Consider the following 55,630-nt stretch of genomic DNA (forward strand, 5'->3'; position numbering starts at 1 on the left):
CGGTTTCTGGTCCTTCGACAGTTCAGAAACCTAGACAGAGAGCGGCGTGCGCCTCGTTAGACGCGCTTACCGCACCCACACATGCATCAGAAGAGCCCGACTCGATCGACTTCTCGACGCCTCTGCCTAGACCAGTCGGTCGGGGTTGCCATTAGGCTGGCCGGAATCTTCCGTCTCACCCCAGGAGCACAACATGGCAGCCATCGAAGCCGTCGGCGCCCGCGAGATTCTCGACTCGCGCGGCAACCCCACCGTGGAGGTCGAGGTGCTGCTCGACGACGGCACGTTCTCCCGGGCTCTCGTGCCCAGCGGCGCCTCCACCGGCGCGTTCGAAGCGGTCGAGCTGCGTGACGGTGGCGACCGCTACCTCGGCAAGGGCGTCCAGAAGGCGGTGGACGCGGTGATCAACACCATCGCTCCCGCCATCGAGGGCCTGGACGCCGATGACCAGCGGGTGATCGACCAGACGATGTTGGACCTCGACGCCACCCCGAACAAGGCCAACCTGGGCGCCAACGCGATCCTGGGCGTCTCCCTCGCCGTGGCCCGCGCGGCCGCTGACTCCGCCGGGCTCCCGCTCTACCGGTACGTCGGTGGCCCCAACGCCCACATCCTTCCGGTGCCGATGATGAACATCCTCAACGGCGGGTCGCACGCGGACTCCAACGTGGACATCCAGGAGTTCATGATCGCGCCCATCGGGGCCCCGACGTTCCGTGAGGCGCTGCGCATGGGTGCCGAGGTCTACCACGCACTCAAGGGCGTCCTGAAGGAGCGCGGTCTGGCCACCGGTCTCGGCGACGAGGGCGGGTTCGCGCCCGACCTCGAGTCGAACCGGGCCGCGCTGGACCTGATCGCCGTTGCCGTCGAGAAGGCCGGCTACACGCTGGGCACCGATATCGCCCTCGCTCTCGATGTCGCCGCCAGCGAGTTCTGCAACGACAACGTCTACACCTTCGAGGGCGTCAGCAAGTCCGCCGACGAGATGAGCGCCTACTACGCCGACCTCGTTGCGGCGTACCCCATCGTCTCGATCGAGGACCCGCTGGACGAGGACGACTGGGCCGGCTGGAAGGCGATGACCGACCTGCTGGGGGACAAGACCCAGATCGTCGGCGACGACCTGTTCGTCACCAACGTCGAGCGGCTGCAGCGCGGCATCACCGAGGGGCAGGCCAACGCGCTGCTCGTCAAGGTGAACCAGATCGGCTCCCTGACCGAGACCCTGGACTCTGTCGACCTCGCCCACCGCAGCGGCTACCGGTGCATGATGAGCCACCGCTCGGGGGAGACCGAGGACACCACGATCGCCGACCTGGCGGTGGCCACGAACTGCGGCCAGATCAAGACCGGCGCGCCGGCACGGTCCGAGCGGGTGGCGAAGTACAACCAGCTGCTGCGGATCGAGGAGGAGCTCGGCGACGCGGCGCGCTACGCCGGTGCTGCTGCCTTCCCGCGTTATCAGGGTTGAGCACGGCACAATCAGCGTGGTGAGCGCCCAGAAGTCGAGGACCCGGCACGAGTCCGATGCCTGAGAACAAACGCACCCCACGCCCGGCCGGTACGTCGGGTCGTCCCCGTGGGCGATCCGGCCCCGGTCGGTCGACCGCTCCTCGGAGACCCCGTGTGGCTGGCTCGACGTCCGCCTCCCCGGTGGTGAGCGACACCCGGCCGCCCTCCCGGGTGACCGGGCGGGCCGTCGTACTCGTGCTGGTGCTGGCTGTGCTGATGGTGTCCTACGCCTCGTCCATGAGGGCCTATCTCCAGCAACGTGCGGAGATCGGGAAGCTGAAGGAGACGATCAGCGAGCGCGCCGACAACATCGACGCCCTCGAGCGCGAGAAGCGTCGCTGGCAGGACCCGGGGTTCGTTCGGACCCAGGCGCGTGAACGGTTCGGCTACCTGATGCCGGGTGAGACCGCGTTCGTGGTGCTCGACGAGTCGGGGCTACCGCTGGAGCGTCAGTCCGAGCTGTCCGACCCCGAGACCGTCGGTGATCGGACCCCGGAGGCGTTCTGGAACGACGCCTGGGAGTCGATGAAGTTGGCCGGGAACCCGCCGAAGATCGCCAAGCCACCCGCGAACGAGATCGACGGCTCGTCGAGCCCGTCCGGACAGTGAGCGAAGCCAACGCGGGAGTGGAGCCCGCCGACGTCGCCGCGATCCACGCCCAACTCGGGCGCCCACCCCGCGCCATCCACGCGGTGGGTCACCGCTGCCCGTGCGGCAACCCCGATGTCGTCACCACCGAGCCACGGCTGCCCAACGGCACGCCGTTCCCGACCACCTACTACCTCACCTGCCCGAGGGCGGCCTCGCTGATCGGCACCCTCGAGGGGTCCGGGTTGATGAAGCAGATGCAGGCGCGCCTGGGCGAGGACCCCGAACTCGCGCAGGCCTATCGGGCGGCTCACGAGTCCTACCTGGAAGCGCGCGCAGAGCTCGGGGAGGTCCCCGAGATCGAGGGAATCACCGCCGGGGGGATGCCTGACCGCGTGAAGTGTCTCCACGTGCTGGCCGGTCACTCGCTGGCAGCCGGCCCCGGAGTCAATCCGTTGGGCGACGAGGTACTCGAACTCCTGGGGGAGTGGTGGGCGTCGGGACCCTGCGTCTCCGCCGAGCCGACCGATGACTGAACGCATCGCGGCCATCGACTGCGGCACCAACACCGTCAAGCTCCTCATCGGTGACGCGGAGGACGGCGAGATCACCCCACTGGTGCGCGAGGCGCGGATGGTGCGACTCGGCCAGGATGTGGACCGGACCGGTCGGCTGGCCGATGAGGCCCTGGCCCGCACCTTCGCCGCGATCGACGAGTACGCCGTCCTGATCGACCAGCATGAGGTCGCCAGGATCCGCTTCTGCGCCACCTCGGCCACCCGCGACGCTGCCAACGCCGAGGACTTCTCGGCCGGGGTCGAACGACGGCTAGGGGTCCGCCCCGAGGTTCTCACCGGGGTCGAGGAGGCAGCGCTTGCCTTCGCTGGGTCGGTCGGACGGGTCGTCGGCCCGCTGGAGGGCACGGTGCCCGGCCCGGTGCTGGTCGTGGACATCGGTGGCGGATCGACCGAACTGATCCTCGGGCAGGGCCTCGAGGTGCTCGCCGCCCACTCGATGGACATCGGATCGGTCCGACTCCACGAACGACACCTCGCCGACGACCCCCCGACCGCCGCGCAGGTCGCCGCCTGCGTCGCGGACATCGAAGCCGCCCTGGACGCCAGCCCGGTCTCCCCGTCCGAGGCCGGCGCGGTGATCGGGGTCGCCGGGACGATCACCACCGTCGCGGCTGGGGTACTGGCCCTGCCGGCGTACGACCGCGACCTGATCGATCAACAGGTGCTCACCGTGGACGATGTCCACCGGGAGGTGGCCGGACTCGTGGCGATGTCGGTCGAGGAGCGTCGTGCGCTCCCGTTCATGCATCCGGGTCGCGCCGACGTCATCGACGCTGGGGCATTGATCCTCTCTCAGGTGTTGCGCCGAGTGACGGTGGACTCGATGCGGGTCTCCGAGTCCGACATCCTCGACGGGATCGCTCTCTCCCTGGCCCGGTGACTCGGCGTGAGGGTCAGCGCTCGTCGGCGCGGTGATGCGCGGGTCGCTTGCCGTGGAGGGCGGCCCGAGGGGTGACTCCGTGCTGCACCGGATGGTCGTCGGCGACCTGGCGGGCACCGTAGATGCGTAGCCCCAAGAACGCTCCGGCGGCCACGACCACCAGGAACGACATGAGAGCGATCAGGAAGGGTGCTTCGTACATCATCGACATGGGCTCGTCCTTTGCGTGAGTGCTGCTCGTGCCTTCGACGCTACGACCGAATCGCCTCACCAACTCTTACCGAGCGGTGACGCAGGTCGAGCCGATCGGTGAGTCGGCGCAAGTTTTCGAAGTAGCGCCGACTCGGGCCGTTTCCGGCGTCAAGATGCGCCGACTCGGCGATAGTGGGTGGAGTGAGCGACGACAAACTGCCGCACCCGGCAACCGGAGAGCTGTACTCCTCGCCGGTGGAACCCGGGAGCGGCTGGCCCGGGGATCCGACCGACGAGCCCGCTGTGGGGCAGGGGGACGCGCTGGCTCGGCTTGGCGCGGACATCAGTACCTGCCGACGCTGCCCCCGCCTGGTCACCTGGCGTGAGGAGGTGGCGCGAGACAAGCGGGCGTCGTACGCCGGGGAGCCCTATTGGGGTCGACCGATCGCGGGATGGGGGTCACCGGATCCGCGGGTGCTGATCATCGGACTCGCGCCGGCCGCTCACGGCGCCAACCGCACCGGTCGGGTGTTCACCGGCGACCGTTCAGGGGACTGGCTCTTCGCCAGTCTGCACCGCGTGGGTCTGGCCAATCAGCCCACCAGCGTGCACGCCGCAGACGGGCTGGAACTCATCGACGCCCGGATGATCGCCACCGTGCGGTGTGCGCCCCCGCAGAACAAGCCGACCACCGCCGAGCGCGACACCTGCGCACCCTGGCTGGACGCCGAGCTCGCGCTGGTCTCCGACCGAGCGGAGTACGTCGTGGCGCTCGGCGCCTTCGGGTGGGACGCGGCGCTGCGCGCGTTGCGGAGCGCGGGCTGGGACGTGCCGCGACCCAAGCCGAAGTTCGGGCACGGGGCGGAGGCAACCATCGGCGCTCCGCACGGTCCGATCACCCTGCTGGGGTGCTACCACCCGAGTCAGCAGAACACCTTCACCGGCAAGCTGACCGAGGCGATGCTCGACGACGTCCTGGGGAGGGCCGCCGCCCGGCACTGACAGCACGGGGCTGACATGATGTGGCCATGACTCGTCCTGGACTGCTCACCCGGCGCGCCGCATGAGCCTGCACGCCATCACCGTTCTGGGCCACGACCGCCCAGGCATCATCGCCGAGGCGACCGGGGCCGTCTCGAACCTCGGATTGAACCTCGAGGACTCGACGATGACCCTGCTGCGAGGGCACTTCGCGATGATGCTGGTCTGCTCCGGCCCCGCACCGGCGGGCGCGATCGAAGAGGCATTGGCCACCCTCACCGAGGACGGGACCCTGTCGGTGTCCGTGCGCGAGGTCCCCGATGAACTGCCGGGGCCGTTGGACTCTTCACACCCCACCGCCTGGGTGCTCAGCGTGCACGGCGGCGACCGTCCCGGCATCGTCTCGGCCGTGGTGCAGGAGGTCGCGCGGGTCGGTGGGAACATCACCGATCTGACCACGCGACTGGCCGGCGAGTTGTACGTCCTGATCGCCGAGATCGAGATGCCGGCGGGAGTCGACATCGACTCCCTCCAGCGGTCCCTCGAGGAGGTTGCCGCCTCGCTCGGGGTGGGGGCCACCCTGCGAGCCGCCGAGACCGACGAACTGTGAGCGAACGTCTGCGCGAGTGGACCGAGGCCGAACTGCAGGTGAAGGGTCGGGTGCTGGACGTCGTACGCGCGCCCGCTGCGGTCCTGTCCACGCGCGGCAGGGAGGTCGATCCAACGGACCCCGAGACGATCCAACTCGCCGCCGACCTGGTGGCGACGATGCGGGTCAGCCCCGGGTGCGTCGGGCTTGCGGCACCCCAGATCGGGGTGGACGCGCAGGTGTTCTGTGTCGATGTCACCGAGCATCCGAAGACCCGCACGATGCACGGAACCTTCGTCCTGTGCAACGCTGCGATCGTGGAGTCCTCGCGCAACGAGAAGGCCCGGGAAGGGTGCATGAGCGTTCCCGACCTGACCGGCGACGTGAAGCGAGCCTCCCGGGTGACCGTCACCGGTCGCCTACCCCTGACCGGTGAGGAGGTCACGGTGCAGACCGACGCCTTCGAGGCGCGCGCCCTGCAGCACGAGATCGACCACTGTTCGGGCCTGCTGTTCCTGGACCGAGCCGCCGGAGCCCACGCGATCCACGCCCGACGCACCTATTTGTGAATCACCGATGACGATCGCCTGATCGTCCCGCCCCCGTATCCCAACGGCAGAGGAAATCGCCTTAAAAGCGACTCAGTGTGGGTTCGAGTCCCACCGGGGGCACATGAGCCACAACGAGCACGACCAGCACGAGCATGCCGACTTCTACAGCCAGGCCACGTGGGACGCCCGCTACTCCGAGACCACCCGGATCTGGAGCGGTGAGCCCAACCGCCGGCTGGTCGAACAGGTCGCCGCGCTACCCGTCGGGCGGGCCCTGGACATCGGCTGTGGGGAGGGCGCCGACGCGGTGTGGTTGGCCCGGCAGGGCTGGTCGGTGACCGCGCTGGACGTGTCGGAGGTGGCGCTGGACCGCACCCGACAGCACGCCGAGGAGGCTGGTCTGGCCGATCGCGTTCAGTCGGCGCACGTCGACCTGATGGCGGGTGAGCCGATCCCGGGCACCCATGACCTCGTCTCCGCCTTCTTCATGCACGTGCCCGAGGACGTGTTCGCAGGGTTCCACCAGCGCCTGGGGGCAGCCGTGGCGCCGGGGGGCCACCTGCTCGTGGTCGGTCATCACCCCGACGACCTCGACTCCGGCGTACGCCGCCCGCACGGTCCGGCCATGCTGTTCACCCCCGAGCAGGTCGTGGCGGCTCTCGACCCGGTGGAGTGGTCGGTGGTGGTGGCCCAGGCGCAGGCCCGCGAACAGCAGGGCCCCGACGGTCCGGTCACCGTCCGCGATTCGGTCGCCCTCCTGCAGCGGCATTGACGCAGGTCACACCCCCGGGTCGGGCAGATCCCGGCCCTTTCGGGAACGTCTGAGGGTCCTTCTGCGTTGTACCCACTGTCAGATGACTAGACTGGCGAACCACCTCGGTGAGGTGTCAGCAAGAGTTCCACCCCCCGGCCTCCAAGGAGAGACCATGCGTAGCAACAACCCCGTCTTCAGCCGCTCCGAGCAGTTCAGCGGTCGCAGCGGTTCGGCCTACCCGACCAACGATCCTTCCGCCTGGGGCGTGGGCGCTCCGGGCACCCCCGGAGCCCCGACCCAGCAGACCCCCACCGGTCCGATGACCATGGACAGCGTCGTGCAGAAGTCCGCGATGACGCTGGGTGTTGTGGTGATCGCCGCCTTCGCGACCTGGGTGCTCACCCCGGACATCACGTCCTCGGCGTCCCTCGGCCCGCTGTACGGCGCCCTGCTTATCGGATCCCTCGGCGCCTTTGCGCTGTCGATGGTGAACTCCTTCAAGCGTGTGATCAGCCCCGCTCTGGTCCTGGCCTTCGCCGTCCTCGAGGGCGTTTTCGTCGGTGCCTTCAGCAAGGTGATCGACACCCAGTTCTCCTCCGGCGGCTCCGGCAGCCTGGTCGTCCAAGCGGTGATCGGGACCTTCGCGGCCTTCGCCGGGACGCTCACGGCGTACAAGGTCTTCAACATCCAGGTCGGCGACAAGTTCCGTCGTGGAGTCATGGCCGCCATGTTCGGCATGATCGCCCTTGGTCTGCTGGAGATGGTCCTGGGCGCCTTCGGTAGCCAACTCGGACTCTTCGGCTTTGGCGGCCTCGGTCTGCTCATGGCCGTCGCCGGTCTCGTGCTCGGTATCTTCATGCTGATCCTGGACTTCGACTTCATCGAGAAGGGCATCGCCAACGGCCTGCCCGAGCGTGAGTCGTGGCGTGCGGCGTTCGCGCTGACCGTCAGCCTGGTCTGGATCTACACCAACCTGCTGCGCATCCTGGCCATCCTTCAGCAGGACTGACCAGCACGCAGCACGAACCAACCTGAACTGAGTCGAAGGCCCCGGGGAGACCCGGGGTCTTTGCCATTTCGATTAGCGGTTAGTCGGTGCTCGGAGCCTCGGGTGAGGTCGACTCCGCCGTGTCCTCGTCGTGCTCGGAGGGGGCAGTGCCAGCGGTCTGGGCGCGACGGCGGCGGTGCCGCAGCTCCACCCAGAGTCCGCGCACCCCGCGCCGGTTGCCGCCGACCTCGGTTCCGCCGAGTTCGGTGCCGGGTTCGTTGACGGCCTTGAGGGCGGCCCGGGTGACCGGCATGACGCCTTCCCCACGGTAGGTCGCCGGTGCGGTCTCCTCCTCGGGCGCCAGGCCCAAGGCAGCGAGGAGCGAGGGGATGAGTGCGCTCGCCAACGCCTGGTAGCCCGCGGCCGAGGGGTGGAACTGGTCCGGGCCGAAAAGCAATGCGGGGGCGGCGGCGAACTCCGGTCCGAGCATCGAGGCCAGCGAGACGGTGCGGCCACCCTCCTCGAGGACAGCGATGGTCTGGGCGGCGGCCAGCCGACGCGACCAGGCGCGGGCGACCTGCTTGAGCGGCGGAGCGATCGGTTTGACGGTCCCCAGGTCCGGGCAGGTGCCGACGATGACCTGGACGTTGCCGGCGTGCAGGCGGCGTACGGTCTCGGAGAGGTGACGCACCGACTGGGACGGTGGGGTCAGCGTCTTCACGTCGTTGCCGCCGATCAGGATGATCGCGGCGTCCGGCTCGATGAGCAGCGCGCGATCGGTCTGTGCGCCGAGGGCGTAGGACTCAGCGCCCACGACACAGAACGACTTCAGGTAGACCCGGCGGTTGGCGTGCTCGGCCAGGCCGCTGGCCATCAGCGCTCCGGGAGTCTCCTCGACCCGGTCCACGCCGTACCCGGCCGCGCTGGAGTCGCCGATCAGGGCGACCTTGAAGGCTGGGCCCGGTCGACCGCGGCCGTACCAACCGGTGGGGTCGGGAGGGGGTATGTCGCTGACCTCACCGATCGCTCGCCGAGCCAGTTTGGCCTCCGCGGTCAGGACGCCGTAGATCGCGCCGCCCAGTAAGGACAGTCCACCCCCGCCGTACGCCGCTGCCGCGGCGAGCTTGCGCGCCGCACCTTCTCTACCCACGGGGGTCACCCTAGTGGGGGCGATTCATGTGGGTGCGCCTACATTGAAGGAGTGCAGTACGTCACCTCACTCCTGGACCTGATCGGCAACACTCCGCTGCTCCAACTCGAGCGGACCCTGGACCTCGCCGAGGAGGTGGAGAGCCCCGAGAACGCCCCGCTGGTGTTGGCGAAGGTCGAGTACCTCAACCCCGGCGGGTCGGTGAAGGACCGCATCGCGACCCGGATGATCGAGGCGGCCGAGGCCTCGGGCGAGTTGCAGCCGGGCGGCACGATCGTCGAGCCCACCTCGGGCAACACCGGCGTCGGTCTGGCGATGGTGGCTCAGGCGAAGGGCTACCACTGCATCTTCGTGTGCCCCGACAAGGTCAGCGAAGACAAGCGCAACGTCCTGAAGGCCTACGGCGCCGAGGTGGTCGTGTGCCCCACCGCCGTGGCCCCCGAACACCCGGACTCCTACTACAACGTCTCGGACCGGCTGTCCTCCCAGCCCGGGGCCTGGAAGCCCGACCAGTACTCCAACCCGCACAACCCGCGCTCCCACTACGAGACCACCGGTCCGGAGATCTGGGCCCAGACCGAGGGCAAGGTCACGCACTTCGTCTGTGGGGTCGGCACCGGCGGCACGATCAGCGGGACCGGCCGCTTCCTGAAGGAGCAGAACCCCGACATCCAGATCATCGGCGCCGACCCGGCCGGCTCGGTCTACTCCGGCGGCACCGGACGCCCCTACCTCGTCGAGGGCGTGGGGGAGGACTTCTGGCCCGACACCTACGACCGGTCGATCGCCGACCGGATCATCGAGGTCTCCGACGCCGACTCCTTCGCCTTCACCCGCCGCCTGGCTCGCGAGGAGGCCCTGCTCGTCGGCGGGTCCTGCGGGATGGCGGCGTACGCCGCGCGCCAGCTCGCCCACGAACTGGCCGGCACTCCCGAGGGCAAGGATGCGGTGATCGTGGTGCTGTTGCCGGACTCCGGCCGCGGCTACCTCACCAAGGTGTTCAACGACCAGTGGCTCGCCCAGTACGGCTTCGACTCCGGCCAGGGCACGTCCTCCCAGACGGTGGGCGAGGTGCTGCGCGGCAAGTCCGGCGGCCTGCCGGAGTTGGTGCACACCCACCCCAGCGAGACCATCGCCGAGGCGGTCGCGATCCTGCGCGAGTACGGCGTCTCCCAGATGCCGGTGGTGCTGGCCGAACCGCCGATCGTGGCCGCGGAGGTGGCGGGTTCGGTCTCGGACCGTGCCCTGCTCGATGCCCTCTTCGCCGGGACGGCCAAGCTGACCGATCCGGTCGAGGACCACATGTCGGGCCCGCTTCCGACGATCGGGTCCACCGAGGACGCCCGCGATGCCGTCAAGATGCTGGGCCACGAGGACGCCGTACTGGTCCAGGAGGATGGCAAGCCGATCGGTGTGCTCACCCGACAGGACCTGCTCGCCTTCCTCGCTCGGGTCTGACCCTTGTCGCGGAGTGACGGGATCGCCGGAAACCGGGCGCGCTCGATAAACGCTGAGCGTGACCGACTGATCGAGAATTGATGCGCGGCTCCGCCCGCTCCGCGGGAGCGGTCCTCGCGCTCGTGCTCGGACTCGTGGGCTGCACCGGTTCCGCTGAGCCGGTCGAGCCCACCTCCGGCGCATCAGTGGAGTCGCCGTCTCCGACCGCCTCGGGGGAGCCCGAGGCGTGTGCGCCTCAGATCGCGGAGGAGGATCTCGGGGTCTTCCAACAGGGCCGCCTGCCGGGGGACGAACCCCTGAAGGGTGCGCAACTGCGAGTGGGCGCCGAGGACGAGCCGCAGGCCCTGGTCCTTGCTTTCATCAGTGTGCTGCTGCTCGAACGGGCGGGGGTAGAGGTCACGGGTGTCGTGGTTCCCGAACCGCGTGGCTTCAGCGAAACCGCGGTCCAGCAGCAGCTGCGCTTCAATGGGATCGACACCGCCTGGGACCGGCTGCGCGACTCCGGCTTGCGCAACCTGCCATCGGACGCCGATCGCTGCACGCTCTACCGCGCCATCGACAAGATCGACTACGTCTCCAACGACCGCAAGTGGCTCGAACCGTCGCCGGATGGTTTGAGTCCCTTGGTGAGGGAGGACGTCTACCTCGCCTACGGCCGGGCCTTCGACGACCTGTTTGCTCCCGTCACCGAGGCGCTCGACGATCCCACGGTGCAGGCTCTCGCTGATCGCGTTCGCGCGGGCTCCGCGCCACGCATGGTTGCGCGAGACTTTCTCCGGGATATCGGGCTACTCCCAGGCGTTCTCGTCTGATTGCTGGTCCAGCGGTTGTCGGCATGACACATTCGCTAGAGTGAGAACACGTTCTACTTTTGCGGAGGCGCTTGATGACGACTATCACCCCAGCGATCGAGGGCTGGTTCACCACCGGTGACGCACCGGCCCTGATCGGCTCTCGATGCACCGTCTGCACGACGGTCTACTTTCCGCCGGTCCCGGCCGATTCGTTCTGCCGCAACCCGACCTGCGACGGCGAGGCCTTCGAGGCCAGCGAACTGTCGCGACGCGGCACGATCTGGTCCTACACCGACGCGCAGTACCAACCGCCCCCGCCGTACATCTCGGCATCGGAACCCTACGAGCCCTTCGCCCTGGTCGCGGTGGAACTGCCCGAGGGTCTCGTGGTCCTCGGCCAGGCTGCTGCAGGGGTCACCACCGCCGACCTCACCGTGGGGCACGACGTCGAGTTGGTCGTCGAGACGTTGAACACCGACGAGACCGGCGAGCGCCTCATCTGGCGCTGGCAGCCCGTGACAGGAGCAGACGCATGAGCACGCACCGAGAAGCGCGAACCGCCGAGAGCAGTGTCGCTGTCGCCGGGGTCGGCATGCACCCATGGGGCAAGTGGGGCAAGAACTTCGTGACCTACGGCGTCCACGCGGCCCGCGCCGCTCTCGCCGACGCGGGGATCCCGTGGACCGACGTCGAGATGATCGTCGGTGGTGAGACCGTCCGCAACGGCTACGGCGGGTACGTCGCCGGCGCCACCTTCGCCCAGGCCCTCGGCTGGAACGGCGCCCGGGTCGCCACGTCGTACGCCGCCTGCGCCACCGGCGCCCAAGCCCTCGACACCGCTCGCTCGCGGATCCTCGCGGGACAGTGCGACGTCGCCCTGGTCGTCGGTGCCGACACCACGCCCAAGGGATTCCTCGCCCCCAACGCGGGCGAACGCTGGAACGACCCCGACTGGCTGCGCTTCCGCCTGCTCGGGATGACCAACCCGGCGTACTTCGCGCTCTACGCCCGGCGACGGATGGATCTCTACGGGGCCACCAGCGAGGACTTCGCCGCGGTGAAGGTGAAGAACTCCAAGCACGGTCTGAGCAACCCCAACGCGCGCTACCGCAAGGAGGTCAAGGCCGGTGATGTCCTGGCCAGCGCGATGGTGTCCGACCCCCTCCACCTGCTCGACATCTGCGCGACCTCCGACGGGGCGGCTGCGGTGGTGCTCACCAGTGCGGCGTACGCGAAGAAGCACGGGCTGAGTAACCCGGTCCGCGTTCGGGGCATCTCGACCGTCACCCCGACCTTCCCCAACACGGTGCTCGACATGCCGAACCTATCGACGGACTCCAGCGCCGTGGCCGGTATCCCCGATCGGACCTTCAAGGAGTCGATCGCCGACGCGGTGTACGAAGAGGCGGGGATCGGTCCGGAGGATGTGAGCCTCGCGGAGGTCTACGACCTGTCGACCGCCCTGGAGCTGGACTGGATGGAGGACCTCGGCCTGTGCGGGCGAGGTGAGGCCGAGTCGCTGTTGCGGGCCGGTGAGACCACGATCGGTGGTCGGATCCCCGTCAATCCGTCCGGTGGGCTGGCGTGCTTCGGTGAAGCCGTACCCGCCCAGGCGCTGGCTCAGGTGTGCGAGTTGACCTGGCAGTTGCGCGGGCAGGCGGAGGGTCGCCAGGTGGAGGGCGCCACGGTGGGCATCACAGCCAACCAGGGTCTCTTCGGACACGGCTCCTCAGTCCTCCTGAGCGTCTGAGGTCCGGCGTCGTGTCCTTCGTCCTGGTCGACCACCCGACTCCGGAGGTCGCGGTGATCACGTTGAACCGCCCCGAGCGGATGAACGCCATGGCCTACGACGTCATGGTGCCGTTCGTCGAGGGGCTGCGTGAGGTAGGCGCCAACACGTCGGTGCGGGCGATTGTGGTGACCGGTGCAGGCAAGGGCTTCTGTGCCGGCGCGGACACCGAGAACGCAGGCGTCCCACCGGGCCTGGCCGGACTGCCGCCACCGGCCTACGCCCTGCGTGCGATGGCCCTCCTCGAGGACGTGGTGTTGACGATGCGGCGTCTGCCGCAGCCTTTGATCGCGGCGATCAACGGCCCCGCGATCGGAGGCGGGATGTGTTTGGCCCTCGCCTGCGACCTGCGCCTGGCCGCGCCGTCGGCGTACTTCCGGGCGGCGGGTATCAACAACGGGCTGACCGCCAGCGAACTGGGTCTGAGCTTCCTGCTGCCGCGGGTGATCGGCGCGGGGCGAGCCGCCGAACTCATGCTGACCGGGCGGGACCTGGGCGCCGAACAGGCCCTGGACTACGGGCTGGTGACCGGTTTGCACGACGACGTCGTCGCGGCCGCCGTCGAGACCGGCGAGCGGATCGCGGGTCTTTCCCAACCAGGCATCGAACTGACCAAGAAGTCCCTGCAGGCGGGGTTGGCTGCCACCTCGCTGGAGGCCCACGTGACCTCCGAGGGGTTGGGCCAGCTCTACCTGCGGCTGTTGACCGACAACTTCGAGGAAGCCACGAAGGCTCGAGCCGAGGGCCGGGACCCGGTTTTCCGCGACCGACGTTGAGCCATGCCCGCCGAACTACTGACAGAACGGGCAGAAATCGGCTTCTCAGGCCACTTTTGGCCCCTTTTTCGATTGTTCTGTCAGTAGTTCGGCGAGCGCCACCGCCGCGATGAGGACGTCGCGCACCTCCTCGGGATGGAACATGACGTCTTCGTAGGTGAAGCGGAGCACCAGCCATCCCGCGACCACCATCCGGTTGTAGCGTCGAGCGTCTGAGACCAGAGCCGAGCGATGGCCGTGCCAAGCGAACGAGTCCGCTTCGCACACGATGCGTAGACGTTCGTCGACCAGATCGGCGCGAGCGCTGAAATCACCGTCCCGGATGCTGACCTGTGGCTGAACGCTCAGTCCTGGGACGTCCAAGCAGATCGAGCGCAGGACGGACTCGAACGGATTGGCCGAGAGCGGTGTGGCCAGCGAGGCGACCCTGCGCGACTGACGGCTGCCGGGACCTCGCGCGGTCTCGGCCACGTGCTCGAGCAACACCTGGCAACCGCTCTCCCGTACGGCCGAGTCGGCTACGCACAGCGCTTCGTCGGCGGGCAGGAAGCGCAGACAGTCCAGCAGGGTTCGTGACCACGAGGTCACCCCGTCGGCCAGATCGGCAGGCCCCAAATCGGCGCGATGCAGATGCACCAGCAACCGCTCCGGGCCCAGCTTGCGTCCGCGGCTGACGGTGACGTGGGGCTTGTCGGGCATGGTCTTGACGCCCCATCCGTGATGGATGGCCGCGCTGGTGTGAGACAGGACCCCACCCAGCCTCGTCGCGAGACGCAGCGCCTCGTCGGCGTGGGGGAGCGCGTAGGTCCCGCGGTGGTCCCGGATCACCAGGCCCGCCGACACCGCCCGGTCGAGTTCGGCGCGACTCACTGCACGCAGCAGCGCGGCTCGACGGGCTACACCGCCGAGATGGTGGAGAAGGTCGCGAACGTCCGAGGGCATTCCCGCATCCTCCTTGGAGAGCTCATCCGGTGCGCCGCGTTATCCACAGGCCCCGATCAGGTGGGTGGTTCAAGGGGGAGGAGCATCAGGGTCATGTCGGGCTCGCCGTCCGGCAGCCACTCGGGGCGTACGTCGCCGACCTCAACCCAGCCCGATCGCTCGTAGAGCCTCAGCGCGGCTCCGTGCACGGGTAGCACGTCGAGCGCGGGCTGCAGGTCGTTTGCCCTGATCCAGGCGACCGCATGATCGAGCAGGGCCCGGCCGAGGCCCGACCCGCGCATCCGGTCGTCGACCAGAAGGACCGAGATCAGGCGCAGTCCTTCCATGGCGGAGGCCCCGAGAGCGGTCCGGTAGCCGTCGGCCACCACGCCCGGAGGCACGAGACACACGCTGATGTGACCCGCGAGCGCGCCGTCGATCTCGATGACCCACGCGGCCACCTCGGTCTCCCGGATCAGGAAGTCCTCCACCGGGAACGGCAGGGGCCACCGCATCGGGTATCGCGACTCGGCCTGCTGACGCCCCAACATCTCGATAAGAGCAGGGAGATCGTCCGACGAGCGGACGCGGATCGCGTAGGTGCGCATGGGTCCATCCGACCTCACCGCTTCTCGGCCGACCTCGTTGCCCCGGTCGATCGCCGAGTCGGCGCGTCTTTTTGAAGTAGCGCCGGGTGGGGCCGTTTTAGGCGTCAAGTTGCGCCGACTCGACGGGAACTCAGACTTCCTACGGATCGATGCCGTCGACGTAGACCCAGCGTTTGCCGCGCTGCTCGAACCGGCTCCGTTCCCGGCGTTCACCAGGGGCCCCCGATCGCAGGTACGACGCCACGAACTCGACCTCGTCACCCGAAGCTGACACGATCTCCAATCCCACCCACTCGAGGGTCGGATCGGGTTCGATCGTGTCGGGACGGGTTCGGGGGTGCCAGGTGACGAACACGTAGTCCAGGTCGTCCATCGCGAAGGCGCTGTAACGCGAACGCATCAGTTCCTCAGGGGTCGAGGGACGCTCCGCCCGGCGGTGGAACCGACCGCAGCAGGCGTCGTACGACGTGCCGGTGCCGCAGGGACAGGGTGGGGCCAATCCGAGACCGGTCACCGTGGAACCACCCGGTAGATGAGGTGGGTCTCGGGCAATCCCTTCAGCTCGACCTCCCCGACCTCGGTCAGTTCGACGGTCGCGTCCTCGTCCAGAGCCTCGAGCACCGCGTGGCTGGCCAGGACCTCACCGCCCTCGGCGAGGTCGCCCACGCGGGCGGCCATCGCGACGTTACGGCCGAAGTAGTCACCGTCCCGGGAGACGACCTTGCCGGTGTGGATCCCGATCCGCACCTTGATGGACGGTGTCACGAACCTCAGTCGGGGGTCCAGGGTACGCTTGAGATCCCGCTGAATCCCCAACGACGCCCGACAGGCTGCCTCTGCGTCACGGAAGGCCACCATGAAGCCGTCGCCCGACGTCTTGACGACCTGGCCGCGGTACCTGTCGATCTGGGCGCGCAGGACCTGGTCGTGGGCCGCCAGGACGCGCACCCAGGTGGCGTCACCGAGCCGGCTGTTGAGGGCCGTGGAGTTCTCGATGTCGGAGAAGAACAAGGTTACGTGACCGTCGGAGGAGGCCATGCTCACGATGTCGGATCGTTCCTCCGCCGCCCACCGCTGCAGGTCCTCGATCGAGGCCTCCAGCAGTCCCGCAACCCCGTGTTCACGCACGCGGTCGACGGTCCGCACCATCCGGCGCAGCGCCTTCTCGGTGGTGGTCGAGGCAGGTCGGGGACGCAACGCGGCGTCCAGATCGGTCTCGAGTTGATCGATCCGCAGACGTTGCGTGATCAGCGTGCGTCGCTGCGTGACCACATGCATCAGGAGTCCGGCCGACAGCAGAAGAAGTACGCCGACCGCGAGGGTCAACGCCAAGGTCACTGCGTTCAGAGACCCAGCCCCTTCTCGAGCCGGTCGAGTTCTTCTCCGCAGTACACCGCGATCCGTTGCAGCGAGGGCAGGGAGTCGCGGTCCCCGGTGAAGCCGATGTTGAACGTTCCGGCGTAGCTCACCGCGGTCACATTCAACCCCTGACCGTTGAACAGCAGGCTGACCGGGAAGATCTCCTCCATCGGGGAGCCGTCGAGGTAGCGGGTCTCCTTGGGTCCGGGGACGTTGGAGATGACCAGGTTGGAGGCGGGGCGACCGCGACCGCCCACCCCCAGCAGCGCCCCACCGAGGAACGGGGCCATCAGCAAGGTCGTGTAGGCGTCCATCGCCAGCCCGCTGACCTGGGGGAGTCGTTCCTTGCCCCGCTTGGTGGAGGCCCGGATGTGAGCGATGCGCTCGACCGGGTCGTCGACCAGCGTGCCGAGCGAGGCGTAGAGGAAGGTGATCGCGTTGCCGATCGAGGCCCCGCCCTCGGCCCTGATCGAGACCGGCACATTGGCGATGAGGGTCTCGTCCGGGAGCGCGCCGACCGTCTCCAGATACCGGCGGCAGGCTCCACCGGTGATGGCGAGGAAGACGTCGTTCAGGCTGCCGTCGGCGGCCTTCGCGATCGTTCGCATCCGCTCGATCGAGTAGGCCTGGGTGGCGAACCGGCGGGGGGTGTGGATGCGGCCGTTGAAGATGGACTTGGGGGCGCGGAAGGGCGCCGCCTGATGCTCGTGGCCCCGGCCGGTGAAGGTTTCGGCGTACGTCTTGGTCAGCGAAGCGGCCACCGATGCGCTGCTGGTGACCCCGCCGACGACCCCGCCTCGCACGCTGGTCAACAGCGAGGTGGGCGCCACCTTCACGACCTCGCGGGTCGGCTGGACCAACCCGGACTGGTCGGGGCCGCGGGTGCCCACGGTCCAGGGGGGCAGCATGTCGCGTGCGTCGGGGTCGGCCGACAGGATGCGTCGCAACAGGCGGACACCGCCGACGCCGTCGACCTGGGAGTGGTGGGCCTTGATGTAGAGCGCCCAACGGTCTTCCTCGAGGCCCTCGATGACGTGGCACTCCCACAGGGGGTATCGGCGATCCATGATCGAGGAGTGCAACCGGGAGACCAGTACGCCGAGCTCGCGTTGCGATCCTGCCCCGGGCAGCGCGGAGTGCCGCAGGTGATAGTCCAGATCGATCCTGTCGTCGGGCAGCTCCTGCCAGGACGGGGCGGGCGCGGATCGGTAGAGGTAGTTGAAGGGCGGCGCGAACTCGCGCACCTCGCGCCACCGCTCGACGAGGTCTTGGACGAACGTCGGACGGTCCTCCGGGACCCGGAACGTGGCCAGCATGCCGACCTGCATCGGGGTCTTGGTTCGTTCGGCGATCAACCAGGAGGAATCGTTGAGCGAGAGCAACTTTCGTGCCACGGGGACCTCTTTCGCAGGTGTGAGGCGAACAGTAGTAGCGCGGCCCCACCCCACGGGGTGAATCGGTCACAGTGTGAGCCGGACGGACTCCCGCTCCTTGTCGTTCCGGCGTACCGTGACGGGGTGACCGCTGAAACTGCGACCTCGACTTCCCGTTCCACAAATCCCCCGACTGAATCTGTCCCCGTGACTGCTGCTCCAGAGGCACGAACGGTAGGCGAGCTGAGAGCCTCGGGCCACGCCCATCGCACCCTGCGGGTCGAGATCCGCGACAACCTGCTGGCCGCCCTGCGCGAAGGGCGCGACCCGTGGCCGGGGCTGCACGGGTTCGAGACCACCGTGATCCCGCAGATCGAGCGGGCCCTGATCGCGGGTCACGACATCGTGCTCCTCGGTGAGCGCGGGCAGGGCAAGACCCGGCTGCTGCGCACGATGGTCGGACTGCTCGACGAATGGTCTCCCGTCATCGAGGGATCCGAGCTCGGCGAGCACCCCTTCGAGCCGATCGTGGGGTCCTCCATCCGCCGGGCCGCAGAACTCGGCGACGACCTGCCGATCGTGTGGCGCCACCGCGACGAGCGGTACGCCGAGAAGTTGGCCACCCCGGACACCTCGGTCGCCGACCTGATCGGCGATGTGGACCCGATGAAGGTGGCGGAGGGGCGCTCGTTGGGCGACCCGGACACCATCCACTTCGGGCTGATCCCACGCAGTCACCGGGGCATCGTGGCGATCAACGAACTGCCCGACCTCGCTGAGCGGATCCAGGTCGCGATGTTGAACGTGATGGAGGAACGCGACATCCAGATCCGGGGGTACGTCCTGCGGTTGCCCCTCGACACCCTCGTCGTCGCCAGCGCCAACCCCGAGGACTACACCAACCGGGGCCGGATCATCACCCCGCTCAAGGACCGCTTCGGAGCAGAGATCCGCACCCACTATCCGACCGAGCTGGGGGCCGAGATCTCGGTGATCCGCCAGGAGGCCGAACTCGACGCCGATCTGGTGCAGGTTCCCGACTATCTCGTGGAGATCCTCGCGCGCTTCACCCGCAATCTGCGCTCCTCCTCCGCGGTGGACCAACGCTCCGGAGTCTCGGCCCGGTTCGCGATCGCCGGAGCCGAAACCGTTGCGGCCGCGGCCATCCACCGCGCGACGCGTCAGGGCGAGGACTCGGCGGTCGCCCGGGTCGTGGACCTCGAGACCGCGGTGGACGTCCTCGGCGGCAAGATCGAGTTCGAGAGCGGCGAGGAGGGACGCGAGCAGGACATCCTCACCCACCTGCTGCGCACCGCGACCGCCGAGACCGTGCGCGCCCACTTCCGCGGGATCGACTTCGCGTTGCTGGTCGACTCGATCGAAGCCGGTTCGATGGTGACCACCGGTGAACAGGTCACCGCCCGCGACTTCCTCGCCGGACTGCCGGTCCTGGGGGAGTCGGAGTTGTACGACGAGATCTGCGACCGGCTCGAAGCCACCAACGACGGGGAACGGGCCGGTGCGATCGAACTCGCGCTCGAGGGCCTGTATCTGGCCCGCAAGGTCGGCAAGGACTCGGCTGACGGCGAAACGGTCTACGGATGACTGGCCGGGCCGGTCAGGCCGGTCAGGCCGAGAATCGAACGGCCGCGTCGACCTCGATCCGGCGGGCGGACCTCTCCGACGTCGGCGAACTGCACGCGATCGGTATCGAGGTCACGGCCTCGACGTACTGCCCCATCAACGACGAATACGCCAGTTTGAAGGTTCGGACCGAGTGGTCCATCCAGGCGCTGCAGACCTCCCTGGAGAGCTACCCCTACTGGGTGTCGGTCGACGAGAACGGCGCGATCCTCGGGGTGGCGAACCTGGGCGAGTTCGACGGTGAGTCGGTGCTGGGCAAGTTGTTCGTCCGGCCGCAGGCCCAGGGCCGCGGGATCGGGAGCCAGTTGCTCGCGGCGGTGATGGAGGCCGCCGACGGCCCCGAACTGTCCCTGGAGTACGTCGACGGCAACGACGGTGCGGCTGCGTTCTGTCGCGACCACGGTTTTGAAGAGGTGTGTCGTACGACGTCCTCCGAGGGGCTTCCGGACATGGTGCGGATGAGACGTGCACGGTGAGCCGTAGCCATGAGTAGGCACGATCGATCGCGGTTCAAGAAGTACGACGGTGGCGACCCGCTGGCCGCCCCCGTGGACCTCGCCGAGGCGCTCGACGCGATCGGCGAGGACGTGATGGCGGGGTACTCCCCGGAGCGCGCGATGCGGGAGTTCCTGCGCCGGGGCGGGTCCGATCAAGCGGGCCTGGACGACCTGGCCCGACGTGTGGCCGAGCGTCGTCGGCAGCTCACCGAGCAGAACAACCTCGACGGCACGCTCGCCGAGATCCGTGAACTGCTGGATCAGGCCGTGCTCGAGGAACGCAAGCAACTGGCCCGCGACGCCATGATGGACGAGGGTGATCGGGCCCTGCGCGAGATGCAGCTGGAGAATCTCTCGCCCAACACCGCGGCCGCGGTCAGCGAGTTGGGCGAGTACGACTGGGCGAGCCGGGAGGCCCGCGAGAGCTTCGAGAAGATCAAGGACCTGCTCGGTCGCGAGATGCTCGACCAACGGTTCGCCGGCATGAAGCAGGCGCTCGAGAACGCGACCGACGAGGACCGCGCCGCCATCAACGAGATGCTCGACGACCTCAACGGCCTGTTGGAGAAGCACGCCTCGGGTGCGGACACCCCACAAGACTTCGAGCAGTTCATGGACAAGCACGGGGACTTCTTCCCCGAGAACCCACAGAACATCGACGAACTGCTCGATGCGCTAGCAGCCCGCTCGGCCGCCGCGCAACGGATGATGAACTCGATGAGCCCCGAGCAGCGCCAGCAACTGATGGAGCTCTCCTCTCAGGCGTTCGGTTCTCCCCAACTGATGGAGTCGTTGTCCCGGCTGGACGGGAACCTCCAGTCGTTGCGCCCCGGTGAGGACTGGGGTGGCGGTGAACAGTTCGGCGAGGGAAGCGGTCAGGGACTGGGTCTCGGAGACGGGACCGGCGTCTTCCAGGACCTCGCCGACCTGGACGCGCTGGCCGATCAGCTCGCCCAGTCCTACGGCGGCGCCCGGATGGACGATCTGGACCTGGACAAGCTGTCCAAGCAGCTGGGCGACCAGGCCGCCGTCGACGCCAAGACCCTGCAGGAGTTGGAGCGGGCGCTGCGTGATTCGGGCACCATGCGCCGCGACTCCTCCGGCCAGTTGCAGCTCACCCCCAAGGCGATGCGCCAGTTGGGCAAGTCGTTGCTGCGGGACGTCGCCGACAAGATGTCGGGTCGGCAGGGTGCCCGCGACCTGCGCCAGTCCGGGGCGGCCGGTGAGCCGTCCGGTGGCACCCGTGAATGGGCCTTCGGGGACACCGAACCGTGGGACGTCACCCGCACGATCACCAACGCCGTCATCCGCACCGCCGGCGAGGGCGGCGACGCCAGCCGGGGCGTCCGCATCGACATCCGCGATGTGGAGGTCACCGAGACCGAGGCCCGCACCCAGGCCTGCGTCGCGCTACTGGTCGACACGTCCTTCTCGATGGCCATGGACGGCCGCTGGGTGCCGATGAAGCGCACCGCCTTGGCTCTGCACACGCTGATCAAGTCCCGCTTCCGCGGCGACGACCTGCAGCTGATCGGCTTCGGGCGGCACGCCGAGGTCATGGATATAGAACACCTCACCGGACTGGACGCCAAGTGGGAGAAGGGGACCAACCTCCACCACGGGCTGCTTCTGGCCAACCGGCACTTCCGCAAGCACCCCAGCGCCCAACCGGTGCTGCTGATCGTCACCGACGGCGAACCGACCAGCCACCTGGAGTCCGATGGGCAGGTGTGGTTCTCCTACCCGCCGCACCCGACGACGGTGGCGTACGCCGTACGCGAACTCGACAACGCGCGGCGACTCGGAGCCCAGACCACCTTCTTCCGCCTGGGGGAGGATCCCGGGCTTGCACGGTTCATCGACTCGATGGCCAACCGGGTCGAGGGTCGGGTCGTGGCCCCCGAGCTGGATGACCTCGGCGCCGCCGTGGTCGGGTCCTACCTCGGCTCGCGTGGGCCGAGCCCGATGAGCGAGATGCGCTCGTCGATGGGTGCGGCCTACGGAGACATGTTCGGCGGCCGCGGGTTCTGGGTCGGGGACTGACCGACTCCGACCTAGGGTCGATCGGCGAGCAGGTCCACCACGATCTCGTTGAGGTCGTCGAGCTCGAACAACGGCACCGCGGTGGCCCACCCGCGCTCGACTCCGCCGTACAGGTTGAGATCGCGGGCGGTTTGGGCGTCGTGAAGCGTGACCCAGGCCAGCATCGAGGCCGTGACCCGACTGATGGTCACCGGGACGTCGTTCCAGTTCGCGGTCGTGGTGACCTTCTCGAGGCGCTGCAGATCGGCGATGTCGATGGCTCCGGCGGTGTGCGGGTCACCGACGAACTCATAGGGCACTGCCCGGTGCCGGTCGTGGAAGGCGACGCGGAACACGATGTCGTCGTGGACGGCGTACACACCACTCTCACGCAGGCTCACGGCCAACTCACGAGCCCTGCGGATGGAGGAGCTCGGCCAGCTCCTCGATCCCGTCGACCAGGCGGGTGCCGGGGCGGGCCCAGGACGCGTTGGCGTCGACGGCGTGCACGGGGACCCCTTCGGGAAGGACGCCGGTGGCGATGAGGTCTGCCTTGATCAGCTCCGAACCCTCCCGGTCGTAGCCGCACGGCGCGACGATGTAGACCTCGGGTTCCTCCGCGTGGATGGACTCCCACAGGACGCGCACAGACTTGTCGCCCGACCTGCCCAGCAGGGGTACGCCGCCCGCGGCCTCGACCATCTCCGGGATCCAGTGCCCGGGGGCGTACGGCGGGTCGGTCCACTCGAGCACCATCACCCGGGGGGTCGGTCGTCCGGCCACGCGGCGGCGTACGGCGTCCAGGCGGGTCCGTTGATCGGCGACCAGGGCGGTCGCCTCGGCCTGGTGGCCGGTGGCCACGCCCAGCTGCTCGATCGAGGCGAAGACCTCCTCGATGGTGTGTGGATCGATGGTGAGGACCTCGGCGGTGCAACCCAGGTGTTGCAGGGCGTCGTCCACGACGCTGACGTCGACCGCGCAGACGGCGCAGAGATCCTGGGTGACGACGAGGTGGGCGTCGAGGTCGGAGAGCGCGCCCTCGTCGAGGTGGTAGAGATCCTCGCCGCGTTGCATCGCACCCACGACGTACTCGTCGATCTCGGCGGGGGTCAGACCCTCGGGCATCGCGGAGGTCGACACGATGGTCCGCTGGCGGGCCTCGAGGGGGAAGTCGCACTCGAAGGTGACCCCCACGACGTCGTCGCCCGCGCCGATGGCGAAGAGGATCTCGGTGGTCGAGGGGAGCAACGAAACGATGCGCATGGCCCAACCTTAGGGTGGGCCGGTGCCCGAACCGACCTGGACCATCCTCGCTCTCCTGGCGGCGGCTGCGCTGACCGCCGGGTTCGTCGATGCCGTGGTCGGGGGCGGGGGGCTGGTCCAGCTCCCAGCCCTGCTCGTCGGCCTCCCGGGGGCCACTCCGCTGCAGGTGCTGGCCACGAACAAGTTGGCGTCGATCTGCGGGACCACCGCGAGTTCGGCGACGTACTACCGACGGATCAAACCGGACCCCAAGACCTTCGGGCCGTTGATGATCGCGGCGTTCGGCGGTTCGGTGCTCGGGGCACTGGTCGCCTCGCTGATCCCCAAGTCGGCCTTCGAGCCCATCGTCCTGGTGGTCCTGATCGTGGTCGGTGCCTACGTCCTGTTCAAGCCCTCGATGGGAGAGCTGACCGAGCTGCGGTTCGTGGGCGGCCGTCATACGAGCCTGGCGGTGGCCACTGGCCTGCTCGTCGGGTTCTACGACGGCGCCCTCGGCCCGGGGACCGGGTCGTTCTTCGTGATCGCACTGGTGGGGCTGCTCGGCTACTCCTTCCTCCAGGCCTCCGCCAAGGCGCGCCTGGCCAACTGGGCCACCAACCTCGCCTCCCTGGTGGTGTTCATCCCCCAGGGCGCGGTGCTGTGGAAGGTCGGCCTGGTGATGGGAGTCTGCAACCTGCTGGGCGGCTACCTCGGCGCGCGCACCGCGGTCTCCAAGGGCACCAAGTTCGTCCGCGTCTTCTTCATCATCGTGGTCTCCGCCTTCATCCTCCGGATCGGTTCTTCCGTCCTGGGTCTCGCCTGACGCACGAAGTCCGGCAAATGGCCCCACGAAGTTCGCGAGATGGGGCCACGAAGTCCGCGAGATGGGGCCGCGAGGTTCCGGAAGAATCGTCCGTGGGCCATTCGGCGTACCTCGAAGGGCCATTTGACGAACTTCGTGTCCCCATTTGGCGAACTTCGTGGGGGAGTTAGGTTGCAGGTATGAGCATTCCGGTGGACGTGGCGAAGTTGGAGGCGGCCCTGGCGGACTTCGGGGCGGGCTACCTGTTGAGTACGGCGGCGCACGGCAGGGTCAAGGCGGTGACCGTCGAACCACGGGTGATGGACGGTGCGTTGATCATCGCCGGTCCCGGTGGCGGATCGAGTCGCAACATCGCCGAGAACGCGCAGGTGACCGTGCTGTTCCCTCCCCTCGAAGCGCGTGGCTACACCCTGCTGATCGACGGTCTGGCCACCGTCGAGGGCGACGATGCTCGCGTCGTGCCGAGCAGCGCGGTGTTGCACCGACCGGCCGACCACAGCGACGGACCGGGTGTGCCCGGGGGATGTGGTCATGACTGCGGACCGGTCTGAGCCGACGGCCCTCGAGGCATGATCCGGCCGGCCACCGAGGACGACTGGCCGCGGATCTGGCCACTGTGGCGCGACATCGTCGCCGCCGGTGACACCTACGCCTACCCGCTCGACGCCTCCAGCGACCTCGCCCGCGAGATGTGGCTGGAGTCCGCACCCGGGCTCACGGTCGTGGACGCAGCCGACAACACGATCCTCGGCACGGCCAAGATGGGTCCGAACCGACCCGGACGCGGCAGCCACATCGGGACCGCCTCCTTCATGGTCGACCCCGCCGCCCGCGGTCAGGGGGTGGGGCGCCGTTTGGCGGAGTACGTCGTGGAATGGCACCGACGTGAGGGGTACACCGGCATCCAGTTCAACGCCGTGGTCGAGACCAACACCGCTGCGGTACGGCTGTGGCAGCACCTCGGTTTCCAGATCATCGGCACCGTGCCGGGAGCCTTCGATTCCGCCACCCACGGTCGCGTGGGCCTCCAAGTGATGTATTTGGCGCTCTGATCGGAGTCCGTACCCAGCGCATCCGTACCGTCGAGGGCATGACTCGGATCAAGCACCTGCTCGTGGTTGCCCTGCTTCTGGCCTTGAGCGCATGCGGAAGCACCGACGGCGAGACATCTGGGGGTGACGGGCCGGCGGAGAGTTCGGGCGGCGACACCAGCGGCGAGCGGATCGACATCGGCGCCGACGAGGCGCTGACGTGGGGTACGGGCGAGTACGGCGTGGTCCTGGCCCACGGAGCAGCCTTCGACGCAGCCAGCTGGGAGGAGCAGGCCACCGCCATCGCCGATCAGGGCGCCACCGTGATCGCGGTGGAGAACATCGACCCGGAGGCGATCGGGGCTGCCGTCCAGCAACTCAAGGACGAGGGGATCGCCGAGGTCGCCCTGGTCGGGGGCAGCGCCGGGGCGGACGCCATCCTCCGACTCCTGAGCGACCAGCCCGATATCGCCGATCAACTCATCACCCTGGCCGTCAACACAGAGGTCGACGGGATCGGCGAGCAGCCGAAACTGTTCATCGTCAGCGAGGACGACCCCAGTGCGGACGCATCGGTGGCCCTGGCGGAGAACGCCGACGGCAACGACAACCAGCTCGAGGTGCTACCCGGTTCGGCGCACGCCCAGAACATCTTCGACACCGATCAGGGTGACGTTGCGTTGCAACTGATTCTCGACCGGCTGGCCCAGTAGGTCAGCGCTTCAGCTCGTCAGACGGGTTCGCGGAAGCCGGGCAGGAACTCGGCCAGAATCGCGCGGAACGGCGCCTCGGCCTCCAGTTGGCTCAACACCCCGATACTACCGATCCAGGTGCGGTGGATGAGCATGTACGACGCGGGCAGGTTCAGCTTGATCGCCACCGTGAACGATTCCTCGCGCGGGTTGTTGATCCGCTCGAACTGTTCGCGCATCCACTCACGGCTGAACTGGAAGCGCTCGACCCGGGTCGGCTCGACCAGGGGCGCCAGGTAGTCGATGAGCAGTTGCGGGTCGAGTTTGATCTTGTCCTTGATGAACCCCTCGCGGCGCAGACCGGCCAGGAGTTCGTCCTTGTCATCGAGGGCGGCAAGACGGATCAGTTGGCCCATCGCGTCCGGGAGTTTGCCCTCGGGCAGCCGGGCGACCGCGCCGTAGTCCAAGACCCCGATCCGACCGGGGGACCCGTCCTGGTTGGGGATGATCCGGAAGTTGCCGGGGTGCGGGTCTGCGTGGAGCATGCCGGTCCGTTGCGGCCCGGAGAACAGGAAGTGGACCAGGATCTGTCCGTAATGGTTGCGCTCCTCGACCGTGCCGTCGCGGATGATCGCCGCCAGCGAGGAGTCGGAGTCCAACCATTCGGTGATGATGACGGTCTCGCCGACGGCAACCACGTCGGGCACCACGATCTCGTCGTCGTCGCGGAACGCTGCCGCGAAGGCGCGTTGAGCCTCGGCCTCCAGGGTGTAGTCGAGTTCGTCGACCGCGCGGGCCTCGACCTCGGACATCAGTTCCTTGATGTCGATGCCGGGGAAGACCGGTCCGATGGTGCGCGCGAGCCGGGAGAGTTGCTTGAGGTCCGACCGCAGGGCATCCCCCGCTCCGGGGTACTGCACCTTGACCGCGACCTCCCGGCCGTCGTGCCAGCGGCCCTTGTGGACCTGCCCGATGGACGCGGCCGCGGTGGGGCCGCCGTCGAGGTAGACCAACTGCTTCTTCCAGTCCGGACCCAGCTCGCGCGCCAACGCCTCGCGCACCGTCTGGGTCGGCATCGGGGGAGCGGAGTCCTGCAGTTTCGTCAGCTGCTCGCGGTACGGCGCCGCGAGGTCCTCCGGTAGCGCCGCCTCGAAGATCGACAGCGCCTGGCCGAACTTCATCGCCCCGCCCTTGAGCTCGCCCAAGGTGCGGAAGAGCTGCTCGGCCGTGCGCTGCTGGATGTCCGACATCACCGCCTCGGCCGGCGCCCCGCCCAGCCGCTTGCCGAAACCCATGGCGCTCCGCCCGGCGTACCCCAGGGGCAGGCCGGCGAGACGAGCGGTACGAATGGCGGCTTTGCGGGGCAGTTCGGGCATGTCCTCAGTCTCTCAGTCCGACCCACACCGCCCCAGACCCGTAAGTGTGAGGCGGATGGGGACTATTCGGTGTCGGGGAACTTCACGCCGGTGTTCGCGTGGCATCGGTAGCCGTGCGGGACCTTCGCGAGGTACTGCTGGTGCTGGTCCTCGGCGTAGTAGTAAGCCGGGGCGGGCTTGATCTCGGTCGTGGTCTGACCCAATCGGCGGCGGGTCAGTTCGTCGCTGTAGATCCGCGTCAGGTCGGCTGCGGTCTCTTGCTGCTCGGGCGTGGTGGTGTAGATCGCCGAGCGGTATTGCGTGCCGACGTCGTTGCCCTGACGCATGCCCTGCGTGGGGTCGTGAACCTCGAAGAATCGCTTCACCAGATCGGCGTAGGTCACCTGCGAGGGGTCGAACACGACCCGAACCGCCTCGGTGTGTCCGGTCCGGCCCGAGCAGACCTCTTCGTAGGAGGGATGCGGGGTGTGCCCACCGGCGTACCCGACCGAGGTCGAATAGACCCCGGGCATCTGCCAGAAGATCTCCTCGGCACCCCAGAAGCAGCCGAGTCCGAAGATGGCGACCTCGTGGCCGTCCGGCGCGGTTTCGGTGACCAGGGGGGCGTCGAGGACGCGATGCTTCTCGGAGAGCGGGAAGGGGCTTTGGTCGCGACCGGGTAGGGCCTGGTCGGCTTCGGGGAGGGTGGTCTTGCTTCGTCCGAACATGGCTTCATTCTCTCAGGGCACCCAAAAAAGTCGCCGGGGTGCGCCGGGCGAAACCGATCGCCCTGGTCGTCGGCAACCCAGGGTTGGCGTGACACGATGCCAGCGTGGGATACCTCGTTACGACCAGCGGCCGGCTCCGGCTCCCCGTCTCGCAGGAGGACGCAGCGCTGGCCGCAGCTCGTCAGCAGATGCTCGCCGCCGATTCGGGTTGGCTGAGCGACGACCTCGCGACCGCAACTCTCGATGAACTCGCCCAGTTCGCTGCGTCCTGCGGTCTCGAGCGCGTCGGTGACGACCTGCTCTGCCACACCGACGAGGACGGCGACCCCAAGTGGTCGGAGCAGGCGACGGCCTTCTGGACCGCGCTGGCGCCCTATGCCGGAGAGGGGCGGATCGACCTCGAGGGGGAGGACGACGAGCGCTGGTCGTACATCTTCGCCGATGGCGCCGTCGAACAGGTGGGGCGCAACGGTTGGGACGGCACGGGGGAACAGGCCGATCACGCTGATCACCCGCTCGCCGTTCCCGAGCCTCGTCCCGCGGGCCGCAAGCCGCGGAGCAGTGGTCGCTATCTGCTCATCGGCGTCATCGCTCTGGGTGGCGGCATCTTCAACGTGAGTGTGGGTGGCGTCTTCGGCTGGTTGGCCATCGCGATCGGTGTCTACGACATCTACATGGGGTTGCGACTGCGTCGTTCGGCGACCTCGCCCCCACCGAACTACTGACGGAACGGTTCGCGATCGCCCGTTTCGGGTCCGTTTCGGCCGAATTCCGATTGTTCTGTCAGTAGTTCGGCGGACATCTGACGGGTGGAACCGGTCGCCGACCGCTGAGACCACGCGGCGGCACCCGACAGGTCGAGCGGCGAGGTGCGTCGGCCGTTACGCTCGAGTGGTGAGCCAACAAGAGCACCTCAGCAAGGCCGGTTTCGAGACGCGTGCGATCCACGCCGGCTACGAGCCCGATCCCACCACCGGCGCGGTCATCCCGCCGATCTATGCGACCTCGACCTACAAGCAGGATGGGGTCGGCGGTCTGCGCGGGGGGTACGAGTACAGCCGGTCGGCCAACCCCACACGCACCGCCCTCGAGGGCAACCTCGCCGCCCTGGAGCAGGGAGAGCGCGCCTTCGCCTTCGCCTCCGGCCTCGCGGCAGAGGACACCCTGGTGCGGACGACCTGCAAGCCCGGCGACCACGTGGTGCTGCCCGACGATGCATACGGCGGCACCTTCCGACTCTTCGACAAGGTGCAACTGCCCTGGGGGGTCGAGCACAGCGCCGCGCCCGTCTCGGACGTGGACGCGGTGCGGGCCGCAATCCGACCCGGGCAGACGAAACTGGTGTGGATCGAAACGCCGACCAATCCGCTGTTGAACATCGGTGACATCGAGGCGCTCGCCGCGGTCGCTCATGAAGCTGGCGCGCTGTTGGTCGTGGACAACACCTTCGCCTCGCCGTACCTCCAGCAGCCTCTGACCCTCGGCGCCGATGTGGTGGTCCACTCGACGACGAAGTACGCCGGCGGGCACTCCGACGTCGTCGGTGGTGCCCTGATCGTGCGCGACCTCGAACTCGCCGAGCAGGTGGCCTTCCACCAGAACTCGATCGGCGCCGTGGCCGGGCCCTTCGACTCCTGGCTGGTGCTGCGCGGGTTGAAGACCTTGGCGATCCGGATGGACCGGCACTGCGAGAACGCCGAGAAGATCGTGGACTTCCTCGGCAACGACCCGCGGGTCGAGCAGGTCATCTACCCCGGCCTGCCCGAGCACCCCGGTCACGAGTTGGCCTCGCGACAGATGAAGCGCTTCGGCGGCATGGTCTCCTTCCGGACCGTGGGTGGCGAAGCGGCTGCCCTGGCGGTGTGCGAGCGCACCGAGGTGTTCACCCTGGGTGAATCCCTCGGCGGGGTGGAGTCGCTGATCGAGCACCCGGGACGGATGACCCACGCCAGCGTGGCCGGCACCGACCTGGAGGTGCCCGCCGACCTGGTGCGGCTCTCGGTCGGCATCGAGACCGCCGAGGACCTGATCGCCGACCTGGACCGCGCGCTGGGGTAGTGGTCTCGCCAAGCTCGACAAACACAGGCTCGACAAACACAGGCTCGACAAACACAGGCTCGCCAAAACCAGGCTCGACCGACGGGTTGGTCGTGTGCGTGGACTTCGGGTCCACCTTCACCAAAGCCCTGCTGGTCGACGTGAGCGACGGCAGGATCTTGGGTAGTGCCGAGCACCGCACCACGATCGACACCGACGTCCTGGACGGGTACGACGCATGCCTGGCCCGGCTGGTGGATCAGGACCCGCGAGCCGCCAACGCGGAGGTGCGGGCCTGCTCGAGCGCCGGCGGTGGGCTGCGGATCGCGGTCGTCGGCAACGAGGAACTCGTCACCGCAGAAGCGGGCCGACGAGTGGCCCTGTCCAGTGGCGGCAAGGTCGTGGCGGTGGTGGTCGCCGCGAAGGCGTTGGACGACGAGGTCCTCCACCGGGCCGCGGCCGACGTCGTGCTTCTCACCGGGGGAACAGACGGTGGCAATGCGGAGGTCCTGCTGAGGGCGACCCGATGGTTGGCGGGCAGCGGGTGGGCCGGCCCGGTCGTGGTCGCCGGAAACGTCGAGGCGCGGGACGAGGTCTCGCAGATCCTGGGATCCGCGTCGACCGATCTGCCCCACACCCTGGCCGACAACGTTCTCCCGACGATCGGCATGCTGGCCCCGGAATCGGCGAGGTCGGCGATCCGGGAGATGTTCCTGGCCCACGTGATCGGGGGCAAGGGGCTCAGCGTCCGAGGCGGCGGCACCGAGTTCGTCGCCATGGTGCGCGGCGCCACCCCCGACGTCGTGCTGACCGGGGTCGAGGTGCTGGCCACGGTGACGGGGGACGTTGCCGTGGTCGACGTGGGCGGAGCCACCACAGACGTCCACTCGGTCGTGGGGTTGGATCCCGAGGACCGGGGGCTCTCCCGCGAGGTGGTCGCGACCACGGCGGTCACCCGCACGGTCGAGGGAGATCTGGGCCTGCGCTGGTCGGCCTCGAGCACCGTCGAGGCAGCAGGCCTGAACGATCTCGAATCGGCGGCACGAGTGAGGACCGCGCAACCGGCGTTCCTTCCCACCACCGACGAGGAGCGGGCCGAGGACGAGGCCATCGCCTGCGCCGCGGTGGGTCTGGCCCTGCGCCGTCACGCCGGTCGATCCCGTGTGGTGCTCAGCCCACAGGGTCGCGTCGTCGAACGCTCCGGGCGTGACCTGCGCGAGGTGGCCATGCTGGTCGGTTCCGGCGGGGCGCTGCGGCACGGTTCCACCGACGTGGTCGAGAACGTGCTCCATGCGGCCCTACGCGACGAGGGGGACGGGGCCTGGCAACTACCCGAGCGGGCCCGGGTCGTGGTGGACCAGGACTACCTCCTGGTCGCCGTCGGCCTCCTGGCGTCGGATCACCCGGACGTGGCGGCTCAACTGGCCCGCTCGATCGGCGTACCGTGAGCCAGGTGACCCCCGCCGACTTCGCTCGTGCCCGTTCCCTGCTCGAGGGGCTGGCCGTGCTGACCCCGATGGAGGAGTCGCGCTGGCTCTCCTCGGTGGTCGGCGGACCGGTTCGACTCAAGTGCGAGAACCTCCAACGCACCGGATCGTTCAAGGCGCGCGGCGCCTTTGTGCGGATCTCCGGGCTCAGCGAAGACGAACGGGCCCGCGGCGTGGTGGCGGCCTCGGCCGGGAACCACGCCCAGGGAGTCGCCCTGGCGGCCCGCGAGTTGGGCATCGAGGCCACGGTCTTCATGCCCGAGGGCGCACCGATCCCGAAGGAACGAGCCACCCGCGGGTACGGCGCCCGCGTGATCTTCCACGGCGTTTACCTCGAGGACGCGCTGGTCGCGGCGAAACAGTTCGCCGAGGACACCGGCGCCATCCTGATCCATCCCTTCGACCACGTCGACGTGGTCGCCGGCCAGGGCACGGTGGGGCTGGAGATCCTGGAGCAGGCACCCGACACCAAGACCGTCATCGTGCCGGCCGGTGGGGGCGGGTTGCTCGCCGGGATCGCGCTCGCCATCAAGCAACAGCGACCCGACATCCGTGTCGTGGGGGTCCAGGCCAAGGGGGCGGCCGCCTACCCCGCGTCCCTGGAGCAGGGCCGTCCCGTGCCGTTGAAGTACATGAAGACGATGGCGGACGGCATCGCGGTCGGGCTTCCGGGTGAGGTCACCTTCGCCGCAGTGCGGGACCACGTCGACGAGATGCTGACGGTCTCGGAGGAGTCGATGTCACAAGCGCTGTTGGCCCTGGTGGAGCGGGCGAAGATGATCGTGGAACCCGCCGGGGCCGCGGCGGTCGCCGCGATGATGGACCACCCCTCGGCCTTCGAGACCCCCGCGGTGGCGGTGCTCTCCGGAGGCAACATCGATCCGCTGCTGCTGGCCAAGGTGATCCGTCACGGTATGGCGGCCGGCGGCCGCTACCTCGGCCTGCACGTCACGATCCCCGATGTACCCGGAGGGTTGGCCAACCTGTTGGCCGAGGTCAGCGCCTCGGGCGCCAACGTCCTCGAGATCGTGCACGAACGGAACTCCGCCTCGTTGCCTCTCGACGAGGTCGAGGTGCAGTTGCAGCTCGAGACCCGCGGAGAGCCGCACGCCGAACGGGTCCGGGCTCGGCTGCTCGACTGCGGCTACCGCCTGAGTTGAGTCAGCCCGCGCTGCCGCGTCAGCCCGCGTAGGGCTTGGCGTCGAGGATCTGCACCTTCTGGGACTTGCCGTTGACCTCGTAGGACACGGTGTCGCCCTTCTTGGCGCCCAGGATGGCGGTGCCGAGCGGAGACTGCGGTGAGTAGACCTTGAGGCTGTCGTCGCCCTCTTCGGCGATCTCGCGGGCGCCGAGCAGGAACGACTCGGCATCGTCGTCGTCGTCCTCGGCGAACTTGTAGGTCACCAACATGCCGGGCTCGACGATGCCGTCGTCGGGAGGGGTCTCGCCGACCTCGGCCCGCCGGAGCATGTCCTCGAGCTGCACGATGCGGGCCTCGATCTGACCCTGCTCGTCCTTGGCGGAGTGGTAGCCGCCGTTCTCCTTCAGGTCACCCTCGTCGCGCGCGGCGCTGATGCGCTCGATGATCTCCGCGCGCCGGGGGCCCTTGAGGTTCTCCAGCTCGGCGTGCAGCTTGTCGTGAGCGCCCTGGGTCAACCAGATGGTGCTCTTCTCGGACGACTGGGTCATGGGAACTCCTGGTGGCTACGTGAAAATAATCGATCGGGTGGTCAGGAACGGTCTGGGTGATCGGGGGATGCTCGTGGGTAAGGCAAAAACGAACCGTGACCGGAGAGGACCGATCGGGCGGGCGATGCGTCAACTGTTCTACGTCAACTGTTCCGAGCGACGCCGCGGCGGTAAAGCGCCGAGCCGCAGGAAGCGGGCCGCACCGGGACGATCAGATAGGGGAGTCTAACAACCAACCGGCCCGGATGCAGTTCAGCGCGGCCGCGCCTGTCCGTCCGCCGTGCAGCCGATGCTCTCGATGGAGGTCGCGCGCCGTTCGGTACGCACCGTCTGGGTGACCATCCCGTTCACGGCCGCGCTGGGGGTGAAGCTGAGTTCCCCGACCACCGAGTGGTCCTCGGCGAAGGCGCGCAGCAGGCAGGTCGCCTCGACCGAAGGACGCCGGAACTGCATCCGAACGTCAGCGGTGGCCGCGTGTTCATCGAGGACCTCGAAGTTGACCAACTCCGACTGGACCTCCGGTGTCGAGTGGTCCCAGGCCGTCCAACCGAGCCAACTGCCCGACACCACGGCGACGGTGACCGAGACGGCGATCAGGGCGCGTCGACGCCAGGGGGCGGGTGCGCCGTACCGGTCGACGAGGGTGTCAGTGGTGGCCACACCCCCAGCCTGACATCTAGATGGTCATCCGGACCAATATCCGTCACGCACCCGAACGACCGGGTGTGAGGACCCGAGACCTACGATGAGGCCCATGGCGCAGGACTCCACACCGCAGCACTCCACCGGGCAGCACCCCATCGGGCAGCACTCCACCAGGCAGGCGGCAACCATCACCGGAACCGCGACGAAGTCGGGTTACCGGCTGATGCACGTGCATGCCCACCCCGATGACGAGTCGAGCAAGGGCGCAGCCTCGACGGCCAAGTACGTCGCCGAGGGGGTGGAGGTCCACGTGGTGACCTGCACCGGCGGTGAACGCGGCTCGATCCTCAACCCGAAGATGGACCGCCCCGACGTCCTGGCCAACATGGCCGAGGTCCGCCGGCAGGAGATGGAGCGCGCGCGAGACATCCTCGGCGTGCGCCAGGAGTGGCTCGGCTTCGTCGACTCGGGCTGGCCCGACGGCGATCCGAAACCCCCGCTGCCCGAGGGCTGCTTCGGTCTGATCCCCCTCGAGGAGGCCACCGAGCGACTGGTGCGCATCATCCGCGAGGTCAAGCCCCACGTGGTGACGACGTACGACGAGCGCGGGGGCTACCCGCACCCCGACCACATCCGCTGCCACGAGGTCAGCGTGGCCGCCTTCGAGGCCGCTGGCGATCCGGAGCAGTTCCCCGAGGCAGGCGACCCCTGGCAGCCGCTGAAGCTGTACTACCACCACTCCTTCAACCGACCCCGGATGCAGGCCATTCACGACGCGATGGTCGAACACGACCTGGAGTCCCCCTGGGCCGATCGCCTCAAGGAGTGGAGGCGCGAACCCGAGTGGGATGAGCGGATCACGACCCGGGTGCCGTGCGGGGAGTACTTCGGGGTCCGCGACCAGGCGCTGTTGGCGCACGCCACCCAGATCGACCCCGACGGGTTCTGGTTCGCCATCCCCCGGGAGTTGCAGGTGAAGGTCTGGCCCACCGAGGACTTCGAGTTGGTCACGAGCCACGTTCACAGCTCGACGCCGGAGGACGACCTGTTCGCCGGTATCGAGAGTCCGGTTTCACCGGACCTGAGAGGATAAGAGCATGCTCTTCGACCTGATCCTGTTGGCGACCGACGTTCCCGACGCGGACATCGACCCCAACGACGTGGTCGCGGGATGGACCGCCTTCGCCCTGTTCGGACTGCTCATCCTCGCGGTGGCCGTCCTGGGCTTCAGTCTCACCAAGCGTCTGAAGAACGTGAAGGCCGCGGAAGAGGCGGGGCTCTACGACCCCTCACGGCGGACCAAGCGCACCACCGTCCCCTCCGCGCACGACGCCGAAGGGTCGACGGACGTCGACGACGCTCCGCGTTGAGGTCGCTCCCATCGTGACCCCGACGCGGCGCCGCGCCCGGATCGCCGCGACCCTGCTCGTCGCCGTCGTGGCGACCGCAGCGGCGGTGGGGGTGGGTACGGCGACGTCGCCCCTCGCGCCGGGGCTGATGCAGGTCCAGGCAACGAGTCCGGCTGTGCCGGTCACCAGTCTGGCGGTCAAGGGCCGCCCCGGGCCCCGATCGCGCACCCTGACGACCAATCTCGCCCTCACCGAGAAACCCCAAGAGGTCGCCGTGAGCGACACCGGCTCGGCGGCTGATCAGCAGAAGAAGCAGAAGCCCGACGCCGCCGCTTCAGCGACCCTGCCCCGGCTGCCGGCCTACCGGCTGATGAAACCGGCTGCCGCGCTGGAAAAACGTCCCGAGCCGCCGCCCGGACCGGTGCCAGGGGACCCGTTCAGTTTCGGAATCGGCACCCTCAACATCCTCGGTAGCCAACACCGAGGTGGGGGGACGAATCGGGCCGCCGCCCTCGCAGGCGCCATCCAGGGGCGGGGCGTCGATCTGGTGGGCATGCAGGAGGTGCAACGGGATCAGTTGGGAGTGCTCCAGGCACGTCTCGGCGGCTACAGCATCTGGCCCGGGCAGGCGCTGGGCAACCAGGGGGTGCGCCTCCAGATCGCTTGGCGCGACGCCCTGTTCGAGTTGCGCGACACCGGTTCGATCATCACCACCTTCGACAATCAGCAACGGCCGATCCCCTACGTCCTGCTGCGCCACCGCGAGACCCAGGGGGAGTTCTACGTCATCGACATCCACAACTCCCCGCGTGACCAGGAAGCGGCCCGAGACTCGGCCACCGGACAACAGATCGCGCTGATCCGGCAACTCCAGGCGACCGGGAAGACGGTGTTCATTCTCGGGGACACGAATGAGAAGACCGAGTTCTTCTGCCGCGTCGCCGCCTCGACCGGGATGGTGGCCTCCAACGGTGGCACCACCGCCGGCGGCGGCTGCAACGTCGGAGCCGGGCCGATCAAGATCGACTGGATCCTCGGTTCGGGGCAGATCGACTTCTTCGGCCACGTCGTGGACTACAACCCCCCGATCCGCACCGCCACCGACCACGCGTTCGTGCACGCCGATGTGACCGTCACCCCGTTGATCACGCCCGACGAACCCTAAAATATTCAACTTCCTGATTCACCGCCCAGACCCTGGGTACTGTCTGCGAGGGCCTGCCACACGGGCATGCCCTGATGCTGATCCAGAAGTGGGTCAGGAAGGTGGTTTCGCATGGGATACGGAGCAGGCGGATTCCTGTTGGTGGTCGGGTTGATCCTGGCCCTCGCTGTGCAAGACGCTGTGGACGCGGTCGACCTCCGGATGGTCGGATGGATCATGGCCCTGGTCGGACTGGGCCTCATCGTCCTGACCGCCATCACCCTGAACAACAGCCGACGCTCCGGCGCGGTGCAGACCACCACGCACCCCGACGGATCCCAGACCACCACCGAGCGTCGTACCAAGAGCGACCCGCCGGCGGTCTGAGGCCAGGAGACACAGGCGGCCCGTCGGATGACCGACCAGACCGGACCCTCTGACGGGCTCGAAGCAACCCAGTACGTCGATGCGGCGGCGCTGTTCGACCCGACAACCACCACGCTCGATCGTGGCGCGGTCGTCGCGGGCGGGCGCTACCGCATCGACGAACTGGTCGGCCGCGGCGGCATGGCCGAGGTCTACCGCGCCACGGACACGGTCCTGGACCGCGACGTGGCGGTGAAGGTGATGCACGACGGTGTCCGTGACGAATCAGCCGAGTTCCGCTTCGCCGAAGAGGCCAAGGTGCTCGGGAGACTGGAGCACCCCGGCCTCGTGACGGTGCACGACGCCGGAACCTCAGGTGGGCGTCCGTACATCGTGATGAAACTCGTCGACGGGTCCTCCTTGTCCGAGATCATGGCCGAGCGACGCATCGACCCCGACGAAGCCTCAGCCATCGTGGCCGGGGTCGCCGAAGCGCTGTGCGCCGTCCACGAGATCGACGTGATCCACCGCGACGTGAAACCGGCCAACATCCTCATCGATGCGGACGGACTGCCACTGCTGAGCGACTTCGGCATCGCCCGCATCGCCAGCGAGGTCGGGCAGCACACCGCAACGGGAACCGCGATCGGGACCGTCAGCTACCTCGCACCCGAGCAGGTGGGCAAGGGCGAGGCGACCACGGCGATCGACATCTACGCCCTGGGGTTGGTCCTGCTCGAACTCATCACCGGGGTCAAGGCCTTCACCGGCACCCTGGTCGAGGCGGCAGTGGCTCGACTGGTCTCTCCGGTTGAGGTCCCCGAGTGGATCTCGCCGCGACTGCGCGACCTGATCGCCCAGATGACGGCGTTGGATCCCCACGACCGGCCGACGGCGGAGGAGGTTGCCGTGACCCTGCGGGCAATGGCAGCCACCGACCCGACCGACTCGCCTGAGGCGCCACCAGCGACCTCCGCGCGCGTTAGCCGGGGACGCTCCAAGCACGCCGCGCCCCGCCGTGGACGCAAGCGGTTCGCCGGGGTCGTGTTCGCCGTTGTCGCCCTCGGCCTGATCGTCGTTCGCTTCGTCTGATCAGACGGCTCGGCCGACGCGATTCAGGGGAGTTGTAGCCCGGTGTCGGGTTGGAAGATCACCCACGAGAACCAGAACGTGTCGAGGTACTCGACCGGGTCGAGGCGGGTGCCGGTGAGTTCGCCGTCGGTCGCCGTGCCGAAGGCGTCCCAGGTGGATCCTGTGGCTGTGTCGACGATCCGGGCCGACGCCCCCTTGCCGGTGCGTTCGAACTCCAGAACGCCGCGACCCGGGACGGTGGGGTCGAAGGCGGCCACCGTCCCGATCGAAGCCCCGTCGGCAATCTGCGCGGTGTCGAGTGCGGAGACCTGACCCGGCAGGTGCCACAGCGTCACAGGACCACCGTCCACCTCGACGAGGGCGACCCCGGCCGCTTCGAGGTCCGAGCGGGGTACGGCGACGGCGTTGCTGCCCTCCCCGACGCCGACGACCCGTTCCTTGACCTGGAGACGTTGGTCGGGCTCGCCGGGCAGGGCGAAGAACGGCTCGGTCCTCGGGTCGTCGTACCCCTCGTACGGGTTGGCTCCGTAGTTCCGGTCGAAGCCGGTGTCGCGGCTCAGCACCAACGCCTCCGGGTGTGCGGCCTGGAACTGCTCCCACCCGACGACGCCGATCGGAATGCTGGTCAACTCGGTGCCGGTCCGCACCCCCACGGAGGCCACCCCGGTGAGTTGCGGCCACAGGGATTCCGTGGCGCGGTCGTACATGATCAGGTTGTCGGCGTACAGAAGGCCGGAGACCCCGAAGGTCGTCACCTCACCCTCGACGGTGCGTTCGAAGGCCACCCCGGAGTTGCACAGCGGGCAGTACGTCACGGCAACCGGTACACCGCCCACGGTGTCGTTGGCGATCTCGTGCCAGGTGAGGACCCCGACGGGGTACCCCCTGGTCTCGTCACCGATGGTCAGGCTGAGCACGGGATCGCCGGGCGAGAGCCAGTCCACCTCGTCGGCGGGGTCGAACTGCGGGTCGTCCAACGACGGGATGCCGTCCGGTGGTGGTCCCCCCGACAGGATCTCCTCCAGCGGGATGAGGGGCGTCGGAAAGGAGGCGTCGTCCCGTGAGTCAAGAGCGGAGACTGCGTCGATGTCCTGACGGCCCAGATTGCCGGTGGCTCGGTCCCCATCGCTCCGGCCAGTGTCGGTGGGTTCCGTGGCGCAGGCCGAGAACAGCAGGGCGAGGGCCAGGCCCAGGCCCAACCCCGTTGTCGAACGACGGCGCCGGCTGCTCATCGCGTCAGACCCCCGGCGTCGTCGACGAGGGATCACGCGTATCCGCGGCGTCCGTGGAGGGTGCGGGGTCCACCGAGGGATGGAGACTGGCGCCAGGCCTGCGGGTCCGGCGCAGGGCGAGCACGCCCACGATCAGGGCGCCCGCGATGAGGGCCCAGCCGCCCGGCCCGACAGCAGCAACGATGTCGACGAGGAACTGCTGGACCCGGGCGGCGGCATCGATGATCGGGTCGTCCGGGTTCGCACCCGAGTTCACCCGCAACTCCCAGGCGCCGTAGTAGGCGACGTAGGCACCGGACACGGCGAGCAGGGCCCCGGCGACCCGAGGGGTCCAGCGTCCGGCTTTGCGCAGTCCGCTCACGGTGCCGGACGAAGCGAGGGCGGTCGCGATGGCAAGGGTGCCCACGACCAGACCCATCCCGGTCGCGTAGGCCAAGAACAGGACGATGCCTTCGAGGGGGGAACCGGAGCGGAAGCCGCCGATGACCACCGCGAGGAAGGGGGCGATCGTGCAGGACAGACTGGCGACGGCGTAGCTAGCCCCGAAGCCCGTCATGGACCAGAACGAGCGGGTGATGGGTCGAGCGCTCGGCGGTTTGCCCGGTCGTCCGGGACGGCGTAGCGCGGGGAGCTTCACGACGCGCCCGGCGAGCATCCAGACCCCCATCAGCGCCAGGGCGACCCCGAGAACGACCGTGAACCACGGCAGATGCTGTTGGACCTGAGCAGCCACCGGGGCTATGGCCAGGCCGAAGACGGCGAAGACTCCGGCGAAGCCCAGGGTCATCGCCCCGGTCAGCGTCAATGCCCGACCGACAGCGGCGCCTCGGGTGAGGTCGTCGTCACGCCCGATCAGCAGCGAGACGTAGGCCGGGAGAAGGGCGAAGCCGCACGGGTTGACCGCCGCCAGGAGTCCGGCGCCGAGCGCGACCGCAACCAGGCCGTCGAACACGGGATCAGCTCCCTGGGTGGACGTCGGTCATCAGCAGATCACCGGTCGTCTCAACCGACCAGGCCGGAGACCAGGCTCGAGAGTTCGGCGTCGTCCAGGTATCCCGAGGCCTGAGCGACACCGTTCGCATCCACCACGAGGTAGCTGCTCTGCGTGGTGACGCCGAAGTGGCGCCAGACCGCGCCGTCGGGGTCGTTGAGGTTGACCACGTTGGACGAGACATCTCCGGCGAAGTCCGCGATCGCGCCCTGGTCGTCCAGGGCACCCACGCCGATCACATTCACGTCGTCACCGAACGTGTCGGCCAGCGCGCTCACCCCATCGATCTGCGCCCGACAGGTGGGGCACCAGGGTGCCCAGAACCAGAAGACGGTGGGCGAGCCGGCTGTGGTGGCCGGGTCGAAGGGCTTCCCGGCGATGGTCTCGGCGGTGAAGTCCAGGTCGATGCCGTCGCCGCTCGCCGCGGCGGGGGCGACCTCGCCGCCGTCGGCGACGTCGCGGCTCGTGCTGGGGGCTGCTGCGTTGTCCACGCCTGCCGTGCCGCACGCGGTGAGAAGGAGGCCTGCGCTGAGGAGTCCGGCGGTGAGGAGTCGTCGCATTTCTCGAGCCTACGTCGTGGTCCCACACCCCTCCGTCGTCGTTTGCTTACCGATCGGTGACGTTCTGTGAACCCGACCGATGGGTGGCCGCGGGATTGATGGGCCGCTGGATGCGTTGGTTAGGTTCGTTGCATGACACCCACGACTCAGGGCCCCACCGGCGACGTGACGTTCCCAGGAGCGTTGGGCGAGACGATCCGAGGGACGGTGGACCGACCGGTGGGTCCTGTCCATGCGACCGCGATCTTCGCCCACTGCTTCACCTGCAGTCGCGAGTCGCACGCCGCGTCGAGGATCTCCAAGGCCCTGGCCGAGCGTGGGATCGCCGTCCTGCGGTTCGACTTCACCGGGCTCGGCACCTCCGAGGGGGAGTTCGCCGACACCTCGTTCACCAGCAACATCGGCGATCTCGTCGCGGCTGCGAAGTGGTTGGAGACGGAGATCGCCACCCCTCGTCTGTTGGTGGGCCATTCCCTGGGCGGCGCGGCGGTGATCGCGGCCGCGGGACAACTGCCTGAGGTCGAGGCGGTAGCCGTCCTCGGTGCTCCCGCCACTCCCGAGCACGTCGCGCACATCATCACGGGGTTCGACGAGGCCGAGCAGCCCGAGGGCGACGACGATCCGGTGATGTCGGTGAACATCGGGGGGCGTCCCTTCAACCTGCGTCGGTCGTTCCTGACCGACATCCGGGACGGGGACCAACAAGAGCGGATCGCCGCCCTGCGTCGCCCGTTGTTGGTGCTGCACTCGCCGAACGACCAGACCGTGGGCATCGACAACGCCCGCGAGATCTTCGAGGCAGCCCGGCATCCCAAGTCCTTCATCGCGCTCGATGGTGCCGATCATCTGCTCACCAACCGCCACGACGCGTCGTACGCCGCTGGGCTGATCTCGACCTGGGCGTCGAAGTACGTCGACCTCCCGGATGTGGAACTGGTCAGTTCGAGCCCGGCGGGACTCGACAGGCTGGGGACGGCCCCGCAGGAGGGAGTGCTGATCAGCGAGGCGGACCCGGCCGGGTTCACCCACCAGGCACAGACCCCCGAGCACGTGTGGTTGGTCGACGAACCGGCCTCCGTGGGCGGCGCCGATCTCGGACCCAACCCCTACGAGCACCTGCTGGCGGGACTCGGTGCCTGCACGTCGATGACCATGCGGATGTACGCCCGTCGCAAGGGCTGGGAGTACGGCGCCACCACGGTCACCGTCACCCACAACAGGGTGCACGCCGAGGACTGCGATTCCTGCGAGGCCGACTCGGGCATGATCGACGTGATGCACCGAGAGATCGTCCTCGACCCGGCACTGCCGGAGGACCAGCGTGCGGCCCTGCTGAAGATCGCCGACAAGTGCCCCGTGCACCGGACCCTGACCGGTCAGATCGAGGTCACGACCTCGTCGGTGTGAACCGCGCCGGAACTAATTGGCGAAGGGTTTTGTCCACGTCTGCGGACCACTCGCTGACAGCGTGACCGACGCCGGAGTAGGTTCTGCGCATGGGAGCCCAAGGTAGTGACACCTATGACTACGTCATCGTCGGAGCCGGAAGTTCGGGGGCCGTTCTCGCGGCCCGACTGACCGAGGATCCGGGCACGAGAGTTCTGCTCCTGGAGGCCGGGGGTGAAGCCGAGGCCGACGAGATCAGCATCCCGGCGGCGTTCCCGTCGCTCTTCAAGACCAAGTGGGACTGGAACTACTCCACGACCGAGCAGAAGCAGTTGCACAACCGCCGGGCCTACTGGCCGCGGATGAAGGCTCTGGGCGGGTGCACGTCGATGAACGCGATGATCTACATCCGCGGCAACCACGCTGACTACGACTCCTGGCGGGACCAGTACGGCGCTGCCGGTTGGGGGATGGACGACGTCCTGCCCCACTTCATCAAGGCGGAGTCGAACACGCGGCTCGGCGGTCCCTGGCACGGCGCCGACGGGCCGTTGCACGTCGAGGACCGCAGCTACACCCACGAGTTGAGCCATGCGTTCGTCCAGAGTGCCGTGGGTGCCGGGCTGAAGCCCAGCGACGACTTCAACGGGGCCGATCAGGAGGGCGCCGGTCTTTACCAGGTCACCTGCAAGTCGGGCCGCCGCTGGTCGACCAACGACGCCTACCTCAAGCCGGCCCGCTCCCGCCCGAACCTCACCGTGACGACGGGTGCCTTCGCCACCGGGATCGTGCTCGAGGGCGAGCGCGCCACCGGGGTCACCTTCCGACAGAGCGGCTCGACCCACACGGTGTCCGCGACCCGGGAGGTCCTGCTCGCCGGAGGCGCGATCAACTCCCCGCAGTTGCTGATGCTCTCGGGGATCGGCCCGCGCAACCACCTCACCGAGGTGGGGGTCGAGACCCGGGTCGACCTGGCCGGCGTCGGGGCGAACCTGCAGGACCACCCCGCCGTACCCATGTTGTGGCACACCCGGAACACCACCGACCTCGCCGAGGCGAGCAATCTGGTGAACCTGCTGAAGTGGAAGGCCCGGGGGACTGGGCCGCTGTCGTCGAACGTTGGCGAGGCGGGGGCGTTCTTCCACACCCGTGAGGGCCTGACCGCGCCGGACATGCAGATCCATGCCGCCCCGGCGGGGTTCTACGACAACGGGTTCCACGAACCGACCAGCCGCATGTTCACCGCCGCCCCGACCCTGGTGTCGGTCGCGAGTCGCGGTTCGATCCGGCTGCGGTCCAACGACCCGACCTGGCACCCGGCCATCGACGCGGCGTACCTCGAGGACCAGACCGACCTCGACGCCCTGGTGGAGGGATGCCGCCGCACCTGGGACATGTGCACCCAGGGCGCGGTCAGTGGCTATCTCGACCGCCCGTTCCACCTTCCCAGCAGCCCGACCGAGGACGACTTCGTCGAGCACATCCGCAACTGGGCGCAGACGCTCTACCACCCCACCTCGACCTGTGCGATGGGATCCGGTGAGGACGCCGTGGTCGACGCCTCCCTCAAGGTCCGCGGTGTCGAAGGCCTGCGGGTCGTCGACGCCTCCGTCATGCCGGCCGTCCCGCGCGGCAACACCAACGCCCCGACCATCATGATCGGCGAGAAGATCGCCGACGAGATCAGGAAGTCACGATGACCGCAGTAGACAACCGCCCCGACACCTCGATCGCCGCGCCGAAGGACACCGTCAACAAGGCCGGCACGACCTTCGACTCGATCAACCCCGCCACCGGGGACGTCGTCGGCACTCACGCGATCCACACCGACGAGGAGGTGCGGGCCGCCGTTGCCCGCGCCCAGGGCGAGGCCATGTGGTGGTCGCGACTGAGTTTCGACGAGCGCGCTGAGCACCTCAACACGTGGAAGTCGGTCATCACCCGTCGGATGGCCCAGTTGGCCGACGTGGTCCACCAGGAGATGGGCAAGCCGCACGCCGATGCGATGTTGGAGGCCGCGCTGGCGATCGACCACATCGCCTGGGCGGCGGGCAACGCGAAGAAGACCCTGGGCCGCCGCAAGGTGTCGTCCGGCCTGCTGATGGCGAACCAGTCCGCGACCCTGGAGTACGCCCCTTTGGGCGTCGTCGGGGTCATCGGCCCGTGGAACTACCCGATCTTCACCCCGATGGGCTCGATCACCTACGCCCTCGCGGCCGGGAACGCGGTGGTCTTCAAACCCAGCGAGTACACCCCCGGTGTGGGTGAGTGGTTGGCCGACACCTTCAACGAGGCCGTGGGTCGCCCCGTCCTCTCGGTGATCACCGGTCTCGGCGAGACCGGTGCGGCCCTGTGCCATGCGGGTGTCAACAAGGTCGCCTTCACCGGATCGACCGCCACCGGCAAGCGCGTGATGGCCGCCTGTGCGGAGACGCTGACCCCGGTGGTCATCGAGGCCGGGGGCAAGGACGCGGTGATCGTCGATTCGGACGCCGACATCGACGCCGCGGCCGACGCCGCCGTGTGGGGTGCTCTGGCGAACGCCGGTCAGACCTGCATCGGCGTCGAGCGGGTCTACGTGCACGAGCAGGTCTACGACCAGTTCGTCTCCGCCGTCACCGAGAAGGCCAAGGTGCTGTCGGCGACCGACGACCCGGCGACCAAGATCGGCCCCATCACCATGCCCAGCCAGGTCGGCGTGATCCGCAGCCACATCCAGGACGCGCTGGACCGCGGCGGTCGTGCCGTGGTGGGCGGACTCGACGGGGTCGGGGAGCGCTTCGTGCAGCCGACCATCCTGGTCGACGTGCCCGAGGATTCCACGGCGGTGACCCAGGAGACCTTCGGGCCGACGATGACCATCGCCAAGGTCCGCGACATGGAAGAGGCCGTCGCCCTGACCAACGCAACCGTCTACGGCCTGGGCAACACCGTGTTCTCCAAGAAGCGTGGGATCGAGATCGCCAGCAAGATCCGCTCCGGGATGACGGCGGTGAACTCGGTGATCGCCTTCGCCGCGATCCCGAGCCTGCCCTTCGGTGGCGTGGGCGACTCCGGTTTCGGCCGGATCCACGGTGAGGACGGGCTGCGCGAGTTCTGCTACTCCAAGGCCATCGCCCGCCAGAAGTTCAAGCCCGTGATGACGCTGACCTCCTTCAAGCGCACCGAGAAGGAGGACGGCATGCTCGCCACCGTGATGACGATGCTGCACGGCGGTAAGGGCACGATCAAAGACTGAGTCACCCCAGCAGGGTCGGCCGGATCAGGCCTCGGCGATGAACTCGGCGATCAGCCTGTTCACCTGATCCGGCTGCTCGAGGTGGAGGAAGTGGCCGGCTCCGGGGAGTCCCACCACACCGGCGCCCTCAGGCAGGACCGCGACCGCGCGTTGGGAGAGCTGCGGTTGGAAGCACCCATCGTGGAGGCCGTAGAGGTTGAGACTGGGCACGGTGGGGACCCCGGTCCACGTCGAGTGCCACCCGCGGTAGCGCTGGGGCATAGCCCAGAAGCGGGGGAGTGCGCGGTAGTAGCCGAGCGCCGAGGCTCGGTTGGCCGAGTCCGTCATCGCCTCGCTGAGGTGTGCCAGGTCGGTGGTGGCGTCATACCCGGGCGACCAGTCCTTCCACAACCGCCGGACGAGTCGGTCGAAGAATCGTTCGGGTAGCACCGGGAGTTGGTTGAAGACCGTGTACCAGGAGTTGCGGATCTGGCCCGGAAGCAGCAGGGCGAAACCGAGGGCGTCGGGTCGGATCGCCGAGATCGCCTCGAGCGGCGGCACCGCGAGGGTCACCACGGCCCGGTAGGGATTGTCCGGGTGAGCGCCCAGCCCGTTGGCCGTGATCGCGCCCCAGTCGTGCCCAACCAGCACCGAGCGGTCGTCACCCCCTAGCACCGCGTGCAGCGCCGCGGCGTCGGCCATGAGGGCGCCGACCTGGAAACATCCGTCGGCGGGGACGGCTGAGGGTGCGTAGCCACGAGTGAACGGAGCCACCACCCGGTAGCCGCGGTCGGCGAGGTGCGGTCCGAGGTGCCGCCAGGTCCACGCCGTGTCCGGGAAACCGTGCAGCGCGACGACCAGAGTTCCGTCCGTCGGTCCCCACGCCAGGGCCGAGAGGCGTACGTCGGGCAGGGACAGTTCGAGAACCTCCGGAGCAACCTCCACCGTCACCCTGCCTCGTCCTACCTACTTGCTCTGTTGCTCGACCTTGCGTCGCACCTTGTCCATGTCGAGCTCCTGCACGCCGCTGATCACCTTCTCCAACGACGCGGCAGCAAGTGCTCCGGGCTGGGAGAAGACGAGGATGCCGTCGCGGAACGCCATCAGGGTGGGGATCGACTTGATGCCGGCCGAGCCAGCCAGCTCCTGCTGCTCCTCGGTGTTCACCGATCCGAAGGTGACATCGGTGTGGGCCTCGGAGGCCGCTTCGTAGGTTGGTGCGAACTGCATGCAGGGGCCGCACCAGCTGGCCCAGAAGTCGACGAGCATGATGCCGCCGGCTTCGACGTGCTCGGTGAAGTTGTCCTGGGTGAGTTCAATCGTGGCCATGGGTCAACGGTAGCGGCCGCATCCCAGACCATGACGGGTCACACGGTCTCGGGCTCGCCCTCACCGAGAGAGAGCAGGGCCGAACCGTCCAGACGGAAGGTCGTCCACCCCTCTTGGGGCACCGCCCCGAGACTCTTGTAGAAGGCGATGCTCGGCGCGTTCCAGTCCAGGACCCACCACTCGACTCGGCGGTAGCCGCGTTCGACGGCGATCTGAGCCAGCCGGGCGAGCAGGGCGCGTCCAAGACCCGAGCCGCGGTGTTCGGGGAGGACGAAGAGGTCCTCGAGCCACAGTCCGTTGCGACCGGTCCAGGTGGAGAAGGTGACGTACCAGACGGCGATCCCGATCACCTCGCCGTCGACCACCGCGACCTCGCAGTGTGTGGTGGCGGTGCCCAGATCGGGGAACAGGACATGGTGGAAGTCCTGCTCGGTGGCTTTGACGGCCTCGGGTTCGCGTTCGTAGGCCGCGAGAGCGTGCACCAGTTCCAGGATGCGAGGCACGTCCGTGGGGCGCGCCTCACGGATGGTCATCGCGGTGTTCAACGCAACGCGTAGGTCGCCATCGAGATGCCGACGTAGTGGGTGGCGAAGGCCAGGATGGTGAAGGTGTGGAACACCTCGTGGAAGCCGAACCACTGTGGTGACGGGTTGGGTCGCTTCAGGCCATAGACGATCCCACCGGCCGTGTAGAGCGCTCCGCCAGCGGCGATCAGGACCAGCACGACGATGGCGAGGTTGGTCCCCAACCGGGCGTTCGCGCCGTCGATGAAGCCGGGGATGAAGAACACCGCCGCCCATCCGAGGCCCATGTAGAGAGGTGTGTAGAGCCACCGGGGGGCATCGGTCCACATGACCCGGAAGAACACTCCGAGGAGGGCGCAGGACCACACGGTGGTCAGCAGGACGACCCGCTGGGTGCCGTCGAGCAGCATCAGCGTCAGTGGGGTGTAGGAGCCCGCGATGAGGATGAAGATGTTCGCGTGGTCGAAGCGGCGGAGGAAAGCCCAGGTCCTCGGCGACCAGGTGCCGGTGTGGTAGATCGCCGACACGCCGAAGAGCATGAGGGCACTTCCGGCGAAGACCGCGGACCCCGTGCGCGTGCTCGCGGTAGGAGACAGGACGACCAGGACGATGCCGCCCGCGAGGGCCAGTGGGGTGAGCCCGAAGTGCAGCCACCCCCGCATCTTGGGCTTGATCTCGGCCATTTTTTCTGCGATAGCGTCAGAGACTGTCTCCAAGCCTGCACGCAGTGACTCGTTCGCCTGATCGATTGCCTTGCTCATGGACCGACTCTATCGGCCCCTCATGACCCCGTCGTAAAAACGCGGTGAACCTCACGCGAGCATCACAGCGGTTCGAAGCCTTACGATCATCCGGTGGGCGACTGGAAGCACGGATTGCGACGGGTGCTCTACCCGGCGTACGAGGCACGTGTGGTTCGCCGGATGCCGAACAACCTGCCCCAACACATCGGGGTGATGCTCGACGGGAACCGTCGCTGGGCCAAGGCCGTCGGGCGCGACACCGCTCACGGGCACCGGGCCGGCGCGGCGAACATCGAGCCCCTGTTGGGCTGGTGCGACGAGATCGGAGTCAAGGTCGTCACGCTGTGGCTGTTGTCGACCGACAACCTGAACCGTCCCGAGGCCGAACTCGCGCCGCTCCTGGAGATCATCACCGACGCCGTGGACGCCCTGGCACACCAGCGGCGGTGGAAGCTGCACCTGGTCGGTGCACTGGACCTCCTTCCCGGCGAGGCGGCCCAGCGTCTCAAGGCTGCGGCCGAGGCGACGGCCGATGTAGATGGCATGTGGGTCAACGTCGCGGTCCCGTACGGCGGTCGTCGAGAGATCGCCGATGCCGTGCGCTCGCTGTTGCACGAGCACGCCGAGAAGGGGACGACCCTCGAGGAGTTGGCCGGCATCATCGATGTCGAACACATCGCCGACCACCTCTACACCAAGGGTCAGCCCGACCCCGACCTGGTCATCCGAACCTCGGGGGAGCAGCGGTTGGGTGGGTTCCTGCTCTGGCAGAGCGCCAAGTCGGAGTTCTACTTCTGCGAGGCCTACTGGCCCGACTTCCGCAAGGTCGACTTTCTCCGGGCCGTGCGTGCCTACGCCGAACGCGAGCGTCGGTTCGGGTCCTGAGCGATCTCGCACGCCGGTACCCCCGGACGCCCTGAGGTAACGGGCCGCAAGAAGTACGCCGGTGGTGGGGGCCGCTTTGCTTCGGCATGCCCCCACATCGGTAACGATCTTCATTTATGTGCGTGAAGATCCTGCAAAGTTCTTGACTTCCAACCAAACGGGCAGATATAAAGATGCTCACAGATGTGGCGGGGGCCACATCGATCCCCTTGCGGGGATACTGACTTGATCGGAGATCACGCCATGGTTATGCCGGACGCACATATGAACAAGAACCTCGAAGGAGGCGGAGTTCGGGCGAAGGTCCAACGCTTCGGTGGCTATCTCGCGGGCATGATCATGCCCAACATCGGCGCCTTCATCGCCTGGGGACTCATCACCGCACTATTCATCCCCACCGGGTGGATTCCCAACGAGAACCTCGCGGAACTCGTCGGCCCGATGATCACCTTCCTGCTGCCCCTGCTCATCGCCTACACCGGTGGTCGCATGGTGCACGGACAGCGTGGTGCCGTCATCGGTTCGATCGCCACGATGGGTGTCATCGTGGGTTCGGAGGTGCCGATGTTCCTCGGCGCCATGATCATGGGCCCGCTCGCCGCCTTCTTGCTGAAGAAGGTCGATGACGCCATCCAGGACAAGGTTCCCACCGGCTTCGAGATGCTCATCGACAACTTCTCGCTGGGCATCCTCGGTGGCGCGCTGGCCATCCTGGGACGTCTGGGCATCGGTCCGATCGTGCAGGAGCTGGTCAACTTCCTCGGTGACGGGGTCGACATCCTGGTCGAGAACAACCTGCTGCCGCTTGCCTCGCTGTTCGTGGAGCCGGCCAAGGTCCTGTTCCTCAACAACGCCATCAACCAGGGCGTGCTGACCCCGCTGGGTGCCGCCGACGTCACCGAGTCGGGCAAGTCCATCCTGTTCATGATCGAGACCAACCCCGGGCCGGGCCTCGGCATCCTGCTGGCCTACCTCTTCTTCGGCCCGCGGTCGCTGCGTCCCACCGTTCCCGGCGCACTCATCATCCACTTCCTCGGCGGAATCCACGAGATCTACTTCCCCTACGTGCTGATGAAGCCCAAGTTGATCCTGGCTGCGATCGCCGGTGGCGCCTCGGGCGTCCTGACCGCAACGATCCTCAACGCCGGCCTGGTCTCGGTGCCGTCCCCGGGCAGCATCTTCGCCTACGCAGCGGTCACTCCTCGAGGTGGCTACATCGCCGTCTTTGCCTCGATTCTCATCGCCGCAGCGGTCTCCTTCGGAGTTTCCGCGCTGCTGATGGGCTTCGGTCGCTTCGAGAAGGACAGCGAACTGGTGACCCCGGAGAGCAACGTCACCGTCGGCACCTGAGCCGCTACCAACCCTTCAACCGATAGGAAACGCGATGCCTTCAGTCAACGGAAACGACGTCACGAAACTCATCATCGCCTGCGATGCCGGAATGGGCAGCAGCGTGATGGTGGCCAGCACCATGCGGAAGAAGCTCAAGAAGAACGGCGTCGAGGTCGTCCACTCGCCGGTCAACTCCATCCCGGCCGATGCTCAGGTCGTCCTGTGTCACGCTGGCCTGGCGGAGCGCGCCCGGTCGATCAACGCCGACGCGGTGGTGATCCCCTTCCAGGTGTTCATGGGTGACCCGGCTTTCGCGCTGGTCGAGAAGGCCATCAAGGAGGGCGGAACCCTTGAGTCCTGACGGGGCGGCAGAGATCCTGGGTCGCGACGCTGTCCGGCTCGGGCTGAGCGCCACCGATCGAGAGGATGCCCTGCGTCAGTGTGGGGAGGTCCTGGTCGAGATCGGTGCCGCGGGCCCGGAGTACGCCGCCGCCCTCCATGAGCGCGAAGCCTCGGTCTCGACGTACCTCGGGGAGGGAGTGGCCATTCCGCACGGCACCGACGCGAGTCGGGTGCACATCAATCGTGCGGCGTTGGCCTTCCTACAGTTCCCCGACGGTGTCGATTGGAACGGGCAGACCTGTCGGCTCGCCATCGCCATCGCCTCCAAGAGTGATGAGCACATCGGGATCCTCCAGTCGCTTGCCATGGTGCTCAGCGACTCGGAGGCAGCACAACGACTCCGTGAGACCACGGATGTCGATGAGGTCCTCAGGCTGCTCGCCGAGGACGATGAGAGTGAGGATTCAGACTGATGAAGGCCCTGCGTTTCTACGCTCCCGAAGACGTTCGTCTCGAGGAGGTGCCCGAGCCCGAGTGCGGACCGCTCCAGGTCAAGCTGAAGGTCAAGAACTGTTCGACGTGTGGCACGGACGTCAAGATCCTCCACAACGGCCATCAGAACCTCACGCCGCCCCGGACCATCGGTCACGAGATCGCCGGCGAGGTCGTCGAGGTCGGGTCCGAGGTCAACGACCACTACGGATCGAACTGGGCCGTCGGTGACCGGACCCAGGTGATCGCCGCTGTGCCCTGCGGAGACTGCTACGAGTGCAAGAAGGGTTGGATGGCGGTCTGCCAGAACCAGACGTCGGTCGGCTATCAGTACGACGGCGGCTTCGCCGAGTACATGATCGTCCCCGAGCAGGTTCTCAAGGTCGACGGCCTGAACCGGATCCCGGACAACGTCGGGTACGACGAGGCCTCCGCGGCCGAGCCGTTCGCCTGCGCGATCAACGCCCAGGAACTGCTGGACATCGAGGAGGGCGACACCGTCGTCGTCTTCGGCGCGGGTCCCATCGGGTGTATGCACATCCGGATCGCACGCGGGGTCCACAAGGCGGGCCCGGTCTACCTCGTCGACGTCAACGCCGAGCGACTGAAGATGTCCGCCGACGCCGTACAGCCCGAGGAGACGATCAACGGCTCCGAGGTCGACGTGGTGGCCCGCGTCATGGAGCTCACCGGCGGTCGGGGCGCGGACGTGATCATCACCGCGACCGCGGCCAACGTGACGCAGGAGCAGGCCATCGCGATGGCGGCTCGTAACGGACGGATCTCGTTCTTCGGCGGGTTGCCGAAGACCGACCCGACCATCACGTGTGACTCCAATGTCGTTCACTACCGTCAGTTGCACATCCACGGCGCCAACGGGTCCGCTCCCGAGCACAACAAGCGTGCCCTGGAGTACATCTCCACCGGGCAGGTGCCGGTCAAGGACCTCATCACCGAGCGCATCCCGCTGGAGCGTGCCTTGGAGGCCTTCTCGATCGTCCAGAAGGGCGAGGCCATCAAGGTCACCATCGAACCCTGATCGCCAGGCGCCTCGAGCGCCCGGTATGCCACGGCCCGGCTCACCCTTCCAGGGTGGTCCGGGCCGTTTCGTTGTGCCTGAGGGGACAGCCCGAGGTGCGTAGCCGAGGGGGACAGCTCGAGGGACCTCTTGTCCGGAGCCCGCTTCGGAGGTGCGCCACCCCCTGAGCGCCACCCCCTGAGCGCCACCCCCTGAGCGCCACCCCCTGAGCGCCACCCCCTGAGCGCCACCCCCTGAGTGCCACCCCCGGACGCACCGCACCCCTGACCCGAGAGCGGGCCAGGGGTGCGGTGGTGAGGCGGAGGAGGTGCTGCAGGTCAGGACAGGAGCTCGAGCACCGCTGCGCGTGCCTGCGTGGGACCCGCGGCGTCGACGGCTGCGCGGGCCAACTCGACACACTGTGCCGAGGTCACGGTCGCGAGCTGAGCGCCCACGGGTCGCACGGCGGCGGCGGCCATGGACAGCGACGTGATGCCCAGCCCCACCAGGACACAGGCCAACAACGGGTCGGCTGCGGCCTCGCCACACACCCCGACGGGCTTGTCCACGGCTTGCCCGGCCTTCGCGGTCATCTCGATGAGACGCAGCACCGCCGGCTGCCAGGGGTCGGTCAGGTGCGCCAGGTCGGTGGCCATCCGGTCGGCGGCCATCGTGTACTGCGTCAGGTCGTTGGTGCCGATGGACAGGAAGTCGACGACCTCCAGGATCTGCGGAGCCATCAGCACGGCGCTGGGGATCTCGACCATGACGCCGGGCTTGAGTCCTCGTGAGCGCACCTTGTCGGCGAACTCGGTGGCCTCCGAGACGGTGGCGACCATCGGAGCCATCACCCAGGCGGTGGTGCCCGTCTGCTCGGCGGCCGAAGCGATGGCGTCCAGCTGTCGGTCCAGCAGGCCGGGATTGTCGAAGGACAACCGCAGACCGCGCACACCCAGGGCGGGGTTCTCCTCCAACCCGTGGGTGGCGAAGGCGACCGGCTTGTCGGAGCCGGCGTCCAGGGTGCGAACCACGACATAGGTCGACGCGAAGGGCGCCAGCGCCTTGGCGTAGATGTCGGCCTGCTCGTCGGGCGTCGGCTCCTCGGTGCGGTCCAGGAAGCACAGCTCGGTGCGGAACAGGCCGACCCCCTCGACGGGGGACTCGGCGGACTGGACGGCCGATGCGCCGTCGGCCACGTTGGCCAGAAGCTTGACGGCGACGCCGTCAGCGGTGGCGCCGGGCCCGGCCCAGGTGGACAACCGTTCGGCGCGTTCCCGGTCGGCGGCGACCAGGGACTCGGCCGTGGTCGGTTCGACGTTGATCTCGATGGTTCCTGCCGTTCCGTCGACCAGAAGGGGAGTGCCCGCCTCGACGGTCAGCAGGTCGGTGACGCCGACGACGCAGGGAATCCCCAGTTGGCGGGCGATGATGGCCGTGTGGCTGGTCGGTCCACCCCGTTGGGTCAGGAGGGCCGCCACTCGCGAGGGATCCAGGCCGGCGGTGTCGCTGGGCGCCAGGTCCTCAGCCAGGATGATGGACCGCTCCGAGGGGGCGGGGGCGCCCGGTTCGGGCTCGCCGACCAAGTGGGCCACGATGCGGCGCTCGATGTCTCGCAGGTCGGTGACGCGCTCGGCCATCAGGCCGCCCATGCTGCTGAATACAGCGGCGAACTGCTCGATCGCGTCATGCAGGGCGTTGAGGAGGTTACGACCGGCGCACGGTCGCTCGGAGAGTCCCGCCACCACCGCCCCACGCAGACCCTTGTCGCGCGCCAGGCCGGCGCTGGCGGCCAGCACCTCGGCCGCCGCTCCGGAGGCGTTCTCGCCGCGCGAGGCGAAGCCGTCGGCGACGCGGGTCACGCTGGCGTCGTAGGCGGCGATGGCCTCCTCCGGATCGGAGAAATCCGTCTGACGGAAGCGTTCCACCGCATCTGGCGAGACCTCCATCCGGGCTACGAGAGCTGGGGCGTAGGCGATCCCCGGGACTACGGGTGTGCCGCGCAGGGTGCGGGTTTCGTGTGTGAGCATGGCCACAATCTACGGCCTAGGTTGCTTGACAGTCAACACAAAATAGGTATAAAACAACACATACACAGATCCGAAAGCGAGCAACCATGTACGCCGAAGAACGTCAGCAGGCCATCGTTCAACGTGTGGTGGAGCACGGTCGCATGTCGGTCAATGCTCTGGCCGACTTGTTCGACGTCACCACCGAGACGGTGCGACGAGACCTTTCCACGCTCGAGCGACTCGGGCTGCTCCGCCGGGTTCACGGGGGAGTGGTGCCGGCCCACACGCTCGCGGCCGTCGAGTCCGCCCTCGGAGAGCGGGACCAGGTCAAGACGCCGGAGAAGGATCGGATCGCCCGGAAGGCCCTGGACTTCCTGCCGGCCGACGGGGCCACCGTGATCATCGATGCGGGTTCGACCGCCTCGCGTTTCGCCGCCATGGTGCCGCGGGACCGTCAACTGGTGGTGTTCACCCACGCACTCACCGTGGCCAGTGCGCTGGCGTCGCATCCACACATCGAGTTGCATCTGTTGCCGGGTCGCGTCCGACGGACCACACAGGCGGCGGTGGGTGCCGACACGGTGGCCGCGCTGTCCGATCTGCGGGTCGACGCAGCCTTCGTCGGTGCCAACGGGTTGACGGTCGGTCACGGCCTGACGACTCCCGACCGAGACGAGGCGGCGGTCAAGCGGGCCATCGTGGGATCCACTGCTCGTGCCATCGCCCTGTGCGACGCCAGCAAGATCGGGGCGGAGGCCCCGACCCGGTTCGCGACGATCAGTGACCTCGACACCCTCATCACCGACGACAGCATCACCGACATCGATCGCAAGGAGATCGACGAGGCCGGAATGCACGTGGTGATCGCATGATCGTCACGTTGACGGCCAATCCGAGCCACGATCGGACCATCACTCTGCCCGGACCTCTCGAACGCGGCGCGGTGCAACGCTCGCTCGCCGAGATCTCGCAGGCCGGCGGCAAGGGCGTGAACATCACCCGCGCCGCCATGGCTGCGGGGCTGGCCTCCATCGCCGTGGTGCCTGCCGCCGCGGACGATCCGTTCGTGCAGGAGCTGACCTCGGCCGGGATCGATTGCCACCCGGTCGCACACTCCGGTTCCCCGAGGGTCAACCTCACCATCACCGAGCCGGACGGAACGACCACCAAGATCAACAGCCCCGGGGACGAGATCGACGAGGCGGTCCTCGCGCAGCTCGGCGCCGCACTCCAGTCACTGGGCAGTTCGGCCAACTGGATCGTGCTCGCGGGGTCCCTACCCCCGGGATGCCCGGTGGGGTGGTACTCCGACCTCATCGTCACGCTCCGGGCGGCTGGGGCGAAGATCGCCCTCGACACGAGCGACGCCCCGCTCCGTAGCGTCTTCGACCGACTCGACCAGGCTGCCCCACATCTGATGAAGCCGAACGGCGAAGAACTCGCCTCGCTGACCGGCGGCGACCCCGACGAGTTGGAGTCCGACCCCGCGGCGGCCGCCTCGGCGGCTCGCATGCTCATCGAGGCCGGTGTCGAGACCGTTCTGGTCACCCTGGGCGCGAACGGCGCGGTTCTGGTCACCCGGGAGAACGCCTGGCACGCCCTGCCGCCACCGATCGAGGTGCTCAGCACCGTGGGTGCCGGCGACGCGAGCCTGTTCGGCTATCTGCTGGCGGAAACCCGAGGACTGCCCCACGGGGCGCGACTGGCTCTCTCCGTGGCCTACGGCAGCGCCGCGGCGAGCCTCCCCGGAACCACCACCCCGCACCCGGACCAGGTGCGCGAGAACGAGGTCCGCGTCAGCGAGTTGACCGGTCTGTCGGCTTCGCCATCGTCCACTCGCCCATCTGACTGATTGACCGTCCGACCGTCTACACAGCACCATCACC

58 protein-coding genes, 1 tRNA gene and 1 pseudogene are annotated in these 55,630 nt (G+C 68.2%); 39 read left to right on the plus strand and 21 right to left on the minus strand.

The annotated features are described in order from the left end of the window. Positions 1–193: 193 nt before the first annotated feature. The 4 genes from eno (at position 194) to ACYVLV_RS07350 (ending at position 3,558) form a co-directional block, all read left to right on the plus strand. Complete coding sequence (gene eno / locus ACYVLV_RS07335) at positions 194–1,471, plus strand: phosphopyruvate hydratase (protein WP_460808894.1); 1,278 nt, start codon at positions 194–196, stop codon at positions 1,469–1,471. Positions 1,472–1,626: 155 nt separating this feature from the next. Next, on the plus strand, positions 1,627–2,121 hold the full coding sequence (locus tag ACYVLV_RS07340; RefSeq protein WP_460808895.1) for an FtsB family cell division protein: 495 nt from the start codon (positions 1,627–1,629) through the stop codon (positions 2,119–2,121). Continuing rightward, a complete protein-coding gene (locus ACYVLV_RS07345) occupies positions 2,118–2,636 on the plus strand; it encodes a DUF501 domain-containing protein (RefSeq protein WP_460808896.1) in 519 nt (172 codons plus the stop codon). The genes ACYVLV_RS07340 and ACYVLV_RS07345 overlap by 4 nt, the downstream gene beginning before the upstream one ends. Next, positions 2,629–3,558 (plus strand): Ppx/GppA phosphatase family protein, encoded by a 930-nt coding sequence (locus ACYVLV_RS07350; protein ID WP_460808897.1) that lies wholly within the window; start codon positions 2,629–2,631, stop codon positions 3,556–3,558. Before ACYVLV_RS07345 ends, ACYVLV_RS07350 begins: the two co-directional genes overlap by 8 nt. 13 nt (positions 3,559–3,571) lie before the next feature. Here ACYVLV_RS07350 and ACYVLV_RS07355 read toward each other — a convergent pair whose 3' ends face one another. Then, positions 3,572–3,769, minus strand: a complete 198-nt coding sequence (locus ACYVLV_RS07355) for a hypothetical protein (RefSeq protein ID WP_460808898.1) — start codon at positions 3,767–3,769, stop codon at positions 3,572–3,574. 182 nt (positions 3,770–3,951) lie between these two features. Here ACYVLV_RS07355 and ACYVLV_RS07360 point away from each other — a divergent pair, with 182 nt between their 5' ends. The 6 genes from ACYVLV_RS07360 (at position 3,952) to ACYVLV_RS07385 (ending at position 7,634) form a co-directional block, all read left to right on the plus strand. Then, positions 3,952–4,752, plus strand: a complete 801-nt coding sequence (locus tag ACYVLV_RS07360; protein ID WP_460808899.1) for a uracil-DNA glycosylase — start codon at positions 3,952–3,954, stop codon at positions 4,750–4,752. Positions 4,753–4,813: 61 nt separating this feature from the next. Then, entirely contained in the window at positions 4,814–5,341 is a 528-nt protein-coding gene (locus ACYVLV_RS07365) for a glycine cleavage system transcriptional repressor (RefSeq protein WP_460808900.1), read from the plus strand. Continuing rightward, positions 5,338–5,889, plus strand: a complete 552-nt coding sequence (gene def, locus ACYVLV_RS07370; protein WP_460808901.1) for a peptide deformylase — start codon at positions 5,338–5,340, stop codon at positions 5,887–5,889. The genes ACYVLV_RS07365 and def overlap by 4 nt, the downstream gene beginning before the upstream one ends. A gap of 29 nt (positions 5,890–5,918) precedes the next feature. Beyond that, positions 5,919–5,991, plus strand: a tRNA-Leu gene (locus ACYVLV_RS07375). Between the two features lies 1 nt (position 5,992). Then, positions 5,993–6,643: an SAM-dependent methyltransferase gene (locus ACYVLV_RS07380; protein ID WP_460808902.1), complete on the plus strand. Its 651-nt coding sequence runs from the start codon at positions 5,993–5,995 to the stop codon at positions 6,641–6,643. 154 nt (positions 6,644–6,797) lie between these two features. Continuing rightward, positions 6,798–7,634, plus strand: coding sequence for a Bax inhibitor-1/YccA family protein (locus ACYVLV_RS07385; RefSeq protein WP_460808903.1), 837 nt, complete (start codon positions 6,798–6,800; stop codon positions 7,632–7,634). A 79-nt stretch (positions 7,635–7,713) separates the two neighbouring features. Here the strand turns inward: ACYVLV_RS07385 and ACYVLV_RS07390 are convergent, their stop codons facing one another. Next, a complete protein-coding gene (locus ACYVLV_RS07390; RefSeq protein WP_460808904.1) occupies positions 7,714–8,763 on the minus strand; it encodes an SGNH/GDSL hydrolase family protein in 1,050 nt (349 codons plus the stop codon). Between the two features lie 51 nt (positions 8,764–8,814). On the opposite strand from ACYVLV_RS07390, the gene ACYVLV_RS07395 reads away from it, so the two are divergent. The 5 genes from ACYVLV_RS07395 to ACYVLV_RS07415 all read left to right on the plus strand — a co-directional run bounded on the left by ACYVLV_RS07395 (position 8,815) and on the right by ACYVLV_RS07415 (position 13,580). Next, positions 8,815–10,221, plus strand: coding sequence for a cystathionine beta-synthase (locus ACYVLV_RS07395; RefSeq protein ID WP_460808905.1), 1,407 nt, complete (start codon positions 8,815–8,817; stop codon positions 10,219–10,221). Positions 10,222–10,301: 80 nt separating this feature from the next. After that, positions 10,302–11,033, plus strand: a complete 732-nt coding sequence (locus tag ACYVLV_RS07400; protein WP_460808906.1) for a hypothetical protein — start codon at positions 10,302–10,304, stop codon at positions 11,031–11,033. Between the two features lie 74 nt (positions 11,034–11,107). Beyond that, a complete protein-coding gene (locus ACYVLV_RS07405) occupies positions 11,108–11,551 on the plus strand; it encodes a Zn-ribbon domain-containing OB-fold protein (RefSeq protein ID WP_460808907.1) in 444 nt (147 codons plus the stop codon). Next, complete coding sequence (locus ACYVLV_RS07410) at positions 11,548–12,765, plus strand: lipid-transfer protein (protein WP_460808908.1); 1,218 nt, start codon at positions 11,548–11,550, stop codon at positions 12,763–12,765. Before ACYVLV_RS07405 ends, ACYVLV_RS07410 begins: the two co-directional genes overlap by 4 nt. 11 nt (positions 12,766–12,776) lie before the next feature. After that, positions 12,777–13,580, plus strand: a complete 804-nt coding sequence (locus ACYVLV_RS07415; RefSeq protein WP_460808909.1) for an enoyl-CoA hydratase — start codon at positions 12,777–12,779, stop codon at positions 13,578–13,580. A gap of 45 nt (positions 13,581–13,625) precedes the next feature. Here ACYVLV_RS07415 and ACYVLV_RS07420 read toward each other — a convergent pair whose 3' ends face one another. The 5 genes from ACYVLV_RS07420 to ACYVLV_RS07440 all read right to left on the minus strand — a co-directional run bounded on the left by ACYVLV_RS07420 (position 13,626) and on the right by ACYVLV_RS07440 (position 17,862). Beyond that, the gene (locus ACYVLV_RS07420; protein WP_460808910.1) at positions 13,626–14,522 is read right to left on the minus strand and encodes a DUF559 domain-containing protein; all 897 of its coding nucleotides are present in this window, start codon (positions 14,520–14,522) and stop codon (positions 13,626–13,628) included. 56 nt (positions 14,523–14,578) lie between these two features. Beyond that, positions 14,579–15,109, minus strand: a complete 531-nt coding sequence (locus ACYVLV_RS07425; RefSeq protein WP_460808911.1) for a GNAT family N-acetyltransferase — start codon at positions 15,107–15,109, stop codon at positions 14,579–14,581. 139 nt (positions 15,110–15,248) lie between these two features. After that, positions 15,249–15,623 (minus strand): YchJ family protein, encoded by a 375-nt coding sequence (locus ACYVLV_RS07430; RefSeq protein WP_460808912.1) that lies wholly within the window; start codon positions 15,621–15,623, stop codon positions 15,249–15,251. Beyond that, complete coding sequence (locus ACYVLV_RS07435; protein WP_460808913.1) at positions 15,620–16,441, minus strand: adenylate/guanylate cyclase domain-containing protein; 822 nt, start codon at positions 16,439–16,441, stop codon at positions 15,620–15,622. The genes ACYVLV_RS07430 and ACYVLV_RS07435 overlap by 4 nt, the downstream gene beginning before the upstream one ends. 11 nt (positions 16,442–16,452) lie before the next feature. Further along, positions 16,453–17,862 (minus strand): WS/DGAT/MGAT family O-acyltransferase, encoded by a 1,410-nt coding sequence (locus ACYVLV_RS07440; protein ID WP_460808914.1) that lies wholly within the window; start codon positions 17,860–17,862, stop codon positions 16,453–16,455. A 186-nt stretch (positions 17,863–18,048) separates the two neighbouring features. Here ACYVLV_RS07440 and ACYVLV_RS07445 point away from each other — a divergent pair, with 186 nt between their 5' ends. From ACYVLV_RS07445 to ACYVLV_RS07455, 3 genes are read left to right on the plus strand one after another with little or no spacing between them, the layout of a single operon-like run. Then, positions 18,049–19,446: a P-loop NTPase family protein gene (locus tag ACYVLV_RS07445; protein ID WP_460808915.1), complete on the plus strand. Its 1,398-nt coding sequence runs from the start codon at positions 18,049–18,051 to the stop codon at positions 19,444–19,446. Then, positions 19,443–19,961, plus strand: coding sequence for a GNAT family N-acetyltransferase (locus ACYVLV_RS07450; protein ID WP_460808916.1), 519 nt, complete (start codon positions 19,443–19,445; stop codon positions 19,959–19,961). Before ACYVLV_RS07445 ends, ACYVLV_RS07450 begins: the two co-directional genes overlap by 4 nt. Positions 19,962–19,970: 9 nt before the next feature. Beyond that, positions 19,971–22,025, plus strand: coding sequence for a vWA domain-containing protein (locus ACYVLV_RS07455; protein WP_460808917.1), 2,055 nt, complete (start codon positions 19,971–19,973; stop codon positions 22,023–22,025). A gap of 11 nt (positions 22,026–22,036) precedes the next feature. Here ACYVLV_RS07455 and ACYVLV_RS07460 read toward each other — a convergent pair whose 3' ends face one another. Both ACYVLV_RS07460 and ACYVLV_RS07465 read right to left on the minus strand, forming a co-directional pair. Continuing rightward, on the minus strand, positions 22,037–22,405 hold the full coding sequence (locus ACYVLV_RS07460; RefSeq protein WP_460808918.1) for a hypothetical protein: 369 nt from the start codon (positions 22,403–22,405) through the stop codon (positions 22,037–22,039). A 7-nt stretch (positions 22,406–22,412) separates the two neighbouring features. Beyond that, positions 22,413–23,267 (minus strand): ABC transporter substrate-binding protein, encoded by an 855-nt coding sequence (locus tag ACYVLV_RS07465; RefSeq protein ID WP_460808919.1) that lies wholly within the window; start codon positions 23,265–23,267, stop codon positions 22,413–22,415. A 22-nt stretch (positions 23,268–23,289) separates the two neighbouring features. On the opposite strand from ACYVLV_RS07465, the gene ACYVLV_RS07470 reads away from it, so the two are divergent. The 4 genes from ACYVLV_RS07470 (at position 23,290) to ACYVLV_RS07485 (ending at position 25,813) form a co-directional block, all read left to right on the plus strand. Further along, entirely contained in the window at positions 23,290–24,069 is a 780-nt protein-coding gene (locus ACYVLV_RS07470; protein WP_460808920.1) for a TSUP family transporter, read from the plus strand. A 179-nt stretch (positions 24,070–24,248) separates the two neighbouring features. Next, the gene (locus ACYVLV_RS07475; RefSeq protein ID WP_460808921.1) at positions 24,249–24,620 is read left to right on the plus strand and encodes a pyridoxamine 5'-phosphate oxidase; all 372 of its coding nucleotides are present in this window, start codon (positions 24,249–24,251) and stop codon (positions 24,618–24,620) included. 18 nt (positions 24,621–24,638) lie between these two features. Then, positions 24,639–25,121 (plus strand): GNAT family N-acetyltransferase, encoded by a 483-nt coding sequence (locus ACYVLV_RS07480; RefSeq protein WP_460808922.1) that lies wholly within the window; start codon positions 24,639–24,641, stop codon positions 25,119–25,121. Between the two features lie 38 nt (positions 25,122–25,159). Then, positions 25,160–25,813 (plus strand): alpha/beta fold hydrolase, encoded by a 654-nt coding sequence (locus tag ACYVLV_RS07485; RefSeq protein ID WP_460808923.1) that lies wholly within the window; start codon positions 25,160–25,162, stop codon positions 25,811–25,813. 17 nt (positions 25,814–25,830) lie between these two features. Here the strand turns inward: ACYVLV_RS07485 and ACYVLV_RS07490 are convergent, their stop codons facing one another. Together ACYVLV_RS07490 and msrA are read right to left on the minus strand one after the other, a co-directional pair. Beyond that, positions 25,831–27,168, minus strand: a complete 1,338-nt coding sequence (locus ACYVLV_RS07490) for an ABC1 kinase family protein (protein WP_460808924.1) — start codon at positions 27,166–27,168, stop codon at positions 25,831–25,833. 62 nt (positions 27,169–27,230) lie between these two features. Beyond that, the gene (msrA, locus tag ACYVLV_RS07495; RefSeq protein WP_460808925.1) at positions 27,231–27,875 is read right to left on the minus strand and encodes a peptide-methionine (S)-S-oxide reductase MsrA; all 645 of its coding nucleotides are present in this window, start codon (positions 27,873–27,875) and stop codon (positions 27,231–27,233) included. A 104-nt stretch (positions 27,876–27,979) separates the two neighbouring features. Between msrA and ACYVLV_RS07500 the strand changes: the two genes are divergently transcribed. From ACYVLV_RS07500 to ilvA, 4 genes are all read left to right on the plus strand, one after another. Beyond that, positions 27,980–28,600 carry a hypothetical protein gene (locus ACYVLV_RS07500; protein ID WP_460808926.1) on the plus strand — a complete coding sequence of 207 codons (621 nt, stop codon included), beginning with the start codon at positions 27,980–27,982 and terminating at the stop codon, positions 28,598–28,600. A 169-nt stretch (positions 28,601–28,769) separates the two neighbouring features. Beyond that, the gene (locus ACYVLV_RS07505; RefSeq protein WP_460808927.1) at positions 28,770–29,933 is read left to right on the plus strand and encodes a cystathionine gamma-synthase; all 1,164 of its coding nucleotides are present in this window, start codon (positions 28,770–28,772) and stop codon (positions 29,931–29,933) included. A 98-nt stretch (positions 29,934–30,031) separates the two neighbouring features. Further along, positions 30,032–31,360, plus strand: coding sequence for a glutamate mutase L (locus ACYVLV_RS07510; RefSeq protein WP_460808928.1), 1,329 nt, complete (start codon positions 30,032–30,034; stop codon positions 31,358–31,360). 5 nt (positions 31,361–31,365) lie between these two features. Further along, complete coding sequence (gene ilvA / locus ACYVLV_RS07515) at positions 31,366–32,559, plus strand: threonine ammonia-lyase (protein WP_460808929.1); 1,194 nt, start codon at positions 31,366–31,368, stop codon at positions 32,557–32,559. 19 nt (positions 32,560–32,578) lie between these two features. On the opposite strand, the gene greA is transcribed toward ilvA, so the two are convergent. Both greA and ACYVLV_RS07525 read right to left on the minus strand, forming a co-directional pair. After that, positions 32,579–33,088 carry a transcription elongation factor GreA gene (greA, locus tag ACYVLV_RS07520; RefSeq protein ID WP_460808930.1) on the minus strand — a complete coding sequence of 170 codons (510 nt, stop codon included), beginning with the start codon at positions 33,086–33,088 and terminating at the stop codon, positions 32,579–32,581. 252 nt (positions 33,089–33,340) lie between these two features. Beyond that, positions 33,341–33,748, minus strand: coding sequence for a DUF4307 domain-containing protein (locus tag ACYVLV_RS07525; protein WP_460808931.1), 408 nt, complete (start codon positions 33,746–33,748; stop codon positions 33,341–33,343). Positions 33,749–33,956: 208 nt separating this feature from the next. Between ACYVLV_RS07525 and mca the strand changes: the two genes are divergently transcribed. From mca to ACYVLV_RS07550, 5 genes are all read left to right on the plus strand, one after another. Further along, positions 33,957–34,826, plus strand: a complete 870-nt coding sequence (gene mca, locus ACYVLV_RS07530) for a mycothiol conjugate amidase Mca (RefSeq protein WP_460809629.1) — start codon at positions 33,957–33,959, stop codon at positions 34,824–34,826. Positions 34,827–34,830: 4 nt separating this feature from the next. Then, positions 34,831–35,103 carry a hypothetical protein gene (locus ACYVLV_RS07535; RefSeq protein ID WP_460808932.1) on the plus strand — a complete coding sequence of 91 codons (273 nt, stop codon included), beginning with the start codon at positions 34,831–34,833 and terminating at the stop codon, positions 35,101–35,103. A 13-nt stretch (positions 35,104–35,116) separates the two neighbouring features. Then, entirely contained in the window at positions 35,117–36,247 is a 1,131-nt protein-coding gene (locus ACYVLV_RS07540; RefSeq protein ID WP_460808933.1) for an endonuclease/exonuclease/phosphatase family protein, read from the plus strand. Positions 36,248–36,358: 111 nt separating this feature from the next. Continuing rightward, a complete protein-coding gene (locus ACYVLV_RS07545; protein WP_460808934.1) occupies positions 36,359–36,613 on the plus strand; it encodes a DUF6458 family protein in 255 nt (84 codons plus the stop codon). A gap of 27 nt (positions 36,614–36,640) precedes the next feature. Then, positions 36,641–37,684: a serine/threonine-protein kinase gene (locus tag ACYVLV_RS07550; protein ID WP_460808935.1), complete on the plus strand. Its 1,044-nt coding sequence runs from the start codon at positions 36,641–36,643 to the stop codon at positions 37,682–37,684. Between the two features lie 23 nt (positions 37,685–37,707). Here ACYVLV_RS07550 and ACYVLV_RS07555 read toward each other — a convergent pair whose 3' ends face one another. Genes ACYVLV_RS07555 through ACYVLV_RS07565 form a run of 3 tightly spaced genes read right to left on the minus strand, consistent with a single transcriptional unit; the run spans position 37,708 to position 40,467 of the window. Continuing rightward, a complete protein-coding gene (locus tag ACYVLV_RS07555) occupies positions 37,708–38,916 on the minus strand; it encodes a DUF3179 domain-containing protein (RefSeq protein WP_460808936.1) in 1,209 nt (402 codons plus the stop codon). A gap of 4 nt (positions 38,917–38,920) precedes the next feature. Next, positions 38,921–39,868: a cytochrome c biogenesis CcdA family protein gene (locus tag ACYVLV_RS07560; RefSeq protein ID WP_460808937.1), complete on the minus strand. Its 948-nt coding sequence runs from the start codon at positions 39,866–39,868 to the stop codon at positions 38,921–38,923. Positions 39,869–39,918: 50 nt separating this feature from the next. Then, entirely contained in the window at positions 39,919–40,467 is a 549-nt protein-coding gene (locus tag ACYVLV_RS07565) for a TlpA family protein disulfide reductase (protein WP_460808938.1), read from the minus strand. 132 nt (positions 40,468–40,599) lie between these two features. Between ACYVLV_RS07565 and ACYVLV_RS07570 the strand changes: the two genes are divergently transcribed. The 3 genes from ACYVLV_RS07570 (at position 40,600) to ACYVLV_RS07580 (ending at position 45,091) form a co-directional block, all read left to right on the plus strand. Further along, positions 40,600–41,874, plus strand: a complete 1,275-nt coding sequence (locus tag ACYVLV_RS07570; RefSeq protein WP_460808939.1) for a bifunctional alpha/beta hydrolase/OsmC family protein — start codon at positions 40,600–40,602, stop codon at positions 41,872–41,874. A gap of 89 nt (positions 41,875–41,963) precedes the next feature. Next, positions 41,964–43,553 (plus strand): GMC family oxidoreductase, encoded by a 1,590-nt coding sequence (locus ACYVLV_RS07575; protein ID WP_460808940.1) that lies wholly within the window; start codon positions 41,964–41,966, stop codon positions 43,551–43,553. Beyond that, positions 43,550–45,091, plus strand: a complete 1,542-nt coding sequence (locus tag ACYVLV_RS07580; protein ID WP_460808941.1) for an aldehyde dehydrogenase family protein — start codon at positions 43,550–43,552, stop codon at positions 45,089–45,091. Before ACYVLV_RS07575 ends, ACYVLV_RS07580 begins: the two co-directional genes overlap by 4 nt. A gap of 24 nt (positions 45,092–45,115) precedes the next feature. On the opposite strand, the gene ACYVLV_RS07585 is transcribed toward ACYVLV_RS07580, so the two are convergent. The 4 genes from ACYVLV_RS07585 to trhA are packed head-to-tail and all read right to left on the minus strand — an operon-like array spanning position 45,116 to position 47,684. Beyond that, positions 45,116–46,021, minus strand: coding sequence for an alpha/beta fold hydrolase (locus ACYVLV_RS07585; protein ID WP_460808942.1), 906 nt, complete (start codon positions 46,019–46,021; stop codon positions 45,116–45,118). A 15-nt stretch (positions 46,022–46,036) separates the two neighbouring features. Next, positions 46,037–46,399: a thioredoxin family protein gene (locus ACYVLV_RS07590; protein ID WP_460808943.1), complete on the minus strand. Its 363-nt coding sequence runs from the start codon at positions 46,397–46,399 to the stop codon at positions 46,037–46,039. Positions 46,400–46,437: 38 nt separating this feature from the next. Continuing rightward, positions 46,438–46,932, minus strand: a complete 495-nt coding sequence (locus tag ACYVLV_RS07595; RefSeq protein ID WP_460808944.1) for a GNAT family N-acetyltransferase — start codon at positions 46,930–46,932, stop codon at positions 46,438–46,440. Positions 46,933–46,940: 8 nt separating this feature from the next. Further along, positions 46,941–47,684 (minus strand): PAQR family membrane homeostasis protein TrhA, encoded by a 744-nt coding sequence (trhA, locus tag ACYVLV_RS07600; RefSeq protein ID WP_460808945.1) that lies wholly within the window; start codon positions 47,682–47,684, stop codon positions 46,941–46,943. A 93-nt stretch (positions 47,685–47,777) separates the two neighbouring features. Between trhA and ACYVLV_RS07605 the strand changes: the two genes are divergently transcribed. The 3 genes and pseudogenes from ACYVLV_RS07605 to ACYVLV_RS07615 all read left to right on the plus strand — a co-directional run bounded on the left by ACYVLV_RS07605 (position 47,778) and on the right by ACYVLV_RS07615 (position 51,756). Further along, positions 47,778–48,551: an isoprenyl transferase gene (locus tag ACYVLV_RS07605; RefSeq protein ID WP_460808946.1), complete on the plus strand. Its 774-nt coding sequence runs from the start codon at positions 47,778–47,780 to the stop codon at positions 48,549–48,551. 243 nt (positions 48,552–48,794) lie between these two features. Continuing rightward, positions 48,795–50,698, plus strand: a pseudogene (locus ACYVLV_RS07610) (PTS mannitol transporter subunit IICBA). Then, entirely contained in the window at positions 50,698–51,756 is a 1,059-nt protein-coding gene (locus ACYVLV_RS07615; protein ID WP_460808947.1) for a zinc-dependent dehydrogenase, read from the plus strand. The pseudogene ACYVLV_RS07610 and the gene ACYVLV_RS07615 overlap by 1 nt, the downstream one beginning before the upstream one ends. A gap of 317 nt (positions 51,757–52,073) precedes the next feature. Here the strand turns inward: ACYVLV_RS07615 and ptsP are convergent, their stop codons facing one another. Continuing rightward, on the minus strand, positions 52,074–53,762 hold the full coding sequence (gene ptsP, locus ACYVLV_RS07620) for a phosphoenolpyruvate--protein phosphotransferase (protein ID WP_460808948.1): 1,689 nt from the start codon (positions 53,760–53,762) through the stop codon (positions 52,074–52,076). Between the two features lie 86 nt (positions 53,763–53,848). On the opposite strand from ptsP, the gene ACYVLV_RS07625 reads away from it, so the two are divergent. Next, positions 53,849–54,616 (plus strand): DeoR/GlpR family DNA-binding transcription regulator, encoded by a 768-nt coding sequence (locus tag ACYVLV_RS07625; protein WP_460808949.1) that lies wholly within the window; start codon positions 53,849–53,851, stop codon positions 54,614–54,616. Then, positions 54,613–55,596: a 1-phosphofructokinase family hexose kinase gene (locus tag ACYVLV_RS07630; RefSeq protein WP_460808950.1), complete on the plus strand. Its 984-nt coding sequence runs from the start codon at positions 54,613–54,615 to the stop codon at positions 55,594–55,596. The genes ACYVLV_RS07625 and ACYVLV_RS07630 overlap by 4 nt, the downstream gene beginning before the upstream one ends. The last annotated feature ends 34 nt before the right edge of the window (positions 55,597–55,630 follow it).

This window comes from Nocardioides salsibiostraticola, from assembly GCF_054783655.1.

What these genes read in the sequence shown, in the direction of transcription:
- ACYVLV_RS07490 (WP_460808924.1), bottom strand. Translation starts at nt 27,168, where the DNA reads ATGCCCGAACTGCCCCGCAAAGCCGCCATTCGTACCGCTCGTCTCGCC.
- ACYVLV_RS07420 (WP_460808910.1), bottom strand. Translation starts at nt 14,522, where the DNA reads ATGCCCTCGGACGTTCGCGACCTTCTCCACCATCTCGGCGGTGTAGCC.
- ACYVLV_RS07580 (WP_460808941.1), top strand. Translation starts at nt 43,550, where the DNA reads ATGACCGCAGTAGACAACCGCCCCGACACCTCGATCGCCGCGCCGAAG.
- ACYVLV_RS07625 (WP_460808949.1), top strand. Translation starts at nt 53,849, where the DNA reads ATGTACGCCGAAGAACGTCAGCAGGCCATCGTTCAACGTGTGGTGGAG.
- ACYVLV_RS07380 (WP_460808902.1), top strand. Translation starts at nt 5,993, where the DNA reads ATGAGCCACAACGAGCACGACCAGCACGAGCATGCCGACTTCTACAGC.
- trhA (WP_460808945.1), bottom strand. Translation starts at nt 47,684, where the DNA reads ATGAGCAAGGCAATCGATCAGGCGAACGAGTCACTGCGTGCAGGCTTG.
- ACYVLV_RS07630 (WP_460808950.1), top strand. Translation starts at nt 54,613, where the DNA reads ATGATCGTCACGTTGACGGCCAATCCGAGCCACGATCGGACCATCACT.
- ACYVLV_RS07545 (WP_460808934.1), top strand. Translation starts at nt 36,359, where the DNA reads ATGGGATACGGAGCAGGCGGATTCCTGTTGGTGGTCGGGTTGATCCTG.
- ACYVLV_RS07595 (WP_460808944.1), bottom strand. Translation starts at nt 46,932, where the DNA reads ATGACCATCCGTGAGGCGCGCCCCACGGACGTGCCTCGCATCCTGGAA.
- ACYVLV_RS07615 (WP_460808947.1), top strand. Translation starts at nt 50,698, where the DNA reads ATGAAGGCCCTGCGTTTCTACGCTCCCGAAGACGTTCGTCTCGAGGAG.
- ACYVLV_RS07480 (WP_460808922.1), top strand. Translation starts at nt 24,639, where the DNA reads ATGATCCGGCCGGCCACCGAGGACGACTGGCCGCGGATCTGGCCACTG.
- ACYVLV_RS07450 (WP_460808916.1), top strand. Translation starts at nt 19,443, where the DNA reads ATGACTGGCCGGGCCGGTCAGGCCGGTCAGGCCGAGAATCGAACGGCC.
- ACYVLV_RS07570 (WP_460808939.1), top strand. Translation starts at nt 40,600, where the DNA reads ATGACACCCACGACTCAGGGCCCCACCGGCGACGTGACGTTCCCAGGA.
- ptsP (WP_460808948.1), bottom strand. Translation starts at nt 53,762, where the DNA reads ATGCTCACACACGAAACCCGCACCCTGCGCGGCACACCCGTAGTCCCG.
- ACYVLV_RS07465 (WP_460808919.1), bottom strand. Translation starts at nt 23,267, where the DNA reads ATGCGCATCGTTTCGTTGCTCCCCTCGACCACCGAGATCCTCTTCGCC.
- greA (WP_460808930.1), bottom strand. Translation starts at nt 33,088, where the DNA reads ATGACCCAGTCGTCCGAGAAGAGCACCATCTGGTTGACCCAGGGCGCT.
- ACYVLV_RS07355 (WP_460808898.1), bottom strand. Translation starts at nt 3,769, where the DNA reads ATGTCGATGATGTACGAAGCACCCTTCCTGATCGCTCTCATGTCGTTC.
- ACYVLV_RS07550 (WP_460808935.1), top strand. Translation starts at nt 36,641, where the DNA reads ATGACCGACCAGACCGGACCCTCTGACGGGCTCGAAGCAACCCAGTAC.
- ACYVLV_RS07475 (WP_460808921.1), top strand. Translation starts at nt 24,249, where the DNA reads ATGAGCATTCCGGTGGACGTGGCGAAGTTGGAGGCGGCCCTGGCGGAC.
- ACYVLV_RS07425 (WP_460808911.1), bottom strand. Translation starts at nt 15,109, where the DNA reads ATGCGCACCTACGCGATCCGCGTCCGCTCGTCGGACGATCTCCCTGCT.
- mca (WP_460809629.1), top strand. Translation starts at nt 33,957, where the DNA reads ATGCACGTGCATGCCCACCCCGATGACGAGTCGAGCAAGGGCGCAGCC.
- ACYVLV_RS07565 (WP_460808938.1), bottom strand. Translation starts at nt 40,467, where the DNA reads ATGCGACGACTCCTCACCGCCGGACTCCTCAGCGCAGGCCTCCTTCTC.
- msrA (WP_460808925.1), bottom strand. Translation starts at nt 27,875, where the DNA reads ATGTTCGGACGAAGCAAGACCACCCTCCCCGAAGCCGACCAGGCCCTA.
- ACYVLV_RS07365 (WP_460808900.1), top strand. Translation starts at nt 4,814, where the DNA reads ATGAGCCTGCACGCCATCACCGTTCTGGGCCACGACCGCCCAGGCATC.
- ACYVLV_RS07485 (WP_460808923.1), top strand. Translation starts at nt 25,160, where the DNA reads ATGACTCGGATCAAGCACCTGCTCGTGGTTGCCCTGCTTCTGGCCTTG.
- ACYVLV_RS07535 (WP_460808932.1), top strand. Translation starts at nt 34,831, where the DNA reads ATGCTCTTCGACCTGATCCTGTTGGCGACCGACGTTCCCGACGCGGAC.
- ACYVLV_RS07410 (WP_460808908.1), top strand. Translation starts at nt 11,548, where the DNA reads ATGAGCACGCACCGAGAAGCGCGAACCGCCGAGAGCAGTGTCGCTGTC.
- eno (WP_460808894.1), top strand. Translation starts at nt 194, where the DNA reads ATGGCAGCCATCGAAGCCGTCGGCGCCCGCGAGATTCTCGACTCGCGC.
- ACYVLV_RS07400 (WP_460808906.1), top strand. Translation starts at nt 10,302, where the DNA reads ATGCGCGGCTCCGCCCGCTCCGCGGGAGCGGTCCTCGCGCTCGTGCTC.
- ACYVLV_RS07350 (WP_460808897.1), top strand. Translation starts at nt 2,629, where the DNA reads ATGACTGAACGCATCGCGGCCATCGACTGCGGCACCAACACCGTCAAG.
- ACYVLV_RS07385 (WP_460808903.1), top strand. Translation starts at nt 6,798, where the DNA reads ATGCGTAGCAACAACCCCGTCTTCAGCCGCTCCGAGCAGTTCAGCGGT.
- ACYVLV_RS07590 (WP_460808943.1), bottom strand. Translation starts at nt 46,399, where the DNA reads ATGGCCACGATTGAACTCACCCAGGACAACTTCACCGAGCACGTCGAA.
- ACYVLV_RS07455 (WP_460808917.1), top strand. Translation starts at nt 19,971, where the DNA reads ATGAGTAGGCACGATCGATCGCGGTTCAAGAAGTACGACGGTGGCGAC.
- ACYVLV_RS07405 (WP_460808907.1), top strand. Translation starts at nt 11,108, where the DNA reads ATGACGACTATCACCCCAGCGATCGAGGGCTGGTTCACCACCGGTGAC.
- ACYVLV_RS07555 (WP_460808936.1), bottom strand. Translation starts at nt 38,916, where the DNA reads ATGAGCAGCCGGCGCCGTCGTTCGACAACGGGGTTGGGCCTGGGCCTG.
- ACYVLV_RS07575 (WP_460808940.1), top strand. Translation starts at nt 41,964, where the DNA reads ATGGGAGCCCAAGGTAGTGACACCTATGACTACGTCATCGTCGGAGCC.